The organism is Mycolicibacterium vulneris (assembly GCF_002104765.1).
Lineage (GTDB): Bacteria > Actinomycetota > Actinomycetes > Mycobacteriales > Mycobacteriaceae > Mycobacterium > Mycobacterium vulneris.
In genome coordinates, this window is record NZ_NCXM01000026.1 from 57,672 (window position 1) to 99,129 (window position 41,458).

Here is a 41,458-nt window from a genome sequence, read left to right on the forward strand (position 1 = left end):
CTGGAACGGGCGCTGATCAGGTCCGTATCGGATGTCGACAGCAGCAGGATGGTCGGCTCAGCCACCCGTCATTCGTACCGCAACGAGGCGTACGCGCGCCTACTGGGACCGGTCAACCGCCCAGCATCGCCGCGATCCGGTCGGCGACCTGTTGCGCCATGATTCGCGCGGGGCCGTCCTTCGCCGGTTCGTAGCGGTCCGCGAGGGCGTCGTAGTTGGCGCCGGCGATCGACCCGTGATCGGCCGCCAATTCCACCACCTCCACGGGCCAGCCGATACGTTCCAGGCGGGCGGCGAAATCCCGGCTGGCGTCCACCGGCACGACGTCATCGTCGAGTCCGTGCAGCAACGAGAACGGCGAACCGACATCGGCGGCGCTCAACCCGTCGGTGAGCGGTTCACCGGAGATCGGATCGGGGACCATGAAGGCTCCGGCGAGGCACACCGTGTGCGCGGGGGCGAAGTCGAATTGCGCCGCGCGCAGCGTCACGCCCGCCGCGGCGGCGCCGCCCATCGACCACCCGACGAGCAGGATGCGCCCGGCGTCGGTGGCGAGGTTGCGGGTGAACTCCAGCGACCGCAGCAGATCTGCCCGCCCGCCGTCATCGGCATGGGAGTTCCAGTCCGGCGCCACCACCACCGCGGCGCGCCCGGCCAGCATGCCGGCCAGCGGGCCGACGGCGGCGCGGGCATCGGTTTGCGCACCATGCCACAACAAGATCGTGGACGGCGCCGGCTCGCCGAAGACATCGGCCCACCGACCGGGGGCATATTCCACCGTTCTCACGGGCACGAGGATGCCCGCACTGACGCGTGTTCAATCCTCGATCAGGCAACGCCCTTGTTGCGCAGGATCGGCAGCACGCCCTCGGCAAACCAGTAGGCCTCTTCCAGATGCGGATAGCCAGACAGGATGAATTCGTCGAAGCCCAGCGCGTGGTATTCGGCGATGAGGTCGGCGACCTCCTGGTGGCTACCGACCAGCGCGGTGCCCGCACCGCCGCGCACCAGCCCCACCCCGGCCCACAAATTCGGATAGATCTCCAGCTTGTCGAGACGGCCGCCGTGCAGCGCGGTCATGCGGCGCTGCCCCTCGGATTCCGAACGACCGTGCTGTTCAGTGGCATTCGCGATCTGCTCGGGGCTCAATTGGCTGACCAGTTCCTCGGCCACGGCCCATGCCGCCGCGGAGGTGTCGCGGCTGATGGTGTGCAACCGGATCCCGAACCGCACGCTGCGGCCGCGTTCTTCGGCCAGCGCCCGCACCTTGGCGATCTTCTCCGCGGCGGCCCGCGGCGGCTCACCCCAGGTGAGATATACGTCCACGTATTCGGCCGCGATCGCCAGTGCCGGCGCTGAGGATCCGCCGAAATAGATCTGCGGCAACGGATCCGGCGGCTCCGACACCCGCGCGTCTTCGACGTGGTAGTACTTGCCCTCGAAGTCGACGGATTCCTGCCGCCACACGGAACTGACGATGTGCAGGAATTCACCCGTGCGCGCGTAGCGCTCGTCGTGGCCGAGCCAATCACCGAAGCGGCGTTGCTCGCGGTCGTCGCTACCGCTGACGACATTGAGCAGCACCCGACCATCCGAAAAGCGCTGCAGCGTCGCGGTCTGCTGCGCGGCCAACGTCGGCGGCACCAGGCCCGGCCGGAAGGCAACCAGGAACTTCAACCGTTCCGTCTCGGCGAGCAGCGCCGATGCCGTCAACCACGCGTCCTCACACCAGGTTCCGGTGGGAGTCAGCACGCCCTCGTAACCGAGCCGGTCCGCGGCGCGCGCCACCTCGGCCAGATAGCGACGAGTCGGCTTGCGATGACTCGCCGGAACCACGTGATGCGGCGACGCATGCGAGCCGCCCACGATGGACCGGCTGTCGCCGGTGGTCGGCAGGAACCAGAAAAATTTTGCCGCCATAACTCCTCAGATCAGCTGGTGAGGCCTGGTCGCAACACCTCATTGAATCGACGGTCGACCCAGTTGGCCAACCTGGGCGACGACGCGAGCTGGCCTGCGGCCGCGAACAAATTGGCCAGCTTCTGTTCCGACGCGACCACGTCGTCACCGAGTTCGGTCGGCAACCGCAGGCTGCGCGTCGCCGCGACCGCCGCCACCTGGAGATCCAATCCTACTGCGGCGGAATAGTCTTGGGCCCATTCTTGGGGATGAGCCCTGGCCCACTGAACCGCCTTCTCGAAACGTACCAGCAGGTCGGACAGCGCGGTGTTGCGTTTCGGGTCGTCCAGCGCCTGGTCGGAGGCGACGCCCACCCAGTCGCCATTGGTGACGCCCTGCGCCTCGGCGATGCTGCGCACCGGGATCTGCTGCTCGGCCTGGGCCGTATAGGGATCCCAGATGGCCCAGGCGTCGGCCTGGTGCTGGCTGAACGCCGACAGGGCGTCGGCGGGCTGGAGGAACACGAACTTCACCTCGGCGGGTTTTAGCCCGGCCTTGTCCAGCTGGGCCAGCAGGTTGGCGTGCGACGAGCTGCCCTTGGCGACGGCGATCGCCTTCCCGTGCAGATCGGAGACCGAGGTGATAGGCGAGTCAGCATGCACCAGAACGCGATTGCCCGCCCCGCCGCCACCGTACGCGGAGACCGCCTTGATCTTCGCGTTGCTGGCGGCCCCGAAGATCGGCGGCGTGTTACCGGTGATCGCGAAGTCGATCTTGCCCGCGGTGGCCGCCTCGACTTGCGGCGGCCCGGACGTGAACGTCGAGAACGCGACGCGGTAGGGCAGGTTGTCCAGCTGCCCGGCGGCGCGAAGCAGCGCTTCGGTGCCACCCTTCTGATCCCCCACCTGCAGGGTGAGACCGGACAGCGCCGACAGGGGCACCGCCCCCGGCGGCGGCTTAGGCCCCAAACTTGCTGTGCGCGAGACACATCCACCCAACAGGAACACGACCGTCGCGGCCAGCGCGACGAAGCCCCGCGTCAAAGCCGCACACCAAGACGATTCAGCAACTCCGCGCGATGCCGCTCGGTGTGCGCACCGGGATCGCCGGGTGGGCGGCGAGGCTCCTCGATGGTCAGCGTGTGCACGACACGGCCTTCCTCGAGCACCAGCACACGATCGGCCAACGCGACCGCTTCGTCGACGTCATGGGTGATCAGCAGCACCCCGAAACCGTGCCGGCGCCACAGATCCAGCAGCAGGGTGTGCATGGTCAGCCGGGTCAGCGCGTCCAACGCGCCGAACGGTTCGTCGAGCAGCAGCAATTGCGGCTCGGCCACCAGCGCGCGCGCCAACGAAATCCGTTGCGCCTGACCACCGGACAGGGTCAGCGGCCACGCCCCCGCATGGTCGCCCAGCCCAACGTCGGCCAGCGCCCGGTCGGCGCGATCGCGGACTTGCGCCCGCGGCAGGCGGCTGCGGGTGAGGCCGTATCCGACGTTGGTCCGCACATCGCGCCACGGGAACAGGCGCGGCTCCTGGAATGCCAGCGCCGGAGCGCCGGCCACCACGCGCTGTCCGCTGTGGTCATCCGAGAGTCCGGCGAGCACCCGCAGCACAGTCGATTTGCCCGAGCCGCTGCGTCCGACCAGCGCGACGATCTCGCCGCGCTGCACCCGCACCGAAACGTCGTTGAGCACCTGCCGGTTTCCGTACCACTTGTCGACGTGCCGCAGCTCGCCGGCAATGTCGGTCCGCCCGCGGGTGGCGGTGGCCGATTCCGCGATGAGTGTCAAGCCTGGACCTTTCAGTGTCGGTACCGCAGCGTGCGGCGTTCGATGAGCCGGACGAGCGCGTCGGTCATGATGCCCAACAGCGCGTAGATGGTCAGTCCGAAGATGATGATGTCGATTCGCAGAAAGTCGCGGGCATTGTTGATCAGGAAGCCAATTCCCTTGTCGGCGTTGATCTGCTCGGCGACGATCAAGGTCAGCCACGCGATGGCCAGCGATTGGCGGAAACCGACGAGCACCTGTGGCGCCGTGCTGGGCACGATGATCCGGGTGAACCGCTGAGCGAACGAAAAGCCCAGCACCTGAGCGGTTTCCAGCATCTTGGGGTCCACCTGCCGGATCGCCGAAAACGTGTTGAGGTAGAGCGGGAAGACCACACCCAGGGCGACGAGCAACACCTTGGGCAGCTCGCCGATTCCGAACCAGAGGATGAACAGCGGAATCAGTCCCAAGTGCGGCAGTGCCCGGATCATCTGCATCGGCGGGTCCACGGTCGATTCGACCCAGCGCGACAGGCCGACCGCCGCGCCCGCCACGATCCCGATGATCCCGCCCAGCAGCAGCCCCGCTACAACGCGGACGGTGGAGATGTGCAGTGCGTCGGCGAGCTGGCCGTTGCGGGTCACCTCGACGCCGGCCTCGAGGATCAAGGAGGGGGCCGGGAGCACGTCGGCGGGAATCAGGCCGAGCGCGCTGCCCAATTGCCACAGCGCCAGCAGCGCCAGCGGCGACGCGACGCGCACGACTTCCCATTTGCGGCGCGCCCATAATCCACTCGGCCCGCCGGCTCGGGCTCCGCCCGGCTTGCTCGGCGCAGCGTCGAGCGCGGTGGCAATGCTCACTGTGCCGACGCTATGGCGCGGCCGGGGGCCGGGGTAAGGGTTTACGTCTGGCTGAAGGCAATCGAAGAACACCGGGTCCGGCGCCAGATCCAGGACCACCGCGCGGCAGGCAGGAACGTGTCGGCGGCCCGCGGCGACGTTTCCCGCCTACCGGGAAGGCAGCCACTCCTACGATGGACAGGAAGCGTCAAAAAGGCGATCGATCAGGAAGCCAAGCCCGGCGGTGCCCCCAGTGCCCCGACTGCCCCCAATGAAGCGGCTGACTACGTCCAAGTGAGCCAGCCGCCAGCGCGTGAGGCCGGCGATGAATACATCGAGCTGCGCGCCGAGATGGAGGCGTTGCCGGCGGTTGCCGCCGTCGCCGTTGCGCCGGTCGGAGACGATTTCGAATAACGCCGCCACGGGAGCGTGGCCAACGCCGGCCAGTATGGTCGTGAACTGGTGCGACTGTCCGGCGCTCATGCCCTGTAAACCAGGCCGGAACTGGTGGAAGTCATTCACCGCAAGGTGTTGTAGGGCATTCTGTGTGGTTACGATCAGTTCAAGCAGGGCGTTGGCGCGCTTCAAACGACCGACCGCTCTGTCGAAGTCCGAATGACGGGCAAACTCAAGCGCAAGGTCGAGGTCGACCAAGATCTGCGACACCCACAGTTCAGAGGCTTGGTGGATGATCAGAAAGTACCTCTCGTCGGCCCAAACAGACCGGTCGCCGTCCCCAAACGAAGGCTGTACCGCGCCGAGCAACTCGTCGAGGTGCAGGTAATCCGCGTAGCGTAGCTTGGCCTCGGGCTGTCCCTCGGCCTCGATGTCGTCCGCCTGGTCTTGCAGATGCCTGAACGGACAAACAGCGGGAGTTACTTCCACCGAGCTGGCACGTTGGTCCAACTCCTGGGGCAACAGGCTTGGAGCTGTGTCTGCCGGCCACAGGCTGTGTTGCTCTTCGTCGTTGGTCAAGACGAAAACGCTGCCATTGTCGTCGAACGGTTTGATACTCACCAGTCCTCCAAAGCCTCGATTTGGCATGGGTCGAACAGTTTGGTGCACTAGCTATTTCTGACCCGGGGCCCTAGGGCTTGGCCCCGCAACCGTCCCGACCGATTGCATGATCCAGAGCGTTGTGGGTTTCAATCCTGTTGTCCGGCTTATGAAGCCCGGTAGCGTAGTCGAGACGCATACATAGAGTGGTGGGCGGCAGCAAACTGCGAGCAAACAGAGTGGCGGCTCCGGCAGCCACAGGAAAATTACGCGATCGAAAATGGGTGGCTTCGAGCACGGATTGCATTCTGCAACAGCGTTTTTCGTCGAAACCGCTAGGCTTCGGCCCTTACGCGGGAATGCGGCCTCGCGAGACGGCCATGAGGGTCGTGACGCCGCGCTTCGCGAACATCCGGCAGAGCTATCCCGCCATCAGCCGCACCGAGACGAGCAACCGATCGTCGATCCTTCGCCGAAGCGTAACGGCTGCGACCTACATGGTGCCGGCGCCCATGCACCAGGGTGCCGATCGTTACCGCGCCCCGTGTACCCCCACCGAGGAGGTCCTGGCCAGCATCTACGCCGAGGTGCTTGCTCAGCCGGTAGTTCCGAAATCGGTTCGATGAATCATGCGCTTGCGGGCTTTTCCGGCGTGCGTCGGACCTCAAAAAAATGGCTCCGGCGCTGGCGTCAGATTCAGTCCTGGTGTTCCGGAGATCTGCGGACCCGTACCGTTGACCGGTGGCCAGAACCAGTGCCGAAGACGCGTGTCCGGGTGCACTGCAGGTGCATCAGGCGGCCGACGGCCCGCTGGTTCGAATCCGGCTACCCGGCGGCATGATCACGGCCGCCCAGTTGGCCGCGTTGGGCGCCGTCAGTAGCCAGTCAGGGTCGGGAACGCTGGAGCTGACCTCCCGCGGCAACGTGCAATTGCGCGGAATCACTGACGTGACGGCGGCTGCCGAGGCGATCGCCGACGCCGGGCTGTTGCCATCGACGACGCATGAGCGGGTCCGCAACATCGTCGCCTCGCCGCTGTCGGGCCGGACCGGCGGAAAACCGGACCTGCGCCCATGGGTCGGTGAGCTCGACGCCGCGCTCTGCGCCGAGCCCAGGCTCGCCGAGCTAGGCGGCCGGTTCTGGTTCAGCCTGGATGACGGGCGCGCCGACGTCTCGGGGCTGCGCGCCGATATCGGGGTGCACGCGTTCCCCGACGGCTATGCGCTGGTGCTCGCCGGACGCGACACCGGGGTCCGGCTGGCGGCCGGCGAGGTGGTCGAGAAGCTGATCACCCTCGCGATGCGGTTCGTCGACATCCGCGGAAAGGCTTGGCGCGTGCAGGAATTGGATGACGTGCGGCGGATGCTACCCGGCGCCGAACCGGGCGCCACCTCCTTTCCGGCCGTCACCAAGGCGCCGGTCGGCTGGATCGGCCAGGACGACGGGCGGGTGACGCTGGGCGCCGCGGTGCCGCTGGGTGTGCTGCCGGCACGCGTCGCGGAGTACCTGGCCGCGATCGAGGCGCCGCTGGTGATCACGCCGTGGCGCTCGGTGCTGGTGTGTGATCTCAGCGAAGAGGTGGCCGACACCGCGCTGCGGGTGCTGGCGCCCCTGGGCCTGGTGTTCGACGAGCACTCCCCCTGGCTGACCGTCAGCGCCTGCACCGGCACCCCCGGCTGCGCGCGCTCGGCCGCCGACGTGCGGGCCGATGCCGGGCGATCGCTGGACGCCGACTCGACGGTGCACCGGCACTTCGTCGGCTGCGACCGGGCGTGCGGCAGTCCCCTCGCCGGTGAGGTGCTGGTGGCTACACCGGACGGATACCGGCGGCTGTAGCCGGGTGCGGCGGGTCGCCCCGCGTGTGAGCCTTAAGGTGGGCGGGTGCTCGACTACATCCGCGACGCGGCGGAGATCTATCGCCAGTCGTTCGCGACTATTCGCGCCGAAGCCGACCTGGCGCGATTCCCCGCCGACGTGGCGCAGGTGGTGGTCCGGTTGATCCACACCTGCGGCCAGGTCGACGTCGCCGAGCACGTCGCCTTCACCGACGACGTCGTCGACCGCGTCGGCTCGGCCCTGCGCGGCGGCGCTCCCGTGCTGTGCGATTCGTCGATGGTGGCCACCGGGATCACCGCCGCACGGCTGCCGGCCGACAACCAGGTGGTGTCCCTGGTGGCCGATCCGCGGGCGACCGAGCTGGCCGCACGCCGGCAGACCACACGCTCGGCGGCCGGAGTCGAGCTGTGGGCGGACCGGGTGCCCGGCGCGGTGCTGGCGATCGGCAACGCCCCGACCGCACTGTTCCGGCTGCTCGAACTGATCGACGACGGGCTCGCCCCGCCGGCCGGGGTACTGGGCGGGCCGGTGGGTTTCGTCGGGTCGGCGCAGTCCAAACAGGAGCTCATCGACAACCCGCGCGGAACGTCGTATCTGGTGGTGCGGGGCCGTCGTGGCGGCAGTGCCATGGCCGCCGCCGCCGTCAACGCGATCGCGAGCGACCGCGAATGACCAACCGGGGCATCCTGTGGGGCGTCGGTTTGGGGCCCGGTGACCCGGAATTGGTGACCGTCAAAGCCGCCCGGGTGATCGGCGAGGCCGACGTGGTCGCCTATCACAGCGCCCGGCACGGCCGCAGCATCGCGCGCGGTATCGCCGAACCCTATCTGCGGCCCGGTCAGATCGAAGAGCACCTGGTCTACCCCGTCACCACCGAGACGACCGACCATCCCGGCGGCTATGCCGGTGCGATCGAGGACTTCTACGTCGAGGCCACCGAGCGCATCGCGGCGCACCTCGACGCCGGTCGCAATGTGGCCCTGCTCGCCGAAGGCGATCCGCTGTTCTACAGCTCGTACATGCACCTGCACACCCGGCTGACCGAGCGGTTCGACGCCGTCATCGTGCCCGGCGTGACGTCGGTGAGCGCGGCCTCGGCGGCCATCGCGACACCGTTGGTGGCCGGCGACGAGGTGTTGTCGGTGCTGCCAGGCACCTTGCCGGTCGAAGAGCTGACCCGCCGGCTCGTCGACGCCGACGCCGCCGTCGTGCTCAAACTCGGACGTTCGTATCACGCTGTGCGGGAAGCGCTTTCGGCATCAGGACAGCTTGACGACGCGTTCTACGTGGAGCGGGCCAGCACCCCCACGCAACGCATACTGCCCGCCGCCGACGTCGACGCGGCCGGCGTCCCGTACTTCTCGCTGGCCATCCTGCCGGGCGGGCAGCGCGGCCGGCGCACGCCCACCGCCGGCAGCGTCACGGTGGTGGGCCTGGGTCCCGGCGACATGGACTGGATGACGCCGCAGACCCGGCGCGAGCTGGCCGCGGCGACCGACCTGATCGGCTACGGCGGCTACCTGGACCGCGTCCAGGCTCGCGACGGCCAGCAGCGTCACCCCAGCGACAACCGCGACGAGCCCGAGCGGGCCCGGCTGGCCTGCGCGCTGGCCGAGCAGGGCCGCGCCGTGGCGGTGGTGTCCTCGGGTGACCCGGGTGTGTTCGCGATGGCGACCGCGGTGCTGGAAGAGGCCAAAGAATGGCCGGGAGTGCAGGTCCGGGTGATTCCGGCGATGACCGCCGCCCAGGCGGTGGCCAGCCGGGTCGGCGCGCCGCTGGGGCACGACTATGCGGTGATCTCGCTGTCCGACCGCCTTAAGCCGTGGGAGGTGATCTCCAGGCGGCTGCAGGCCGCCGCGTCCGCCGACCTGGTGCTGGCCATCTACAACCCGGCCTCCACGACGCGGACCTGGCAGGTCGGCGCGATGCGCGACATCCTGCTGGCCCATCGCGAACCCGGCACCCCGGTGGTGATCGGCCGCAACGTCTCCGGCGCCGACGAAGACGTCCGTGTTGTCAGGCTGGCCGATCTCAATCCCGGCGAGATCGACATGCGGTGCCTGCTGATCGTCGGGTCGTCGCAAACCCAGTGGTACTCACACGATTCCACCGACCGCGTCTTCACGCCGCGACGCTACCAGGGCTAGTCGCGGTCCCAGGTGCTCGGCATCATCGGCACGGTGGGGCCGTCGCTCAACCCGTCACGGGTCAACGTCGACAACCCGGCGGCCTGCGCGGCGTCGGATTTTGCTGCGGCACCGGCGAATCCGAGCGGTCCCGCTTTGCCCTCGGAAGGGCTTGCGGCGTAAGGATCTTCGGTGTCTCCGGTTGCATCCGCACCCTCGTCCATGTCCATGAATTCGTAGCGGTACGCGCGCTCGGTGGCGGTGCCGCCGCGGCGCCGGCGGGCCCGGGCCTTCTTCTTGGCCGCCGCGGCCGCGGCGGCGGTCTCGGGCGCGTCGACGTCGTCGGACGAGGGTTCCTCCGACTTGCGCCGTGACCGGCTGCTCGCGCTGCCGCGCGCCGACAGTCCCGAAAGCCCAACCGCATACAGGGCATTGGACACGTTCGCTCCGATTCCGTCGGTCGCGGTCGGGCCGAAACCGACGCCCGGTCCCCCACCGACCGGTCCGCCGCCGGCCGAGCCGGCGACCGTCGTCGCGGGGGCGGTGGACGGTGTCGGCACGTGGCTCACACTGGCTGGTGTGCTGGCGATAATCGGCGCCGGAGCGGCCACCGGCGCGGGCGCCGCCGCGACGGCCGGCAACGGCGCCGGCGTCGAAAGCGGGACCGCGACGCTGATCGCTGTGACCGCGGCCGCCGCCCCGCCCGCCGCGGCAGCGCCGATCGCGGCCACGACAACCGGAGCGAGCACTACCGCCATCTGGATCGCGGCCTGCATGAAGGGCCAGAAGATCATCAGGGTGTGGAAGATGGCCCAGCCGAGCGCGCTCGACAGGGCCGGTGAGAAGCCCAACTGGCTGAAGAACGAGGCGAGCCCATTGACGAACGGCACCGGCGGGAAGGGCCACCCACCGGGGTTGAGGTCCTTGGACACCGGCCAGGCGAAATTCTGGGTGTACTGCTGCAGCCACTGAGTGAGCTGGTCCTGCCAGGACGGATAGGTCTGCGTCGCCGTCGTGGCCTGCTGCTGGACACTCGAGGTATGCGCGTTGTCCAGGTTGGAGGCGGAATCCGACGCCGGCGCCACCGCCGCCGCCTGTACCGCCGCGACGCCAGCGGTGCCCGCCTCCGCACCCGGCACGACGATCGTCGGCGCGGGCGTCGTTGCCGGGACCGCCGCCAGGGCGGATGCGCTGACGGCCTGGTAGGTGGTCATCGTCGTGGCGGCCTGCACCCACATGCGCGCGTAATCGGCCTCGTTGACGGCGATGGGAATGGTGTTGATCCCGAAGAAGTTCGTGGCGACCAGCGCCCCGTGCACCGCGTGATTGGCCGCGAGTTCACCGAGCGTCGGCATCGCGGCCAGGGCCGCGGTGTAGGCGGTGGCCGCGGTCTCGTGCAGGCTCGCCGCCGCCGTGCTCTTGGCCGCGCTCTCCAGCAGCCAGGCCTGGTAAGGGGCGTGTGCGGCCACGTACTGGTCCGCGCTGGGTCCGTCCCACGAACCCGCCTGCGCGGCGCCCAACACTCCGCTGAGCTCGGCTGCCGCGGTCGCATAGTCGGTGCTCAGCGACGACCATGCCGTCGCGGCGGCCAATAGCGGCGCGGGGCCGGGGCCGCTGCTGAGCAACGTCGAGTGCACTTCGGGCGGAAAAGCGATCCAGATCGGGGCGGTCATCGTCGGGGGCCTTCAGGCAAGAGCACGAATACCTCTTCGGTGAATCTTGGGAGGGGCGGGGCGATGCGTTCGACCAGAGGTCGGTTGTCCGCGCGAATAAGTTCCCGGCGATTTCGTTCTGGAGCTAAATTGCGCGAGTCTTTGCGCGCGGCCGGGCCATGCGCAACGATGCAGGGATGCGGTGTGAGATTGCGCGCGAAGCGCTGTCGGCTCGACTGGACGGCGAGCGCCCCCAGGTGCTCGCGCAGCAAGTCGACGCCCATCTCGAATCCTGCCGCAGCTGCCGCTCCTGGCTGATCGGGGCGGCGGTGCAGACGCGCCGGCTGGCCTCGGTGACTCCCGGCGACGGACCCGATCTGGTCGAGAAGATCATGGCCAGCATCGGCGAGCAGCCCACCGGCCACCGGGCCCGGATGCGCTGGTTGCGGTCGCACTACCGGCGGTGGGGCCTGATCGCCGTCGGCCTGTTCCAGGTGGCGATCGCCGCCGCCCAAATCAGCGGAGTCGATTTCGGCATGGTGTCCGGTCACATGCACGGCGCGATGTCCGGCGAGCACCTGATGCACGAGTCGACGGCCTGGTTGCTGGCGCTGGGTCTGGCCATGATCGCCGCCGGCGTCTGGCCCGCCTCCGCTTCCGGGGTGGCCGCGATCACCGGTGTCTATTCCGTTGCGCTAATGGGTTATGTCATCGTCGACGCCTTCAACGGCGACGTCACCGCGACCCGCATCGCCAGCCACATGCCCCTGTTGTTGGGCCTGGCGTTCGCATTGCTGGTGACGCGGGAACGGGTGGGCTCGCGCCGACGGCGTGGTTCCGGTGCCTCGGACGACGCCGGCTTCCCCGCTTGGGCGGCGAACTCACCCAGTGGCCGGCGGCGCGGACACCTGCGGCCCATCAATCGCGCGGTCATCGACCCCACTGCGTCCTCTACGACGAGCTGTCGTAGAATCGGAAAACCCGCACAACAAAGGTGGTTGGGCATGATCGCGCCGAGCGACGACGAGGCCGTAACCGAGCTCGCGTTGTCAGCTGCACGCGGAAACTCGCGAGCGCTCGAGTCGTTCATCAAGGCCACCCAGCAAGACGTGTGGCGGTTCGTCGCCTACCTGTCGGATACGGGCAACGCCGACGATCTAACCCAAGAGACCTTCCTGCGCGCCATCGGCGCCATCGAGCGGTTCTCCGCGCGCTCGAGCGCGCGGACCTGGCTGCTGTCGATCGCGCGCCGCGTCGTGGCCGACCACATCCGGCACCTGCAATCACGGCCCCGCGCCGCCTTGGGCGCCGATCCCGAACACGTAGCGCGTGGGGACCGGCACGCCCGCGGCTTCGAGGACCTGGTCGAGGTGACGACGATGATCGCCAACCTCAATGCCGAACAGCGCGAAGCGCTTTTGCTCACCCAGCTGCTCGGCCTGCCCTACGCGGACGCCGCCGCAGTCTGCGGCTGCCCGGTGGGCACAATCCGCTCGCGCGTCGCACGCGCCCGCGACGCGCTGCTGGCCGATGGCGAGCGCAGCCACCTAACCGGCTAGCGCGCCGACCCATTCGGCGGCCTCGGCCACCGTGCCGACGGTCAACGCCCCGGCGGGTAGCGACGGCCGCGCCACCATCACCACTGGAACGTCCAGCGCCGCCGCGGCATCCAGCTTCGCGCGGGTCATGTCCCCGCCGCTGTTCTTGGTGACCAGGGCGTCGATGCGGTGGTCGCGCAACAGCGCGAACTCGTCGTCGTAGCCGTATGGCCCCCGGGACAGCAGCACCCGGTGATGACGCGGCAGGGCGGACGCGTCGGGGTCGGTGACCGTGCGGATCAGAAACCACGCGTCGCTGCCGGCGAAGGCCCGCACGCCCGAACGCCCAGTGGTGAGAAACACCCGCGAATAGCCTTGCTGGGCAACGGTTTCAGCGGCGCCAGCGTCCGAGCCGACAACGATGGCGGTGCCCGGATCCCACGCCGGGCGGGCCAGGATCAGGTGAGGGATCCGCAAGTCCGTACACGCGTCGGCGGCGTGCGCCGTCATGGTCGCCGCGAACGGGTGGGTGGCGTCCACGACCGCGTCGATACGTTCGTCTTGCAGCCATCGTCGTAATCCGTCGACGCCACCGAAGCCGCCGATGCGCACCGGGCCGACCGGCAGTGCCGGATCCGGAACGCGCCCGGCCAGGGAGCTGACGATGTCGACGCGCGGGTGCAGGGCTTTCGCCAGGGCGCGGGCCTCGCCGGTGCCGCCGAGGAGCAGGACGCGCATCAATGCCTGCTCCCCCGGGCGCGCCCGGTCGAATACAGGTAGCTGTCGGTGAATCCGCCGGCGCTCAGCGCGTCGCCGACGACGATGACGGCGGTCTTGGTGATGTTGGCCCGGTGCATCTGCCCGGCGATGTCCGCGAGGGTGCCGCGCAGCACCACCTCTTGCGGCCAGCTCGCGAAAGCCACGACGGCTGCCGGTGTTTCGGGTTGATAGCCGCCTTCGAGAAGCTGCGGGACGATGGCGTCGATCTGGGCGGCGGCCAGATGCAGGACCAGGGTCCCGCCGGATTGGGCCAGGGCCTTCAGGTCTTCGCCGGGAGGCATCGCCGTCGACAGGGTCGCCACCCGGCTCAGCGTCACGGTCTGCGCCACCCCGGGAACGGTGAGCTCGCGCTTGAGCACGGCCGCCGCGGCGGCGAAAGCCGGTACGCCGGGCACGATTTCGTAGTCGATGCCGAGGGAGTCGAGCCGCCGACATTGCTCGGCCAGCGCGCTGTAGAGCGACGGATCACCCGAATGCAGCCGCGCCACGTCCAGGCCGGCGGCGTGCGCCTCGCTCAGCTCCGCGATGATCTGCTCCAACGTCAGCGGGCCGGTGTCAACCACTTTCGCGTCCGGCGGGCACAACGCCAGCAGGTCGTCGGGCATGATCGAGCCGGCGTACAGGCACACCCGGCAGGTTTGCAGGAGCCGCTGGCCTCGCACCGTGATGAGGTCGGCCGCTCCCGGGCCCGCGCCGATGAAATACACCGTCACTTGGTCACCGTCCACTGGGTGACGGGATACTGCGGGCGCCAGCCGGTGAAGGCGCCCAGCGGCTCGCCGTGATAATGCTGGAAGCGTCGCAGCAAACCACCCAGGCGCTGATGCGCTTGGGTCAGAACGGCTTCGGACTCGGTGGTGACCACGTTGGCGACGAGTCGCCCGCCGGCGGGCAGATTGGCCCAGCAGGTGTCGAACAGGCCGGGTTGGGTCAGTCCGCCGCCGATGAAGATCGCCGACGGCGGCTCGGCGCCGTCGAACGCGCCGGGGGCCTCGCCACGCACATCGATGCTGACCCCGAAGGCCGCGGCATTGACTTCCAGGTTGCGCCGGCGTTCTTCATCACTTTCGAATACCACTGCGCTGCAACCTCTTCCGCTCAGGCACCACTCCACACTGATGCTGCCGGAGCCCGCGCCGACGTCCCACAATCGCTCCCCCGGGCGGGGCGCCAGGGCGGCCAGCGTCACCGCGCGGATGCCGTGTTTGGTGATCTGCCCGTCGTGGGTGAAGGCGTCGTCGGGCAGCGGTGAAACGCGTACGTCGGGCAGGTACCGCACGGCAATGACGTTGAGGTCGTCCAGGTCTCGATCGTCGGCCCAGTCGCGGGCGGTGCCGTCGCGGCGGTGCTCGTCCGGGGCGCCGAGTCGTTCGAGGACGGTGAACTCCGAATCGCCGCGGCCGTGCGCGGTGAGCAGCGCGGCCAGCCTCGTTGGTGTGGAGTTGCCTTGCGTCAGCACGATCGCCTGACCGCCGCGCCGCACCGCGGTGTGCGGAGGCGCGGTGACCAGGCTGATCACCTCGGTGTCGTGGACGTTCCAGCCCATCCGCGCGCACGCCAGCGTCACCGACGACACGTGCGGCAGAACCCTGACGTTGTCGCGGCCGTGCAGGCGGATCAGGGTGCCCCCGATGCCGTGCAGCAGCGGATCGCCGCTGGCCACCACGTGCACGTCACCGGTGTATTCGTCGAGCAATGTTTGCAGCGCGGGCAACATCGGCGACGGCCACTGCCGCCGGGGTGCGCGCACCGTGTCGTCGAGCAGGTCGAGCTGCCGCTTGGAGCCGTAAATGATTGCAGCCCTGCGTAGTTCCGCGCGCGACGCCTCGCCGAGTCCGGCCATGCCGTCGGCGCCGATACCGACCACGATGATCATGGGCGCCGCTCCTCATCGCGTCGCTCTGCATCGTCAGCGGCGCGGATCATCGTGGCATCCTGCGCCAGACGAACTGCGGCAGCAGCCGCATCACCGTCGCCGCGGGGCCCAGCGCCCACGGGATCCATACGGTGCGGCGGCCCTTCGCGAGCGCACGCGCGGTCGCGGCGGCCACCTGCACGGGCGTGCTGGGCAGCGGTGCCGGCGACATGCCTTCCGTCATACGGCCGACGACGAATCCCGGCCGGGCGATCAGCAGCCGGACCCCGGTGCCGTGCAGCGCGTCGGCCAAACCGCTGGCGAAGCCGTCCAGGCCGGCCTTGGCCGAGCCGTAGACGTAGTTGGCGCGACGCACGCGCGCGCCGGCGATCGAGGAGAACACCACCAGGCGGCCCGTGTCGGCTTTGCGCATGGCCGTGGCCAGGTGGGTGAGCAGGCTGACCTGGGCGAGGTAGTCGGTGTGGACAACGGCGACCGCGTGCGCGGCGTCGGTTTCGGCGCGGGCCTGGTCGCCCAGGATGCCGAAGGCCAGCACCGCGGTGCCGATGGGACCGTGGTCGGCGACGATCGAGGCGACCAGCGGGCCGTGCGAGGCCAGGTCGTCGGCGTCGAATTCCCTGGTGTGCACCGCCGCGGCGCCCGCGGCTTTGAGAGCGTTGACCTGCTCAGCTAGCTGATCGGCCTTGCGGGCGGCCAGCACGACCGTCGCGCCGGGCGCGAGGAGTCGCGCCAGCTCGATCCCGATCTCGCTGCGGCCGCCCAGGATTAGTACTGGACCCGCGCCCGTGTCGTCCACGGCTGCGATTATCACCTGCGCTAGCGTGAGCGGTGATGGCGAATACCACTACCCGGCTCACCGACGACGCGTTGGCGTTTCTGTCGGAACGCCATCTGGCCATGCTGACCACGCTGCGAGCCGACAATTCACCGCACGTGGTGGCGGTCGGTTTCACCTTCGACCCCAAGACGCACATCGCGCGGGTCATCACCACGGGGGGTTCGCAGAAGGCCGTCAACGCCGATCGCGGCGGGCTGGCTGTGCTCAGCCAGGTCGACGGCGCGCGGTGGCTGTCGCTGGAGGGCCGGTCCAAGGTCAACAACGACGTCGACGCGGTGCGGGATGCCGAGCTGCGATACGCCCAGCGCTATCGCACGCCGCGACCCAACCCGCGACGCGTGGTCATCGAGGTTCAGATCGAGCGGGTGCTGGGGTCGTCGGATCTTCTGGACCGGGGCGAGTAGTTAAGCCGGGTTAGCTCGCTCGATCACTCGCGAACAGACAACGGGCTCGCTCACACGCCTTCACGATTCGAACGCCGCTTTTGCGTCCCTAGCTCTGTTTCTTGCGAGGGTCATACTCAGTACCCGACGTGTCATCCCAGAACTTCGGTGACACGTCCGTCACTCGGTCTTCCGGAGCCACGGCGTCAACTTTCGCCTGGAACTCATCAAACATTTTCCGCGCGACCGCCAACTCTTCTTCTGTCGGCACAGTTACGCCGGCCTCTTCCGGCGTCGAGAAAATCTTTCCGGCGATCTCCCTACTCACTATGGGTTCTCCTAACTCGTGGCACTACCAAGCGTCACTTCTGATCTAGCGTTCGATCATCTCAATAATCGTTTTACCTGTTAGCGGATCTATTGTCTTACCCGCAACATAGAAGCGCGTACCGGGAGGGAACAATATCTCGCACTCGCCGGGGAACAATGACACGGATGAGATGTCCCGCCCTGTATTGGAAAAGATCCTAAACTCTACGTTTCCGCTAAACGCCGTGGATCGCGCAACGGCCGGATTCGTTGAAGTACTTAAGAATGCCTTCTCTGTGATAACTTCACCCGGTTGATATTGTGAGAGCACTTCAGTCGGAAGGTCTGTACCGCGAACGACGGGGCCACGATACGGTGGAAGCTTTTGTAGCGCACTTTTAATGGCTTCGATACGAGCAAGTTGAGACGCCTCCACGGCATTGCCCCTTAACGCGTCGTTTAGATCTCGATATCCGAGCCCAGTGTAATCGTCCATTGCCGAGAGGTCATCCGGCGTGAAGTCGTCTGCAGGGCTTGGATAGTCGTGGTCGGCAAGTTGATCATGTCCTGGTCCTTTATCACCGGGATTGGCAGGCACGTCGTCGTCGGGCGGCACTTTCGATTGGGGCGGACCGCCTTCTTGGGGCTTTGGGGAGCCATTGAGCTGTGGCTTCGGCCAGCCGCCAGGATGGCCGCCGTCACCTGGCAGATGCGGGTTGCCAGTGGGCGCCGGCACTTCGGTCGGGCGACCGCTCAGCGGCGGCGCGTGGGGCCCCGGTTTGGCCGACGCACCAGGTTGCAACGAGCGCGGAGCGGCGGGTGCCGACTCGACGGATAGTCCGCTATGCGGTGTTGTGGCACGATCAGGCACGTATTCGGCCGCATTGGGAATCGCGGACGGCGCTCTTTCTCCTGCCGTGGCGGCTAAGGGCGTAAGAGGTGCACCGGCGGGCACTCCGGGTGGCTCATTTGGACGGTTGCTCGGCACCTGCCCTGGCTCTCGCGCTTCGCTTTCTGGCGTGGGCTCATGCGGACTGCCCGGCGACATTGGCTCATGCGGAACCTGCGCCGGTACCGATGCTGGTTCGTGCGGGCCCCCTGCCGGCACCGACACCGGCTCACGCGGAACCTCTGCAGGCACTGACGCCGGCCCATGCGGGGCAGCGGCCGGGCCGCCCGCCGGCGTCGGCGCCGGATCATGCGTGCCGCCAGGAACTGTCGGTGCTGACGGCGGCGCGGGCGCCGGTTCGTGCGGACCGCCCGCCGCGCCAGGTTTTGGAGCATCAGGAGGCCCCGGCGCCGTCGTCGGCGCGTGGGGCGCGCCAGGAGCGCCATCGGCCGGACGGGGCGCCGGTTCAACCGGTGCGTCCGGCAACTTTCCTGGCGGCAAGCTCACGGGGCTGCCACTCGGCGGCGCATCGCCTTTCGGCAGGTCTCCAACGAGATTTTCAAGGCTTTTGGTTAAATCGCTGCCGGTTTTGGCGATGCCTGGCAACGCACCACCGGCGCCTTCCGCCTCGGCGGCCGCTCCTTTAACACCCTGGAGTGCCTCTTCGCCCTCCGCGAGTTCCCCCGTCGCCTCGGCGCCCCCTGCCGCCTCCGCCGCTTTCACGCCCGACTTCGCTGCGCCACCGCCGCCGGCCATGGTTGCAAGATCGAAGCCGATTTCACCGAGTGCTACCGCGGGCCGGTCTGAGGTCAAATCATCCCAGTGGGTAAGGCCTTTTGCGAGGCCGAGGTCGGTTTTCGCCGCGCCGACTGGGTCGAGCAGCGCATACGCCGGAATGGACTGAACCGCAGTCTTATCCAGTGCGGCCCAACTGGCTGCGGCGCCGGTGGGATCGAAGACGAATTGACTCGGATCAAGTTGGTCTTCGAGTTCCACCACTCCGACCGCGCTCTTGAAGACGCCTTCTCCGAAATCGGCCACAAGATCGAAGGAGCTCGCTGCAACACTCCCGACGTCCTCGCCGAAGAATTCGATCAACTGGCCTTCCATCAAGTTCTTCCCCTGAACCACCAGGCGATCAATGATCTGCATTCCGGTTTTCAGGACTTGTTCGCGTGAATGAGCTTCACGCTTCATGTTGTGCAGCACACCGTTGATGTCTTTGGCGATCTTTTCGAGCTCATCGAGCGCATCGCCTTCGAAGATCAATATGGCGTCGTGGACCAGATCGGTCAGGGACCCCAACCGATTTAATAGATCCCGAATCGTGTTTTGGGCGTCGTCCACCTCGTCCGCGAACTTGTCCAAGGTATCGGCCAGCTTGTCGCATTGCGCACCCAACTTGCCGATGGTGGCGGCGAGCAACGCCAGATCGTGCTGGACCAACTCGCCTTCCGGTACCTGCTGCCCGGCGATCACCGACTTCGGGCCGTTGAGCGCGGCCTGCACCCCGCTAAGCGACCCGCCGAGGCCGCGCCAACAACCCGCGGCCGCGTGCATTCCCACCGCATTGCCATTCGGCCACACATCATCCAGCAGCGATTCCACCACTCCCCACAGCAATGGTCGGGCGACGCCCGCACCCATGACGCCCGGCGCATTGGGAGGTGCGACTTTCGCGGGTGGCGCCGGTGATGGCAGTACATGCCCGCCGCCACCTACTTTCGAGGCTGCCTCTGCCCGTGAGTAGTTCGACGCGCAAAGCTGAATCTTGGCCCCGAGTTTCCGACACGCATTGATCCCGGCAGCTACCCCGGTCAACAATGACCGAGCCGCGTCCTGATAGTTCAGCGCGAATACCATTCCAGCCGAATCCTGGCCGCTGTTGATCCCGAATCCAGCCGACAGTGGGCCCAGGGCTGTGGCAATGCCGTCGCCAATGACGCTCACACCGGTGCCGGCGACAAACATCGCCTCCGGATCGACAGCCAAGGGAGCCACGCGCGGAATTTTCGCTCAGGTCCGCCCGTCGCCGCTATTCACCCAATGATCGCTCCGCCAAGCTAGCCACGATCACCTAGCACGACAACTCATTCGTCAACAGTCGCCGTCAGCGTGATCTGGTGTCGCCCGGGTGACACCGTGATGGTCGGCCCGGCCGGTTCCCCATCGAGCTGCACATCAACCGCCGCAGGCAAGCCACCGAGCGTGATCCGGGCGCCGACATCGGTGGACACCGTAATGGTCGACTTCGGCAACGCGGCCAGCCCGGCGCGCGCGATGTCAACCCTCAGACCGGCAACCCCCTTGAGGCCCAACGTCAGATACGGCAGCGGGCCGACGGGACGTCCGACCTGCCAGTCCAGCTCGCTGTACAGCCCGGGCGTCGGCTCAAAACCTGGAATGACGCCGCGATGGTGCCGAATGGTGTGCGCGGGATCCGGCCGCGCGTATGAGCGCGCGTCAACTTCGGCGACGGCCCCGCGCCGCGCGGTCACCTGGGGATCGGCGGCAAGCTCCGACAACCACCACACCTGGTGCGGCCCGATACCCAGATCGGCGCGCACCAGCTGCGGATACCAGGCGAATGTGATGTGTCCCGGATCCGCTTGGCGCACAGCGGTTCCCATGTGAGAGATCGGATCCTCGAACTTGTCCTGGAACACCCAGGCGATGTGATCCTCGAGCGGGTAAACGCTGAACCGGTGCCGGTAGCCCAGCCGGTCCAGCTCCAGGACCTGCTCGGCGGCCGAGGCGAAGGGCACCAGTTCGTCGAGCAGCCCATGCGCGATGACGTACGGCAGCCATCGGGCGTTCCCCAGCAGCTTCCAGGTGTCACCCTCACGGGCACAGGGTGTGTCCAGATCGAGGTCGGCGGGGATGTCGGCGTCAGGCAGCAACCGCACACCGCACGTCGGGGGCCCCGCCAGCACCACCGCCTGCGAGAACACCTGCGGGTAGCTCAGCCCCAGCTTGTAGGTCGCATACCCGCCCATCGAATAGCCGGAGATCACAGTGCGATTGGGATCGGTGCCCAGCTGTTCGGCAACCCGCGCCCATACTTCCCAGACATCGAGTTCGCCGGTGTCGAAGTACCAGGTGGACGGCCCCCGGGCCAACGGCGTGACCACCACCGAGTCGCGGCCCTCGCACACTTCGTGCAGCAGCCGCGGGTCGATCGCGGCGAACTGGCTCTGCCCGAGGGAAAGCGAGTGCAGCAGCAAGGTCAGCGGCAGCGCGCGGCCCGGCGCGTAGCTCGACGGCAGGCAGATCGAGTACGGCTGGACCCGACCGAGGAATTGCGGCTTGGTGCTCAAGATGTCGTTGGCGGCCCAACCTTGTTCCAGGCCCTGGCCGAGTTCGACCGACGACACGTACCACCGGGTCGACGGACCGGTGATCACCGGCTCGGGAGCGGTTTCGCGGGCCGCCAGCCGGGCCCACGGCACCGTCAGCGCGAACTCGGAGACGTCGCCATGTGTCAGGGCGGTGGCCTGAGCGGCATCCGACCAGAAGTTCAGGTGCGGCGGCTCCTGCTCATTGGTGCGGAATGCCACGTTGTAGACGTTGGGTTGCCCGGGCAGCGCGCCGTGCAGGGCGGACACGTCGGCGAACCCGTCCCCCGCCGCGTTGGCCAAACCCGCGACCAGGCGGACCGTCCAGCTCCCCGTGGGCTCCGCCAGCGGCCGCGGGACCTGCACCACGAACGACCGCGACTGCGTGTCGACGCTGTGTTCGACCGGCGTCCTGACCTGAGTGGCCAGGTCGATCAGCGCGGCGCCGCTTCCCGAGACCAGCAGGGCCATATCGATGCCCTTCGAGCGCACGCCGGCTCCGGCGGGCCAGTCCTCGGCCGCGGTTCGGGCGGGGTCGGTGTCGAAGGTGAACAGTGCGACGGGAATTGAGGCGTTCAGCAGGGTGTTCCAGTCGATCCGCCACCAGGTGTGGGTCTCGGTGAGCCCGATGGCGACGCGGAAGATATCGGCACCGTTGCCGGCCGCGGGCCCGTCGGGATAGACGTAGGTTCCGCGTGGCGGCGCCTGAATCTTCAGGTCGCCAATCGGGATACCGGTCGCGCCATGGTCGTCGTAGAGGAAGTCGGTCCAGAACAGGGCACCGCCGGCCACTCGTCCGGCGCCGCACGTGCGCGGGAACTCCTCACCGAACGGCCATCCCGCGGGCGTGGGAAGCTTCGGCTCGGGGCGCCGCGCGGCCGGCGGCACACCCTCGGGCATCCCGTCGACCACGATGAGCTCAGCCGGCGGCGCGGGCGCCGGTGCCGATGGCGGTGCGGCGTGGTGCAAGACCGCATCGGCGACGTGACGGGCAATGCGAATCGGCAGCAGCGGGAGATCCAGAAGTGACACCACGCCCAACCTACGCGGGCCTGGTGTCGCGTCGGTCAGGCCACCGGGACCACGATCAGTTCGTGTGGCCGATTGTTGACGGCCAGGGCGCCATCGGGCGTGACGACGACGATGTCCTCGATGCGCGCACCCCATCGGCCCGGGAAGTAGATGCCCGGCTCGATGGAAAAGGCCATGCCCTCGGCCAGGGGCAGATCGTTTCCGGCGACGATGTAGGGCTCTTCGTGTACCGACAGGCCGATGCCGTGCCCGGTCCGGTGCACGAAATACTCGGCGAGCCCTGCGGCGGCCAACACGTCGCGGGCGGCGGCGTCGACCTGCTCGGCCTTAACGCCCGGGCGCACCGCGTCATGCGCCGCGCGCTGGGCGCGTTGCAGCACCGAATATTGTTCGGCCACTTCCGGATTCGGCTCACCGATGCTGTACGTGCGCGTCGAGTCGGAGTTGTAGCCCGGTTCATAGGAGCCACCGATATCGACGACGACGATGTCGCCGGCCTGTAGTTCGCGATCCGAATACCCGTGGTGCGGGTCGGCACCGTGCGGCCCGGAGCCGACGATGATGAACGCCACCTCCGAATGCCCTTCGGCCACAATGGCATCCGCGATGTCGGCGGCCACGTCGGCCTCGGTCCGGCCCGGGACCAGAAACTCCGGCACCCGGGCGTGCACCCGATCGATGGCCGCCCCGGCTTTGCGAAGCGCGTCGACCTCGCATTCCTCCTTGACCATTCGCAGCGTGCGCAACACATCGGTGGCCAGGACCGGCAGCACGCCGAGCACTCCGGCCAGCGGTAGCAGGTGCAACGCCGGCATGGCATCGGTGACGGCGGTTGCGGCGGGGGCACCGCCCAACGCGGCGCCCACCAGATCGTAGGGATTGTCGCCGTCGACCCAATCCCGCACCGCCAGGCCGAGTTCGGCGATGGCAGACTCCTTGAGCGAGGCCAGCTCCAGCCGCGGCACCACCACCGTCGGGTCACCGGATGCCGGCAACACCAGCGCGGTGAACCGTTCCAGGGTCTGCGCGCGCGACCCGACGAGGTAGCGCAGGTCGTAGCCCGGTGTGATCACCAGCCCGGTCAGGCCTGCGTCGGCGGCCGCCGCGGCGGCCGCGGCCAGGCGGCGCTCATACACTGCTGCGTCGAAGCGGTGAGACTCCATGGCAGCCAGGCTAATGCTCGATCGCACGTCGCCTCGCAGCGGCGTGAGACCATAACCGGCATGCCAGCACCCCGATCACCGCTCGTGCTGCTCGATGGCGCCAGCATGTGGTTCCGCTCCTACTTCGGGGTGCCGTCCTCGATCACCGCACCCGACGGCCGGCCCGTCAACGCCGTCCGGGGATTCATCGACTCGGTGGCCGTGGTGATCACCCAGCAGCGGCCCCGCCGGCTGGCCGTCTGCCTGGACCTCGATTGGCGTCCCCAGTTCCGGGTGGATCTCATTCCGACCTATAAGGCGCACCGGGTGGCCGAGGAAGAGCCACAGAACGAGCCGGACATCGAGGAAGTCCCGGACGACTTGACGCCCCAAATCGACATGATCGCCGAACTCCTTGATGCATTCGGGATCCCGACCGCCGGGGCGGAGGGCTTCGAGGCCGACGACGTGCTCGGCACCCTGGCGGCGCAGGAACGCAAGGATCCGGTGGTGGTGGTCAGCGGTGACCGTGACCTGCTGCAGGTGGTGTCGGACGATCCAGTCCCGGTCCGGGTGCTCTACCTCGGCCGCGGGCTGAGCAAGGCCACGCTGTTCGGGCCCGACGAGGTGGCCGAACACTATGGCGTGCCGGTGGACAGGGCCGGCCCCGCCTACGCCGAGCTCGCCCTGCTGCGCGGCGATCCGTCCGACGGCCTGCCCGGGGTCCCGGGCGTCGGCGAGAAGACCGCGGCCACCCTGCTGGCGCAGCACGGCTCGCTGGAGCAGATCCTGGCCGCCGCCCACGACCCGAAGTCGAAGATGTCCAAGGGTGTACGTGCGAAGCTGCTGGGCGCGCTGGATTACATCGAGGCGGCCGGCAAGGTGGTGCGGGTGGCCACCGACGCGCCCGTCACCTTCTCGACGCCCGACGACGAACTACCGCTGGTCGCCGCCGATCCGCAACGCACCGCCGAACTCGCGACGGAGCTAGGTGTCGGCTCGTCGATCGCCCGCCTGCAGAAGGCCCTGGACGCGCTGCCAAACTGACGTGGCCGACGGCTACTGCGGCCGGCCGACCTCGTAGGTGCCCTTGTTGTCCTGGAAGGTCACCGTCACGCGCTTGGGTGCGCCGTCGATGCTGACGTCACAGTCGAACGTGGCGCCCTTCTTGACGGTGGGGTTCTGGCCGTGGTTGCACTTGACGTTCTGGACGTTCTTCGCGCCGTAGCCGTTGGTTTCGTCGCTGAGGACCTGCTGAACCCCGGCCTGCGCCTTATTGACGTCCAGCTTGGTGGTGACGAAGAACCCGGGCTGCCAGAAGCCGAGCACCAGCACGACCGCGACAAGCAGAAAGGCGATCGCGCCGCCCACGCCGGCGATCAGTCCGACCGGTCGCTTCTTTCCGGGCTGCTGCTCATAGCCGGGGTACTGCTGCGGGTACTGCCCTGGCTGGCCGTACTGACCGGGCTGCGGGTACTGCCCTGGCTGGCCGTATTGCCCCGGCTGCGGGTACTGGCCGGGCTGGCCGTACGGGCCCGGCTGGCCGTACTGGCCGGGCTGGCCATACTGACCCGGCTGACCGTACTGCCCGGGCTGCGCATACCCCGGCTGCTGCTGGGGGTACTGCTGCGGGTACGCCTGTTCGGCCGGCTGCTGGTATTGCGGGTAGTCGGCGGGCGGCGTGTAGGCCGGGGCCTGCCACGACGTCTCCTGGTTCGACTGCTCGTTCCAGGTCGGTGCAGCCTGAGTCGGGTCTGACGAGTGATCGCTACCTTGACCCTGACCAGGCGGTTGCCACTGCTGGTCCGATCCCTGCGGTCCGCTCATCTTTCTCCCTCAGCCCTTGTGTCTTGGCATGAACTGTGTCTTGGCGTGAACTATTCGGCGCTTAACGGTAGCTCCGGCCAAGCCTACCCGGCGTCAACTGCGACGACGCCGCGCCGAATGTCATCGATGGCCCGCTTGGCGGTGGCCCGTAACTCCACGTCCGGAGCCGCGTTGCGGACCTGGTCCAGTAGGTCGAGCGCCTGACGACACCACCGCACGAAATCCCCCGCGAGTAGGGGTGATCCGGTGCCGGCCGGGTCCGCGGCCGCCAGCGCCGCGGCCAGATCTCCGGTCCTGGCCCAGCGGTAGATGACGTTGACGAAGCCGTCGTCGGGTTCGCGGCTCGGGGCGATGCGGTGCGTTTGCTCATCGGCGCGCAGCGCCATCGACAGCCGCGACGTCTGCTGCAGCGCCTGCCGCACTTGCTGGGTGGGCGCGTCGGCCGCGAAGCCCGCCCCGGGCCCCTCCCCACCCCGGGTTTCGTAAAGCACGGTCGAGACCACCGCCGCCAGTTCTGCCGGCTTCAATCCCGACCACGCGCCGGTGCGCAGGCATTCGGCCACCAGCAGGTCGCTTTCGCTGTAGATGCGTGCCAGCAGCCGGCCGTCGTCGGTGACGCGAGGGTCGCCGTCGCGCCCTTCGATGAAGCCGCGCTCGGTGAGCAACCCGACGATCCGGTCGAAGGTCCGGGCCAGCGAATTGGTGGCCGCCGCAACCTTTTTCTCCAATTGCGCGTTGTCGCGTTCGATCCGCAGATAGCGCTCGGCCTGCCGCACCTGTGCCTCCAGGCCGGGCGTGTTGTGCGACGGGTGCCGGCGCAATTGTTCACGCAACGACGCCAACTCCGGGTCGTGGAATTCGCCGTCGGAGTCCCCGCGGCCGCCGCGGCGCCGGGCCGGGATGGTCAATCCGGCGGCGGCCGATCGCAGCGCCGACGCCAGATCGCGCCGGACCCGGGGCTGACGGTGTTCGACCCGCTTGGGCAGTGACATCGAGCCGACCGGTGCGGACGCGTCCGAGTAATCAGCCGTCGAAATCCTTCCCGCCCAACGACTTTCGGTGAGCACCAGCGGTCGCGGATCGGAGCTGTCGCGGGCGGATTCCAGCACCACGGCCAGACCGCCGCGCCGGCCATGGGTGATGTTGATGATGTCGCCGCGGCGCAGTGCGGCCAGCGCGTCGCTCGCGGCCTGCCGTCGCTGCAACCGGGACGCGCGCGACTGCGCGCGCTCCATCTCGGTGATGCGTGCACGCATCCGTGCGTATTCGAGGATCGGCGCCTTGGGCCCGCCCAGCTCCCCGGCGATCTCGTCGAGCATCGCGGTGCCGCGCTCGATGCCGCGGACCAGCCCGACCACGGAGCGGTCGGCCTGATACTGCGCGAATGACTGCTCCAGCAACCGATGCGCCTGCTCGGGACCCATCTGCTGGACCAGGTTGATCGTCATGTTGTACGACGGGGCGAACGAGCTGCGCAGCGGGAAGGTGCGGGTGGAGGCCAGCCCGGCCACCGCCGACGGCTCGGTGGTCTCCTCGGTGGGATTCCACAGCACCACCGCGTGGCCCTCGACGTCGATGCCGCGCCGCCCGGCGCGGCCGGTGAGCTGCGTGTACTCCCCCGGTGTCAGCGCCACGTGCTGCTCGCCGTTGAACTTCACCAGGCGCTCGAGCACCACCGTGCGGGCGGGCATGTTGATCCCGAGCGCCAACGTCTCGGTGGCGAACACGGCCCTGACCAGCCCGGCGGTGAACAGCTCCTCGACCGTGTGGCGGAAGACGGGCAGCATCCCGGCATGGTGGGCGGCCAGACCGCGCAGCAGCCCCTCGCGCCACTCGTAGTAGCCGAGCACACCCAGGTCGGCGTCAGCCAGATCACCGCACCGGTGCTCGATCACCTCGGCGATCTGTGCGCGCTCCTCCTGGGTGGTCAGCTGCAGGGGCGAGCGCAGGCACTGCTGGACGGCGGCGTCGCAACCGGCACGGGAGAACACGAACGTGATCGCCGGCAGCAGCCCCTCGGAGTCCAGGCTGGCGATCACGTCCGGCCGCGACGGCGTCCGGTAGAAGCGGGGACGCGACGGCCGCCCGGTGCCGCGGCGCCGGGGTTGCCAGTCGGTCATGCGGTCCGCCTCGCGGCGGTGCGAAATATGGCGCAGCAGTTCGGGATTGACGCGCAGCTGGCGATCCGCGGCCGGTTTTTCGTTGTCGTAATCGAACAGATCCAGCAGACGCTTGCCCACCAACACGTGTTGCCACAGCGGCACCGGCCGGTGCTCGTCGACCACGACGGTCGTGTCGCCGCGCACGGTCTGGATCCAGCCGCCGAATTCCTCGGCGTTGCTGACCGTCGCCGAGAGGCTGACCACCCGCACCTCGTCGGGCAGGTGCAGGATCACCTCCTCCCACACCGGACCCCGCATCCGGTCGGCGAGGAAATGCACCTCGTCCATCACTACATACGAAAGCCCATGTAGCGCAGGCGAATCCGCGTAGAGCATGTTGCGCAGCACTTCGGTGGTCATCACTACCACGGGCGCATCGGCGTTCACCGACATGTCGCCGGTGAGCAGGCCGATGCGGTCACGGCCGTAGCGCGCGGTCAGGTCGGTGTGCTTCTGGTTGCTCAGCGCCTTCAGCGGCGTGGTGTAGAAACACTTGCCGCCGGATGCCAGCGCCAGGTGCACGGCGAATTCGCCGACCACCGTCTTGCCGGCACCGGTGGGCGCACACACCAGCACACCGTGGCCTCGCTCGAGCGCCGCGCACGCCCGCCGCTGAAAGCCGTCGAGCGCGAAGGGTAATTCGGCGGTGAACCGGGTGAGCTCCACCAGCTCCGCCAGGTCGGGGGGCGGCGACGGATCAGGTGACATCGTCGTGTTGCCCGGCGGTGAACGACGGCTCCGGTATCGCGGTGGGCGGTTCGATGACCGAGGCTTCGTCGTGGGGAATCACGGCCTGGGCTTCACGTTTGGCCTTCCGTCTGTCGTGCAGCCGGGAGATCTGGATGGCCAACTCCAAGAGGACGGACAGCGCCAACCCGAGCGCGGTCATCGAAAACGGGTCGGATCCGGGGGTGAAGATCGCCGCGAACGCGAACATCGCGAAGATCAGGCCGCGGCGCCACGCCTTGAGCTTCTCGTAGGGCAGCACGCCGATGGTGTTGAGCATGACGATCAGCAGCGGGAATTCGAAGCTGACGCCGAAGACCACCAGCAGGTTGATCAGGAAGCCGAAATACCGGTCGCCGGACAGCGCGGTCACCTGGACGTCGCTGCCGACGGTCAGCAGGAAGCCCAGCGCCTTGGCCAGTACGAAGTAGGCCAGCACCGCGCCGACGACGAACAGGACCACGGCGGGGATGACGAACGCGACCGCGAAGCGGCGTTCCTTCTGGTACAGGCCGGGCGTGATGAACGCCCACAGCTGGTAGAACCACACCGGGCAGGCCAGCACCACCCCGGCCGTCAGCCCCACCTTGAGGCGCAGCATGAACTGGTCGAACGGCGCGGTGGCCAGCAGCCGGCACTGGCCGCCGGGGGTGATCTCCGCGCGCGCCGACTGCGGCAGCGAACAGTAGGGATGCCGGAGCCACTCGCCGAGGCTTTCCAGCCCGAAGATCGGATGCGAGTACCAGACGAACCCAAAGATGGTGGTCACCAGGATGGCGGCCAGCGAGATCAACAGCCGGGTGCGCAGCTCGGTCAGATGGTCGACCAGCGACATGGTCGCATCCGGGTTGGTTCGGCTCCGCCGGTTACGAGGGTTGAGGCGCCTCAGCAGGCCGGAAGTGCGCGCTGAAACCTTGAAGACTCTCACGATGCTCGGTCAGTGGCGCTCGGGCAGCGCGACGATGATGGCGGCTACGCCGGACGTGCTTCGCTGTGCCCCTGCTCGCTGGGCGCCGGCGCGTCGACCCGCTGCGACTGCACGGGAGTGGGGTTCGCCGCGGGGGCCTCGCCCTGGGTCCCCAGGGCCGACGTCTCCGCTTTGTTCTCCGTCTGCATTTCGCGGAGCTCGGACTTGAAGATCCGCATCGACTTACCCAACGAACGCGCCGCATCGGGGAGCTTCTTGGCACCGAACAGCAAGATCACCACGACCGCGAGGATCGCCCAGTGCCACGGACTAAGACTGCCCACTTTGATTACCTCCAGACGTTCACCCGATGCTACCGCAGTAGTGGCATGTGGCGGCGGGCCCGCGCCGCGCCGCGGTGGACCATGTCGCCTGGGCTTTTATGAGCTCAGCGCTTCGTAGGACGTCACGGCGGCCGCGGCGGCGTCCCGCACCCGCTGCGCCAGGGACTCGGGCTGCAGCACCTGCACGTCGGCCCCGAAGCCCAGCACCAGCCGCGTCATCCAATCCTCGGAGGCGTACGTCATCACCGCCTCGCACGATCCGTTCGGCAATTCGCGCACGTCGCGCATGGGGTAGTACTCGAACATCCAGGACGCCGCGGGCGCCACCCGCAGCGTGGCCGACGGCAGCGACGGGTCGCCGTCGAAGAGCGAGGTGTCCGGTGGGGCATGCAGCGCCGGCTCGGGCGGCGCGGCGGGCTCGTCGAGCTCGCTGGCGTCCACGATCCGGTCAAAACGGAACAACCGAACGCCTTCGGCCTCGCGCGACCAGCCCTCCAGATAGCTCTGGCCGCCGATCAGCAGCACCCGGATGGGGTCGACGACCCGGCTGGTCAGGGTGTCGTGCGAGGCGGAGTAGTAGTCGATGGTCAGCGCGTGCCTGGACTGGACGGCCGCGCGCACCGCGGCGGTGGCGCGGTTCTCCACCGGCGCGGGCTCGTCGACGGCGGACGCCGCATGGGTGGCGTCGTGCCCGACGGCTCCTGCGGCATCCTCGATCTTGGCGATGGCGCTGCGCGCGGCTTCGGGGTCGACGACGCCGGGAATGTCGGCCAGCGCACGCAACGCCACCAGCAGTCCGGTGGCCTCCGGCGAGGTGAGCTTCAGCGGGCGGTCGATGCCCGCGGAGAACGTCACCTCGATGGTGTCCCCGGAGAATTCGAAATCGATGAGGTCACCGGGGAAATAGCCGGGCAGACCGCACATCCACAGCTGGTTGAGGTCTTCTTCCAGCTGCTTGGCCGATACGCCGAGGTCGGCGGCGGCTTTGGCCCGGGTGACCCGGGGATTGGCCTGGAAATACGGCACCATGTTGAGCAGCCGGATCAGGCGGGTGGAGATGGGTGTCATGCGGACACTCCCCCGCGGCCGGGTGGTTGCCCCGCACCGACGGCGTCGACCCCCGCGTGCGCGCGCAGCCGGGCCAGCACGTCGTCGCGCAGCGACTGCGGTTCGAGCACCAGGGCGTCGGCTCCGTAGCCGGCGATGTCACGGGCCAGTTGGTCGGCGGACCTGATGTCGAGCTCGATCACCTCGCCCCCGCGACCGCCGATTTGGCGCGCGTCGACCGGCCTGCCTGCGCGCCGCAGCGCGGTGGCCCGCCCGTCGGCCACCCATACCCGGGCCTGTCCGATCGTCGGCGACGACACGTCGGTGACGGTCTGGGCCACGATCTTGCGCAGGTCAACGTCTCTCGGCACGGTGACGGTGCCCGGCGGGCCGATCGGCGTGATCTCCGGGCCGATCCGGGAGAGCCGGAAGGTGCGGGTCGCGTCGCGGTCGCGGTCGTGGCCCACCAGATACCAACGGCCCTTCTCGGTGACCACGCCCCACGGCTCGACGGTGCGGATGGCGTACGGCTCGGCCCGGGACGGCCGGTGCGGAAACTGGACGGCCTGGCGAGAATCGATGGCGGACAACAGGATTCCGAGGACTTCCTCCGACCCCCGCAAGCCCGGCACCCCGGCCGGCGACGCGATGGCGACCGGCGCGTCCGGATCGACGTCGACGCCGGCCGCGCGCAGTTTGAGCAGCGCGCCCTGGGTCGCGGTGATGAGTTCGGGCGACTCCCACAGCTGGGTCGCCACCGCCACCGCGGCCGCCTCGTCGGAGGTCAGGTCGACCGGCGCGAGCGAGTAGGCGTCGCGGTTGATCCGGTAACCCTCGGTGGGGTCCCAGGCCGACGCCCGGCCGACCTCGAGCGGGATGCCGAGGTCGCGCAACTCGTTCTTGTCCCGCTCGAACATCCGCGAGAACGCCTCGGCGCTGACGCTGTCCGAGTAACCCGCCACGCTCGACCTGATCTTCTCCGCCGAGATGTAGCCGCGGGTGGACAGCAGGGCGATGACCAGATTGACCAGCCGCTCGACTTTTGACGTCGCCATTGGCTCCAGATTATTCGATGAACCTCGTCCGGCGCTTCCGCGGCCGTCCGCGTCGGGCTATTCCCTGCGGCCAGTTCTGTGCCCGCGGGGCTGATGTGACAGGTGCCGAGCCGATTGCGGCTACATGCTCGCGATCAGGCGCTTGACCCGCTCGTCGACCGCCCGGAAGGGGTCCTTGCACAGCACGGTGCGCTGGGCCTGGTCGTTGAGCTTGAGGTGCACCCAGTCGACGGTGAAGTCCCGGCCGGCGGCCTGGGCCGCGCTGATGAACTCGCCGCGCAGCCGCGCCCGGGTGGTCTGCGGCGGGTTGTCGACGGCCTCGGCAATCTCCTCGTCGGTGGTGACGCGCGCGGCCAGCCCCTTGCGCTGCAGCAGATCGAAGACGCCGCGTCCGCGCTTGATGTCGTGGTAGGCCAGGTCCAGCTGGGCGATCTTCGGGTCGGACAGCTCCATGTTGTAGCGGTCCTGGTAGCGCTGGAAGAGCTTGCGCTTGATCACCCAGTCGATCTCGGTGTCGACCTTGGCGAAGTCCTGGCTCTCGACCGCGTCGAGCTGGCGGCCCCACAGGTCGACGATCTGCTCGATCTGCGCGTTGGACTCCCGGGTCTGCAGGTGCTCGACGGCCCGGCTGTAGTACTCGCGCTGGATGTCCAGCGCGCTCGCCTGCCGCCCGCCAGCCAACCGCACGGGACGACGGCCGGTGACGTCGTGGCTGACCTCGCGGATGGCGCGGATGGGGTTGTCCAGCGAGAAGTCCCGGAACGGGACGCCGGCTTCGATCATCTCCAGCACCAGCGCGGCCGTGCCCACCTTGAGCATGGTGGTGGTCTCGCACATGTTCGAGTCGCCGACGATAACGTGCAGGCGCCGGTACTTCTCGGCGTCGGCGTGCGGCTCGTCGCGGGTGTTGATGATCGGCCGGCTGCGAGTGGTGGCCGAGGAGACGCCCTCCCAAATGTGCTCGGCGCGTTGGGAAAGGCAGAACGTCGCAGCCTTGGGGGTCTGCAGCACCTTGCCGGCGCCGCAGATCAGCTGGCGGGTGACCAGGAACGGCAGCAGCACGTCGGAGATCCGGGAGAACTCGCCGGCCCGCACGATCAAGTAGTTCTCGTGGCACCCGTACGAGTTGCCCGCCGAATCGGTGTTGTTCTTGAACAGGTAGATGTCACCGCCGATGCCCTCGTCGGCGAGCCGCTGCTCGGCGTCGACCAGCAGGTCCTCCAGCACCCATTCCCCGGCGCGGTCGTGGGTGACCAGCTGTACCAGGCTGTCGCACTCGGCGGTGGCGTACTCGGGGTGGCTACCCACGTCGAGATACAGGCGGGCGCCGTTACGCAGGAAGACGTTGGAGCTGCGGCCCCAGGACACGACGCGACGGAACAGGTAGCGGGCGACCTCATCAGGGCTGAGCCGGCGGTGGCCATGGAACGTGCACGTCACGCCGAACTCGGTCTCGATGCCCATGATTCGTCGCTGCACGTAATCGAGGGTACTTGCTGTCCGACCGGGACGGTGAGCAAGCCGCGCGTATCAGTTCGACAGAAGTTTTTCGTCGACGCGTGGGTGGCTCCGCGGGGGGCGGTGAACCACCCGTCCGCCGGCACCGGCGGCCCGGCCACGCGTTGGCTCACCCGCACCTCAGGCACCACCAGACCCATCAGCACCGACCAATATGGGCAGCGCTTGGGGCCTATTCGGAGGAGTCGCCGTCAGACTCGGACGGTTCGCCGTCGCCTCCGGAGCCGTTGGAATCCAGCTCGCGCAGCAAATCCTCCAGGGTGGCGCGATTGATCCGCCGAAACGCCCGTCGCGGCCGGTTGACGTCCAAGATGGCGACTTCCAGACTGCCCACGTCGAGGGTGGACTGGTCGCCGTTGGTGGCCTCGCTGCCGGCCCGCAGCGCTTTCACGGCGATGTGGGTGGCCTCGCGCAGATCGGCGTTCTCCGCGTACGACTCCTTGAGCGCCGTGGTGATCGGTTCGGTGGTCCCGCCCATCACCACGAAATGGGGCTCGTCGGCGATCGATCCGTCATAGGTAATCCGGTACAGCTCAGGCGGTTTGGTCTCGCCGTAGTGCGCGACCTCGGCGACGCACAACTCCACCTCGTAGGGCTTGGCCTGCTCGGTGAAGATGGTACCCAGCGTCTGCGCGTAGACGTTGGCCAGCTGGCGGCCCGTGACGTCGCGACGGTCGTAGGCGTAGCCGCGGGTGTCGGCGAATTGAATTCCGCCGCGGCGCAAGTTGTCGAATTCGTTGAACTTGCCGGCCGCCGCGAAGCCGACGCGATCGTAGAGTTCGCTGATCTTCTGCAACGACCGTGACGGGTTCTCCGCGACGAAGAGCACACCACCGGCGTAGACCAGGGCGACCACGCTCTTGCCCCGGGCGATGCCTTTGCGCGCGAGTTCGCTGCGCTCGCGCATCGCCTGCTCAGGCGAGATGAAATACGGGAAGCTCACTTCTCACCACCATCGGGGCCGAAAGTGTCGGCGCGCGAACGGCTTTGGATCACTTCGCGGGCGAATTCGGCGATGCGTGCCGTCGGCACTTCCAGCGCACCCTCGGCACCGATGGTGACCGCGGTGGGATAGATCCCGCGCACCAGGTCCGGTCCGCCGGTGGCGGAATCGTCATCGGCCGCGTCGTAGAGCGCCTCGATCGCGACCCGCACCGCGGAATCGGCGTCGGTGACCTGTGAGTACAACTTCTTCATCGACGACTTGGCGAAAATCGAGCCCGAGCCCACCGACTGGTAGCCCTCCTCTTCCAGGTTCCAGCCGCCGGCGGCGTCGAAAGACACGATGCGGCCAGCGCGTTCGGGATCGGCAGTATCGATGTCGTAGCCCACCAGCAACGGCAACGCGATCAGACCCTGCATCGCGGCCGCCAGGTTACCGCGCACCATGATCGCCAGCCGGTTGACCTTGCCGGCGAACGTGAGCGGCACGCCTTCGAGCTTTTCGTAGTGCTCGAGTTCCACCGCATAAAGGCGGGCGAACTCGACGGCGATGGCGGCGGTGCCGGCGATGCCGGTGGCGGTGTAGTCGTCGGTGATGTACACCTTCTTGACGTCACGCCCGGCGATCATGTTGCCCTGCGTCGAACGCCGGTCACCGGCGAGCACGACGCCGCCGGGATATTTCAGCGCGACGATGGTGGTGCCGTGCGGCAGCTGCCCCGTGGCGGCATCCGATCGCGTGCCGGACAGGCTCGCCGGCAGCAATTCCGGCGCCTGGCGTCGCAGCAGCTCCGCAAATGACGAGAGATTTACAGCGGGGTCCGTGGAGAATGCGGAGCCGGGGAGTGCGGAATTGGCGGACAGGCGATTAGAGGAAGGCCAGGTCACTGTCCGCCCTTTTGGACATACGCGCGAACGAAGTCCTCAGCGTTCTCCTCGAGCACGTCGTCGATCTCGTCGAGCAGATCGTCGGTGTCCTCGGCTAGCTTTTCTCGGCGCTCTTGGCCCGCGGCGGTGCTGCTGGCGACATCGTCTTCGTCGTCGCCACCACCGCCACGCTTGGTCTGCTCCTGAGCCATCGCCGCCTCCTGCGTTGTGTGGGCCCGTTGAATGGCTAATGCACCGATCAAGCCACACTGCCCGTTGGTCTTTCCTAGCCTACCGGTCAACCCCGACGTTCCCGCGGTTAACCGGCACCTAGCTGGTGAGTTGTTCCACCAGTTCGGCGGCGCTGTCCACCGAGTCCAGCAGCGCCCCGACGTGCGCCTTGCTGCCGCGCAGCGGCTCCAGCGTCGGAATGCGGACCAGCGAGTCACCACCGAGATCGAAAATCACCGAGTCCCAGCTGGCCGCGGCGATGTCGGCGCCGAACCTGCGCAGGCATTCGCCGCGGAAGTACGCGCGGGTGTCCGTCGGCGGTTTGTCCACCGCCTCGAGCACCTGGTGTTCGGTCACCAGGCGCTTCATCGAGCCACGCGCGACGAGGCGGTTGTACAGGCCCTTGTCCAGCCGGACGTCGGAATACTGCAGGTCCACCAGATGCAGCCGCGGTGCAGACCAGCTCAGGTTTTCGCGCTGCCGGAATCCTTCGAGCAGGCGCAGCTTGGCCGGCCAGTCCAAGATTTCGGCGCACTCCATCGGGTCGCGCTCGAGCTGGTCGAGCACGTGCGCCCAGGTTTCGACGATGTCGGATGCGCGCGGGTCGGGGTCGCGGCTGTCGACCAGTTTGGCCACCCGATCGAGGTAAACCCGTTGCAGCGCAAGGGCGGTCAGCTCGCGACCGTCGGCCAGGGCCACGGCGGTCCGCAGCGAGGGATCGCGGCTGATCGCGTGGACCGCATGCACCGGCCGCGCCAGCGCCAGGTCGCTCAGGTCGATGCCGTGCGCCGCGCCCTCTTCGATCAGGTCCAGCACCAGCGCGGTGGTGCCCAGCTTCAGATACGTCGACGTCTCGGCGAGGTTGGCGTCGCCGATGATGACGTGCAGCCGCCGATACCGGTCGGCGTCGGCGTGCGGTTCGTCGCGGGTGTTGATGATGCCGCGCTTGAGCGTGGTCTCGAGGCCGACCTCGACCTCGATGTAGTCCGAGCGCTGGGAGAGCTGAAACCCGGGCTCGTCGCCGGAGGGGCCGATGCCGACCCGTCCGGAACCGGTGACCACCTGCCGGGAGACCAGAAAGGGGGTCAGCCCGGCGATAATTGCCGAGAACGGCGTCTGCCGCGACATCAGATAGTTCTCGTGCGACCCGTAGGAGGCGCCCTTGCCGTCGACGTTGTTCTTGTAGAGCTGCAATTTCGCGGCCCCGGGCACGCTGGCGACGTGGCGGGCGGCGGCCTCCATCACGCGCTCGCCGGCCTTGTCCCAGATCACCGCGTCGAGCGGGTCGGTGCACTCGGGTGCGGAGTATTCGGGGTGCGCGTGGTCGACGTAGAGCCGCGCGCCGTTGGTAAGGATCATGTTGGCCGCGCCGACCTCGTCGGCGTCAACCACCGGGGGTGGGCCGGCCGAGCGGCTCAGGTCGAAGCCGCGGGCATCCCGCAACGGCGATTCCACCTCGTAGTCCCAGCGGGTGCGCTTGGCGCGCTGAATGCCCGCCGCGGCCGCATAAGCCAAAACCGCTTGCGTCGACGTGAGGATCGGGTTGGCCGTCGGGTCCGATGGCGATGAAATGCCGTATTCGACCTCCGTCCCGATGATTCGTTGCATGACCTAAGCGTAGGCCGGGTGACGAAGCGGCCCGTGCGGCGGGGCGCGCAGGAGCCGGCCAATCGGGTCAGGCCGGGTGACGAAGCGGCCCGTGCGGCGGGGCGCGCAGGAGCCGGCCAATCGGGTCCCGCCGGATGACGAAGCGGCCCGTGCGGCGGGGCGCGGCGGGGCCGTTCAGCGAGCCCGCTGATGTCGGCAAAATGCCAGTCCGGCAACCCTTCCGATAAGGCCACCGCCGGCGACTACCGGCCGTAGGGTGAGCCGGCATGGAGCTACTTCGCGGCCGCGCTCCGAGCCGCCAGGCCGAGCCGAGCGCCGCGGCCGAAATCTGGTTTTTGGAGCGCGGTTTGCCGTCGGTACTCACCAGGCGCGCGCGATGGCGGAGGCTCTGGACGCGGTCGGCGCCCATGCTTGCCGCGTACGCGGTGCTGCAGGCCTGCATTTTGGCGGTCTATCTGATCACCGGCGGCCACGATGTCGAGATCAGCGGCGAGCCGACAACCTCGGAATTGGCCGTGCTGGCTCTGCTTGCGCTGGCGCTGCCGTTGATGGCGGTCGTCGGCTGGCTGGTCTCGCGATCGCGAAGCCGCAAGACACGCACCGCGATAACGACGTCGTCGGTGCTGGCCGTGGCGTGCGTGGGAGTCGCCGTGGGCGACGTCGCACAGGAGGCCATCGTCGTCGCCGCCGTGCTGATCCTGACCGGCAGCGGGATCGGATCGGTCCTCGGCTGGGCGATACGGATCATGCTGTCGCACCTTGCGACCGTGGGCGCCTTGGCCGTTCGGGCCCTGCCGGTCGTGCTGCTGACCGCGTTGGTGTTCTTCAACACCTACGTGTGGCTGATGGCCGCGACCATCAGCGGCAACCGGCTGGCACTGGCCATGGCGTTCCTGGTCACCGTCGCCGCGGCGTTCGTCAGCTCGGCCACGCGAGAGCGCGCCGGGCCGATGCTGCAATCGGCGACGGCGCCGCGCGACGAACCCGAAAAACTCGTGGGCACACCGTTCGCCACGTTGCCCAACGCCCCCACCGGCGCAGCCTTGAAGAAGTCGGAGCGCCTCAACGTGGTCTTTGTTCTGGCTGTCTCTCAGCTGGTGCAGATTCTGGTGGTGGCAGTGGTGACCACCGCGATCTACTTGATTCTGGGGCTCATCGTGCTCAGCCCCGAACTACTCAACGAGTGGACCCACACCTACAAGAGCAGCGCGACGGTGCTCGGATTCACGCTGCCGGTGCCCGACTCGCTGATCCACATGACGCTGTTCCTCGGCGCGCTGACGTTCATGTACGTCAGCGCCCGCGCGGCCGGCGACGCGGAATACCGCTCCACGTTCCTCGACCCGCTGATCGACGACCTGGACACGACGTTGGCGGCGCGCAACCGCTACCACGGCGCCGCCGTCTGTCGTGTTGACGGCGCCGACACCAGTGACTAATTTCACCCTGTGTCCGCCCCTGGATCCGACCACGCCGTCGGCAAGCACGCACTCGACCTGTCCGGGAAGCGCTACGGCGAGGTACTCCTCGTAACGCCGGGCGAGGCGGGTCCGCAGGCAACGGGGTACAACAGCTTCCCGCTCAACGACTGTCCTCAAGAGCTGTGGTCGGCGCTGGACGCGCACGCCATCGCCACCGAACACGGGGCGGCCGCGGCCCTGCTCAACGGTCCCCGGTATTGGCTGATGAACTCCATCGAAAAACAAGCCCGGGGGCCGCAGATCACGAAATCCTTTGGCGGGATCGAAATGATCCAGCAGGCGACCGTGCTGCTGTCGTCGATGAACCCGGCGCCGTACGTCCCCAACACCGTCAACCGCCACACGGTCTTCGTCTTCAACGCCGGCCAAGAGGTATACGAACTCATCGATCCCCAAAGCCAGCACTGGATCATGCAGACCTGGAGCCAGGTCGCCGACGCCACCCTGTCGCGCGCGGACCTACCGGGCCTCGGCGATCGTCTCGATCTGCCGGCGGGGTGGGCCTACCAACCGCGCGTGCTCACCGAGGAATTGCGCGTGGACACAACACAGCGGCCGGCCCAGGTGCTGCAGGACAATCTGACCAACAGCTATTCGCTGGTGACCGACTGACCGCCGGCGACGCCGAGATATAAACCACGCACACCCGCCTCGGCGTGTCGTGTGCGTGGTTTATATGTCGCGCTGAAGGTGCCGGGCCCTACAGGTACTGACCCAGGTTGGATTCGGTGTCGATGGCCCGAGATGCGCTCGAGCTCTTGCCGGTGACCAGGGTGCGGATGTAGACGATCCGCTCGCCCTTCTTGCCCGAAATCCGCGCCCAGTCATCGGGGTTGGTGGTGTTGGGCAGGTCCTCGTTCTCGGCGAACTCGTCGACGATCGAGTCCAGCAGGTGCTGGATGCGCAGACCGGGCTGACCGGTCTCCAGGACGGACTTGATCGCGTTCTTCTTCGCGCGGTCGACAACGTTCTGGATCATCGCCCCGGAGTTGAAGTCCTTGAAGTACATGACTTCCTTGTCACCGTTGGCGTAGGTGACCTCCAGGAACCGGTTGTCGTCGATCTCGGCGTACATCCGGTCGACAACCTTTTCGATCATCGCCTTGATGCATGCCGACCGGTCGCCGTCGAACTCGGCCAGGTCGTCGCCGTGCACCGGCAGCGACTCGACCAGGTACTTCGAGAAGATGTCTTGCGCCGCTTCGGCATCCGGCCGCTCGATCTTGATCTTCACGTCCAGACGTCCCGGCCGCAGGATGGCGGGGTCGATCATGTCCTCGCGGTTGGAGGCACCGATCACGATGACGTTCTCGAGTCCCTCCACGCCGTCGATCTCACTGAGCAGCTGAGGAACCACCGTCGTCTCGACGTCCGAGGACACCCCGGTGCCACGGGTGCGGAAGATCGAGTCCATCTCGTCGAAGAACACGATCACCGGTGTGCCTTCCGACGCCTTTTCCCGGGCGCGCTGGAAGATCAGCCGGATGTGCCGCTCGGTCTCGCCGACGAACTTGTTGAGCAGCTCGGGCCCCTTGATGTTCAAGAAGTAGGACTTGGCTTCGCGGGCGTCGTCGCCGCGCACCTCAGCCATCTTCTTGGCCAACGAGTTGGCCACGGCCTTGGCGATCAGCGTCTTACCGCAACCGGGCGGGCCGTAGAGCAGCACACCTTTGGGCGGACGCAGCGCGTACTCGCGGTACAGCTCCTTGTGCAGGAACGGCAGCTCCACGGCGTCGCGGATCTGCTCGATCTGGCGAGTCAGGCCACCGATGTCCAGGTAGCTGACGTCGGGCACCTCTTCCAGCACCAGGTCCTCGACCTCGGCCTTGGGGATGCGCTCGAAGGCGTAACCGGCCTTGGTGTCGACCAACAAGGAGTCGCCGGGCCGCAGCTTGCGCGGCCGGGTGTCGTCGTTGAGCGCGTCGGGATGCCCTTCCGGCAGGTTCTCGGCGACCAGTGGCTCGGCCAGCCACACGATGCGTTCCTCGTCGGCGTGTCCGACGACGAGGGCGCGGTGCCCGTCGGCCAACAGTTCACGCAACGTGGAAATCTCGCCGACCGATTCGTACGTACCGGCCTCGACGACGGTGAGTGCCTCGTTGAGGCGGACCGTCTGACCCTTGCGCAGCAACGGGACTTCGATATTCGGCGAGCACGTCAGCCGCATCTTGCGACCGGAGGTGAACACGTCGACGGTGTCGTCCCCGTGGGTGGCGAGCAGGACGCCGTAACCGCTCGGCGGCTGCCCCAGCCGATCGACTTCCTCACGCAGCGCCAGCAGTTGCTGGCGGGCCTCTTTGAGGGTGTCCATCAACTTGGAGTTCCGCGACGCAAGGGAGTCGATGCGCGCTTCCAACTGATGCACATCGCGCGCGGAGCGGGCGCCGCCATGCGAGCCGGCGGCGTGCTCGAGTTGCTCGCGCAGCATCGCTGCCTCGCGGCGTAGTTGCTCCAACTCGGCCTCGTCGCCGCTGGACATGTCTGATTCGGGGGGGGTTCCGAAAGCGTCAGAACGCTCTGAGCTACCCATCTTGTGCTCCTTTCCCACACCGAATTGGCGCGGCGGATACTTCAAAGCTACCGGCGATTGCCGATTGATGTGCGTAGTCAAATACCCACGAAAAGTTAAGATTTTCGTCACGCTGGTAATCTCGGCCACTAATCGTGATGATCGAAAGGGCCTTGGGAGGTGCCAGAGTGACCGCAAAAAGCCTTACCACAGGCTCGACCCGCGTCGCCGTCGTAGCCCCCGCCGCCGCTGTGACTTCGGTTGCACCCATCGGCCCGACCTTAACGACACCCTTCCTTAGCGAAGCGGCCAGAGCCGCCTAGCCGGCCGACCGACTGGATGCACCGGCCACTGTTAGTAACGCTGAGCGCCGCCACCGCCGCGGCGACAGTTGGGCTCACGGCGTGTTCGTCGCCGCACCCGAAGAGTGATTCGGCGGCCGCCTCTTCGCTGCCGCCGGCCTCCTCGAGCCAGGTTGCTGCGCCGGTCACTGCTCCCCTGCCGCCACCCGAAGCGCTCACCGACGTGCTCGCTCGACTCACCGACCCGAACGTTGCGGGCGCCAGCAAGGTGAATCTGGTGGAAGGCGCGACGCCGGAGAGCGCGGCCACGCTGGACAAGTTCACCAACGCCTTGCGCGACAACGGCTATCTGCCCATGACCTTCAACGCGAACGACATCGCGTGGTCGGACAAGAACCCGTCGAACGTGAAGGCCACCATCGCCGTGCACACCGCTCAGGCCAACAACGCCAACTTCACCTTCCCGATGGAGTTCACCCCCTTCCAGGGCGGTTGGCAGCTGTCGCGGCACACCGCCGAAATGCTGCTGGCCCTGGGGAAGTCGCCGGCGGCTCCGACTTCGGGGGCTCCCGGCCCTCCCCCGGGCGGACCGGGCCCGCCCCCCCCCCGTGGGTGGGGAAAAAAAAGGAGTTCGCCCGCCAATACCTCGCCGGCGAACTCGAAGTCGAATTGACCCCGCAGGGCACCC

General features: G+C 67.9%; 37 protein-coding genes and 2 pseudogenes (1 of these 39 running past the window's edge). 10 read left to right on the top strand and 29 right to left on the bottom strand.

What is annotated here, in order from left to right; all coding sequences use genetic code 11:
* The 8 genes and pseudogenes from cobN to B8W69_RS31540 all read right to left on the bottom strand — a co-directional run.
* Positions 1 to 65 carry the beginning of a cobaltochelatase subunit CobN gene (gene cobN / locus B8W69_RS22035; RefSeq protein ID WP_085291890.1) on the bottom strand. 3,511 nt of this gene lie to the left of the window's left edge, so 65 of the gene's 3,576 nt are visible here — the first part of the coding sequence; the start codon lies at positions 63 to 65; its stop codon lies beyond the left edge, outside the window.
* Positions 66 to 112: 47 nt separating this feature from the next.
* A complete protein-coding gene (locus B8W69_RS22040) occupies positions 113 to 787 on the bottom strand; it encodes an alpha/beta hydrolase (RefSeq protein WP_085291891.1) in 675 nt (224 codons plus the stop codon).
* A gap of 41 nt (positions 788 to 828) precedes the next feature.
* Complete coding sequence (locus B8W69_RS22045) at positions 829 to 1,920, bottom strand: LLM class flavin-dependent oxidoreductase (RefSeq protein ID WP_085291892.1); 1,092 nt, start codon at positions 1,918 to 1,920, stop codon at positions 829 to 831.
* 11 nt (positions 1,921 to 1,931) lie between these two features.
* Entirely contained in the window at positions 1,932 to 2,942 is a 1,011-nt protein-coding gene (locus B8W69_RS22050; protein ID WP_085291893.1) for an ABC transporter substrate-binding protein, read from the bottom strand.
* Positions 2,939 to 3,694 (bottom strand): ABC transporter ATP-binding protein, encoded by a 756-nt coding sequence (locus B8W69_RS22055; protein ID WP_085291894.1) that lies wholly within the window; start codon positions 3,692 to 3,694, stop codon positions 2,939 to 2,941. The genes B8W69_RS22050 and B8W69_RS22055 overlap by 4 nt, the downstream gene beginning before the upstream one ends.
* A gap of 11 nt (positions 3,695 to 3,705) precedes the next feature.
* Entirely contained in the window at positions 3,706 to 4,533 is an 828-nt protein-coding gene (locus tag B8W69_RS22060) for an ABC transporter permease (protein WP_085291895.1), read from the bottom strand.
* Positions 4,534 to 4,701: 168 nt separating this feature from the next.
* Complete coding sequence (locus tag B8W69_RS30720; protein ID WP_245843335.1) at positions 4,702 to 5,397, bottom strand: tryptophan 2,3-dioxygenase family protein; 696 nt, start codon at positions 5,395 to 5,397, stop codon at positions 4,702 to 4,704.
* Positions 5,398 to 5,448: 51 nt separating this feature from the next.
* A pseudogene (locus B8W69_RS31540) lies at positions 5,449 to 5,529 on the bottom strand (MbtH family NRPS accessory protein); the annotation flags it as partial.
* A gap of 720 nt (positions 5,530 to 6,249) precedes the next feature.
* Between B8W69_RS31540 and cobG the strand changes: the two are divergent.
* The 3 genes from cobG to B8W69_RS22085 are packed head-to-tail and all read left to right on the top strand — an operon-like array spanning position 6,250 to position 9,491.
* The gene (gene cobG / locus B8W69_RS22075) at positions 6,250 to 7,344 is read left to right on the top strand and encodes a precorrin-3B synthase (RefSeq protein WP_085291898.1); all 1,095 of its coding nucleotides are present in this window, start codon (positions 6,250 to 6,252) and stop codon (positions 7,342 to 7,344) included.
* Between the two features lie 45 nt (positions 7,345 to 7,389).
* Positions 7,390 to 8,016 (top strand): precorrin-8X methylmutase, encoded by a 627-nt coding sequence (locus tag B8W69_RS22080; RefSeq protein WP_085291899.1) that lies wholly within the window; start codon positions 7,390 to 7,392, stop codon positions 8,014 to 8,016.
* Positions 8,013 to 9,491, top strand: a complete 1,479-nt coding sequence (locus tag B8W69_RS22085; protein WP_085291900.1) for a precorrin-2 C(20)-methyltransferase — start codon at positions 8,013 to 8,015, stop codon at positions 9,489 to 9,491. The genes B8W69_RS22080 and B8W69_RS22085 overlap by 4 nt, the downstream gene beginning before the upstream one ends.
* Here the strand turns inward: B8W69_RS22085 and B8W69_RS22090 are convergent.
* Positions 9,488 to 11,143, bottom strand: a complete 1,656-nt coding sequence (locus B8W69_RS22090) for a PPE domain-containing protein (RefSeq protein ID WP_085291901.1) — start codon at positions 11,141 to 11,143, stop codon at positions 9,488 to 9,490. The two genes, B8W69_RS22085 and B8W69_RS22090, sit on opposite strands and share 4 nt — an antisense overlap.
* 176 nt (positions 11,144 to 11,319) lie before the next feature.
* On the opposite strand from B8W69_RS22090, the pseudogene B8W69_RS31545 reads away from it, so the two are divergent.
* Both B8W69_RS31545 and sigC read left to right on the top strand, forming a co-directional pair.
* Positions 11,320 to 12,012 (top strand): annotated as a pseudogene (locus B8W69_RS31545) (DUF2275 domain-containing protein); the annotation flags it as partial.
* Between the two features lie 114 nt (positions 12,013 to 12,126).
* Positions 12,127 to 12,681 carry an RNA polymerase sigma factor SigC gene (gene sigC / locus B8W69_RS31550; protein ID WP_245843336.1) on the top strand — a complete coding sequence of 185 codons (555 nt, stop codon included), beginning with the start codon at positions 12,127 to 12,129 and terminating at the stop codon, positions 12,679 to 12,681.
* Here the strand turns inward: sigC and B8W69_RS22100 are convergent.
* The 4 genes from B8W69_RS22100 to B8W69_RS22115 are packed head-to-tail and all read right to left on the bottom strand — an operon-like array spanning position 12,670 to position 16,112.
* The gene (locus B8W69_RS22100; RefSeq protein ID WP_085291902.1) at positions 12,670 to 13,398 is read right to left on the bottom strand and encodes a cobalt-precorrin-6A reductase; all 729 of its coding nucleotides are present in this window, start codon (positions 13,396 to 13,398) and stop codon (positions 12,670 to 12,672) included. The two genes, sigC and B8W69_RS22100, sit on opposite strands and share 12 nt — an antisense overlap.
* Positions 13,398 to 14,153 carry a precorrin-4 C(11)-methyltransferase gene (gene cobM / locus B8W69_RS22105; RefSeq protein WP_085291926.1) on the bottom strand — a complete coding sequence of 252 codons (756 nt, stop codon included), beginning with the start codon at positions 14,151 to 14,153 and terminating at the stop codon, positions 13,398 to 13,400. Before cobM ends, B8W69_RS22100 begins: the two co-directional genes overlap by 1 nt.
* Entirely contained in the window at positions 14,150 to 15,316 is a 1,167-nt protein-coding gene (gene cbiE, locus B8W69_RS22110; protein WP_085291903.1) for a precorrin-6y C5,15-methyltransferase (decarboxylating) subunit CbiE, read from the bottom strand. The genes cobM and cbiE overlap by 4 nt, the downstream gene beginning before the upstream one ends.
* A 46-nt stretch (positions 15,317 to 15,362) precedes the next feature.
* On the bottom strand, positions 15,363 to 16,112 hold the full coding sequence (locus B8W69_RS22115; RefSeq protein WP_085291904.1) for an SDR family NAD(P)-dependent oxidoreductase: 750 nt from the start codon (positions 16,110 to 16,112) through the stop codon (positions 15,363 to 15,365).
* A 35-nt stretch (positions 16,113 to 16,147) separates the two neighbouring features.
* On the opposite strand from B8W69_RS22115, the gene B8W69_RS22120 reads away from it, so the two are divergent.
* Positions 16,148 to 16,558, top strand: coding sequence for a F420-dependent biliverdin reductase (locus B8W69_RS22120; RefSeq protein WP_064954310.1), 411 nt, complete (start codon positions 16,148 to 16,150; stop codon positions 16,556 to 16,558).
* An 88-nt stretch (positions 16,559 to 16,646) separates the two neighbouring features.
* On the opposite strand, the gene B8W69_RS22125 is transcribed toward B8W69_RS22120, so the two are convergent.
* From B8W69_RS22125 to B8W69_RS22140, 4 genes are all read right to left on the bottom strand, one after another.
* Positions 16,647 to 16,865 (bottom strand): hypothetical protein, encoded by a 219-nt coding sequence (locus tag B8W69_RS22125; RefSeq protein ID WP_085291905.1) that lies wholly within the window; start codon positions 16,863 to 16,865, stop codon positions 16,647 to 16,649.
* 45 nt (positions 16,866 to 16,910) lie between these two features.
* Positions 16,911 to 19,736: an ADP-ribosyltransferase gene (locus tag B8W69_RS31555; RefSeq protein WP_245843333.1), complete on the bottom strand. Its 2,826-nt coding sequence runs from the start codon at positions 19,734 to 19,736 to the stop codon at positions 16,911 to 16,913.
* 89 nt (positions 19,737 to 19,825) lie between these two features.
* A complete protein-coding gene (locus tag B8W69_RS22135) occupies positions 19,826 to 22,102 on the bottom strand; it encodes a prolyl oligopeptidase family serine peptidase (RefSeq protein WP_085291928.1) in 2,277 nt (758 codons plus the stop codon).
* A gap of 35 nt (positions 22,103 to 22,137) precedes the next feature.
* Positions 22,138 to 23,265 (bottom strand): M24 family metallopeptidase, encoded by a 1,128-nt coding sequence (locus B8W69_RS22140; protein ID WP_085291906.1) that lies wholly within the window; start codon positions 23,263 to 23,265, stop codon positions 22,138 to 22,140.
* Positions 23,266 to 23,325: 60 nt separating this feature from the next.
* Here B8W69_RS22140 and B8W69_RS22145 point away from each other — a divergent pair, with 60 nt between their 5' ends.
* The gene (locus B8W69_RS22145) at positions 23,326 to 24,291 is read left to right on the top strand and encodes a 5'-3' exonuclease (RefSeq protein WP_085291907.1); all 966 of its coding nucleotides are present in this window, start codon (positions 23,326 to 23,328) and stop codon (positions 24,289 to 24,291) included.
* 12 nt (positions 24,292 to 24,303) lie between these two features.
* On the opposite strand, the gene B8W69_RS22150 is transcribed toward B8W69_RS22145, so the two are convergent.
* The 11 genes from B8W69_RS22150 to dop all read right to left on the bottom strand — a co-directional run bounded on the left by B8W69_RS22150 (position 24,304) and on the right by dop (position 36,478).
* Entirely contained in the window at positions 24,304 to 25,071 is a 768-nt protein-coding gene (locus B8W69_RS22150) for a DUF4333 domain-containing protein (protein ID WP_085291908.1), read from the bottom strand.
* A gap of 83 nt (positions 25,072 to 25,154) precedes the next feature.
* Positions 25,155 to 27,911, bottom strand: coding sequence for a DEAD/DEAH box helicase (locus tag B8W69_RS22155; protein WP_085291929.1), 2,757 nt, complete (start codon positions 27,909 to 27,911; stop codon positions 25,155 to 25,157).
* 19 nt (positions 27,912 to 27,930) lie between these two features.
* Entirely contained in the window at positions 27,931 to 28,887 is a 957-nt protein-coding gene (tatC, locus tag B8W69_RS22160; RefSeq protein WP_110882019.1) for a twin-arginine translocase subunit TatC, read from the bottom strand.
* Between the two features lie 44 nt (positions 28,888 to 28,931).
* On the bottom strand, positions 28,932 to 29,210 hold the full coding sequence (tatA, locus tag B8W69_RS22165; RefSeq protein WP_085291910.1) for a Sec-independent protein translocase subunit TatA: 279 nt from the start codon (positions 29,208 to 29,210) through the stop codon (positions 28,932 to 28,934).
* A 96-nt stretch (positions 29,211 to 29,306) separates the two neighbouring features.
* A complete protein-coding gene (locus B8W69_RS22170) occupies positions 29,307 to 30,278 on the bottom strand; it encodes a helix-turn-helix transcriptional regulator (protein ID WP_085291911.1) in 972 nt (323 codons plus the stop codon).
* Positions 30,275 to 31,312 (bottom strand): helix-turn-helix transcriptional regulator, encoded by a 1,038-nt coding sequence (locus B8W69_RS22175; RefSeq protein WP_085291912.1) that lies wholly within the window; start codon positions 31,310 to 31,312, stop codon positions 30,275 to 30,277. Before B8W69_RS22175 ends, B8W69_RS22170 begins: the two co-directional genes overlap by 4 nt.
* Before the next feature lie 120 nt (positions 31,313 to 31,432).
* Positions 31,433 to 32,791: a Pup--protein ligase gene (gene pafA / locus B8W69_RS22180; protein WP_110882020.1), complete on the bottom strand. Its 1,359-nt coding sequence runs from the start codon at positions 32,789 to 32,791 to the stop codon at positions 31,433 to 31,435.
* Between the two features lie 211 nt (positions 32,792 to 33,002).
* Positions 33,003 to 33,773, bottom strand: coding sequence for a proteasome subunit alpha (gene prcA / locus B8W69_RS22185; RefSeq protein ID WP_085291914.1), 771 nt, complete (start codon positions 33,771 to 33,773; stop codon positions 33,003 to 33,005).
* Positions 33,770 to 34,660, bottom strand: coding sequence for a proteasome subunit beta (gene prcB / locus B8W69_RS22190; protein ID WP_085291915.1), 891 nt, complete (start codon positions 34,658 to 34,660; stop codon positions 33,770 to 33,772). The genes prcA and prcB overlap by 4 nt, the downstream gene beginning before the upstream one ends.
* On the bottom strand, positions 34,657 to 34,851 hold the full coding sequence (locus B8W69_RS22195) for a ubiquitin-like protein Pup (RefSeq protein ID WP_007770846.1): 195 nt from the start codon (positions 34,849 to 34,851) through the stop codon (positions 34,657 to 34,659). Before B8W69_RS22195 ends, prcB begins: the two co-directional genes overlap by 4 nt.
* Before the next feature lie 118 nt (positions 34,852 to 34,969).
* Positions 34,970 to 36,478 (bottom strand): pup deamidase/depupylase, encoded by a 1,509-nt coding sequence (gene dop, locus B8W69_RS22200; protein WP_085291916.1) that lies wholly within the window; start codon positions 36,476 to 36,478, stop codon positions 34,970 to 34,972.
* Positions 36,479 to 36,744: 266 nt separating this feature from the next.
* Here dop and B8W69_RS22205 point away from each other — a divergent pair, with 266 nt between their 5' ends.
* Both B8W69_RS22205 and B8W69_RS22210 read left to right on the top strand, forming a co-directional pair.
* Positions 36,745 to 37,917 (top strand): hypothetical protein, encoded by a 1,173-nt coding sequence (locus tag B8W69_RS22205; protein ID WP_085291917.1) that lies wholly within the window; start codon positions 36,745 to 36,747, stop codon positions 37,915 to 37,917.
* Positions 37,918 to 37,926: 9 nt separating this feature from the next.
* The gene (locus B8W69_RS22210) at positions 37,927 to 38,571 is read left to right on the top strand and encodes a hypothetical protein (protein WP_085291918.1); all 645 of its coding nucleotides are present in this window, start codon (positions 37,927 to 37,929) and stop codon (positions 38,569 to 38,571) included.
* 88 nt (positions 38,572 to 38,659) lie between these two features.
* Here B8W69_RS22210 and arc read toward each other — a convergent pair whose 3' ends face one another.
* Positions 38,660 to 40,489 carry a proteasome ATPase gene (gene arc / locus B8W69_RS22215; RefSeq protein ID WP_085291930.1) on the bottom strand — a complete coding sequence of 610 codons (1,830 nt, stop codon included), beginning with the start codon at positions 40,487 to 40,489 and terminating at the stop codon, positions 38,660 to 38,662.
* 318 nt (positions 40,490 to 40,807) lie between these two features.
* On the opposite strand from arc, the gene lppK reads away from it, so the two are divergent.
* On the top strand, positions 40,808 to 41,443 hold the full coding sequence (gene lppK, locus B8W69_RS22220) for a lipoprotein LppK (protein ID WP_085291919.1): 636 nt from the start codon (positions 40,808 to 40,810) through the stop codon (positions 41,441 to 41,443).
* The last annotated feature ends 15 nt before the right edge of the window (positions 41,444 to 41,458 follow it).

Coding starts and splice junctions, on each gene's coding strand:
- B8W69_RS22045 (WP_085291892.1), bottom strand. CDS start 1,920: ATGGCGGCAAAATTTTTCTGGTTCCTGCCGACCACCGGCGACAGCCGG.
- B8W69_RS22085 (WP_085291900.1), top strand. CDS start 8,013: ATGACCAACCGGGGCATCCTGTGGGGCGTCGGTTTGGGGCCCGGTGAC.
- B8W69_RS22090 (WP_085291901.1), bottom strand. CDS start 11,143: ATGACCGCCCCGATCTGGATCGCTTTTCCGCCCGAAGTGCACTCGACG.
- sigC (WP_245843336.1), top strand. CDS start 12,127: ATGATCGCGCCGAGCGACGACGAGGCCGTAACCGAGCTCGCGTTGTCA.
- B8W69_RS22100 (WP_085291902.1), bottom strand. CDS start 13,398: ATGCGCGTCCTGCTCCTCGGCGGCACCGGCGAGGCCCGCGCCCTGGCG.
- cbiE (WP_085291903.1), bottom strand. CDS start 15,316: ATGATCATCGTGGTCGGTATCGGCGCCGACGGCATGGCCGGACTCGGC.
- B8W69_RS22120 (WP_064954310.1), top strand. CDS start 16,148: ATGGCGAATACCACTACCCGGCTCACCGACGACGCGTTGGCGTTTCTG.
- B8W69_RS22140 (WP_085291906.1), bottom strand. CDS start 23,265: ATGGAGTCTCACCGCTTCGACGCAGCAGTGTATGAGCGCCGCCTGGCC.
- B8W69_RS22145 (WP_085291907.1), top strand. CDS start 23,326: ATGCCAGCACCCCGATCACCGCTCGTGCTGCTCGATGGCGCCAGCATG.
- B8W69_RS22150 (WP_085291908.1), bottom strand. CDS start 25,071: ATGAGCGGACCGCAGGGATCGGACCAGCAGTGGCAACCGCCTGGTCAG.
- B8W69_RS22170 (WP_085291911.1), bottom strand. CDS start 30,278: ATGACACCCATCTCCACCCGCCTGATCCGGCTGCTCAACATGGTGCCG.
- B8W69_RS22175 (WP_085291912.1), bottom strand. CDS start 31,312: ATGGCGACGTCAAAAGTCGAGCGGCTGGTCAATCTGGTCATCGCCCTG.
- B8W69_RS22195 (WP_007770846.1), bottom strand. CDS start 34,851: ATGGCTCAGGAGCAGACCAAGCGTGGCGGTGGTGGCGACGACGAAGAC.
- dop (WP_085291916.1), bottom strand. CDS start 36,478: ATGCAACGAATCATCGGGACGGAGGTCGAATACGGCATTTCATCGCCA.
- B8W69_RS22205 (WP_085291917.1), top strand. CDS start 36,745: ATGGAGCTACTTCGCGGCCGCGCTCCGAGCCGCCAGGCCGAGCCGAGC.
- arc (WP_085291930.1), bottom strand. CDS start 40,489: ATGGGTAGCTCAGAGCGTTCTGACGCTTTCGGAACCCCCCCCGAATCA.
- lppK (WP_085291919.1), top strand. CDS start 40,808: ATGCACCGGCCACTGTTAGTAACGCTGAGCGCCGCCACCGCCGCGGCG.